Origin of the sequence: Paenibacillus sp. RU5M, from assembly GCF_900221055.1 — a bacterium.
Lineage (GTDB): Bacteria > Bacillota > Bacilli > Paenibacillales > Paenibacillaceae > Paenibacillus > Paenibacillus marchantiae.
Genome location: NZ_OBQM01000002.1, coordinates 403,700 through 461,370 on the forward strand (window position 1 = coordinate 403,700; position 57,671 = coordinate 461,370).

Below are 57,671 nucleotides of genomic sequence, written 5' to 3' on the forward strand. Positions count from 1 at the left end.
AATTTCAGGGCTGAATGTTTTCAGGGACAGATCCGCCAGCTGGAACAGCTGTGAACCCCATTTTTGTTCCAGTTCAGCACGAAATTTGGAGTTTACCAATGCCCGATAATAATCGGTGATGTATTCTTGAATGATTGGAGAGCTTTCATCCAGAAATTCATTTTCTTCTTTGTAAAATGTATCATTGGTATCAATCGAATGACGGATGTAGACCAATTGTGCCTGAGTCTCAAAGTCACTTCGCAAAGCGTTAATCTTGTCCATATATCCACTCTGCTCTTCAACCGTAGTCGCGGCTTCAAAACCACTCAGAAGCTCACGGAATGACGTTTTGATTTGTTCCAGATCGGGACGTGTATACGTATACTCACTAAATTTCATTTATGTACACCCTTTCCTGTTAGGCATATTTCGGGATTCCCCGAGTTGAACTAAACCCTATTATACAAAAGAGCAGCCTAAAAATCCCAACTTTACGAAAAATATTTGTCCATCGGTCAAATGCAGCTACATCACTCGTTACCTATGTTACGCATGAATGTTAGGTCCAATACACAAGTAAAAGATGCTGCGTCAGCAGGAAATGGGTTTTCCTCCGAGCAGCATCTCATTAAATCAGGAATAAGCGTATAAACAGAGCCGTTACTGCACGTTCACATACCAGTTAGAGTAATTGATCTGGCCGCTGCCTTTCGTAATTTCGGTTCCATATTCAACACTGCTTACATATTTGCTGTTGGTAAAGTAACTTTTGGAGATCAGATAATCAGTGAAGTTTTTGACGTTGATGCTAAAGTTGTTAGGGGATTTTGACTTTTTCAGGAACGAGTATACCCACCATTGATGGACTCCGTTGTCGGTAATCTCGCCGCGATACAGATCATAGGTTTGTCCACCAATGGATACATCCGAGAACACTTTGGAACCAATAGGACCTACACCGGAAGTCCAATCGTTCCAGATCATAATCTCCTCGGTGGGTGTGCTTGACCAGGTCGCATTGCCGATGTCATGCAGCCAGATATCATACGCATTATTATATTCCCCTGTAGTGTTGGACGCCTTAGAATAACTTACTCCGGTATTGATACTTTTGTTCGCAGACAATCGCGTTGGCAGCCCACTGCCTGGCGTGAAACCCTCAGTCCAGTGCCAGCCGCTGACAAGAGAAGGATAAGCTTTGACTCCACCGGCAGTCGTTGGCCAGTTCCAAACGTAACCCAGATCAGTATTACTGTTCACATACACGGACTGGGACCAGCCACTGACACTTGAGCTTCCCCAGCTATTGTTGAATATATAATACTTGTTGTTGCTGAAATTAAGTTTGGCATACGCTGTGGAATCCGATGCTGCGCTGGCTGTAATTGGAACGGCCGCAATCAGTAATGACATGACCAGCAGCATCCATGCTTTCTTACCTGATCTTTTTTCCATCTTCAAACCCATAATGTTAGCCTCCCGTAAATTTTAATGTAAACGCTTACAGATTTAAGTGTAAAACATTTCCATGTACAAGCATACCACTTAAATCCGACATTATTTCATGCTATATTTAGACTTTTTGGCATTATATACAAATAAGCCCGCCTCGCATCCATTGCGAAGCCAGCTTATAGGCTTGTCTTTTCACGTTTCTTTTCAATATACCCTAGTGTTGATCGTTGTCCATAATCTTGTAGAACCAGCCCATTCCGACCATTCCCACAACCATAATAATACCCATAATAATGATATATGTCATGAATGTAACCCCCCTGCTCCGTATTTCTTCACACTACTATCAGTTTACACGGTGAAACCCATTTTGAATTGACTGAACATTGACAAAAATACGAAATCTTCATTTCCACTCCATATATCGTGTCCTTTTTCATTGTAATTCCAACCGGTATGTCATTCATTCGATTATTCCACATCACCGGATCTGCATCCAAATGTTCACTTGCTGTCATTATCCAATCTCTCCTTTAATGCTTCGGAGCCTACTTTTTCACTCTAATTTTATAGATATATCATATCATAGCGTACGATCTACCTTGCTCTTATAGTGAACAAAGTTTCATCCGCCATCCTTACGGTGTATACTATACTTCTATGAATTGGAATTGGATTATACGCAGAAAGGTTTGAACTGAATGTCGACTCGCATACCCTATTATCGTCAGTTATTACTCGCTTTTTTACTAACTCTTATGCTGTTTATACTATCCGCCTGCGCTGATGGTGAAGCTCATGTCACGGTTAATATGGACGGTTCATCCGATCTGGCCCTGAATCTCAGCGTAACCGACTCAGCCCTGGGAATGATGGGACAAGACAATCTCATGACAATGCTCGCAAATACGTTGAAGCAGAATAATTTCCAGGCCGAAGTTTCGGACCAGGGAGATCGGACACAACTCAAAGCGACGACCCATTATGAGAAAAGTAATACCGTCTCTACCTTCAGCACGTCGGATCTGCCTGATGGAATCAAAATGGAGCAATCCACTACACCAGGATTTTTCACTTCCAAATTGCATATTGCTGCGGAAGCAGACCTGATGCAGACCATACCCGATGGTGAGGTCAAAGACCAAATTAATAAGGTCCCCGGATTTCTCAAAAACCTGCTGCTGAAAGATGTTAATTTTGATTTCAAGCTGACGCTGCCAATCAAAGCGCAGGATTCCAATGCAGATCTGGTTGAAGATCACGGAAAAACCCTAATTTGGCACGTCTCACCACTGAATACGAATAAGCTAGATTTGACCGTACAGGTCCCGAATATTCGGAACATCATAATTACGGGGGGCATTGCCTTGGTGCTGATCATTGCATTACTTATCTGGTTCATGGTCCGTCGCAGACGAACCCGACAGAGTCGGAATGTATAACTAACCACAGCGCAAGAAGCTTGGAGGAGATGACTACTATTTCATTTCTGACTTGCCAAATGATGTTATGGATAGTAGAATACATCCGTACTGTGTGAACGGTTAACTTAACTATGGAAAAGCTAAAGAGGTGACAGGTTTCATGAATATCCGGGAATGCCCATTGCCTGGTATCGGAGTGAAGTACCAGTTTGATACAAAAAGCGGTAATAAGTTGGTCATTATTGTCCACGAAGACGGACGCCGTGAATTATTCTCGGTGGACCCCAATGACAACGAAGAACTTACCCTAATTGCAGAACTGGAAGATGACGAGTGTGTAACCCTTTCGGGATTAATTGGAGGATGGTCCTGACATCTGTCAGGCTACTACCAACACCCACGGAAGACCAAAATAACCTGCCCTTGAATTTCAGAGGCAGGTTATTTTTTTTGATAACTTGAGACATGCAGCCCATCAGCGCTCATGCTGGGAGCGTATGTACGGAACCCATGTGTTTAGCACACGACTTATTTCCGTAGAGCTGAACGGTTTGCTGATAAAGTCCTGCATACCGCATTTCAGACAAGCTTCACGGTCGTTCGCTCCTGCAAATGCCGTGATGGCAGCAATGACCGGAATTTCAGGGTGGGTTTGCCTAATCCGGCAGGTCGCTTCAATCCCATCCATAACAGGCATTTGGATATCCATAAAGAGAAGGTCGTATGTTTCCCTTTCCAATGCTTTCACCGCTTCTGCACCGTTCTCCACGATATCACATAGACCGCCGTGCTTACGAAGCATTTCCTCCAGCAAATGGCTGTTCAATGACTGGTCCTCAGCTATAAGAATTTTGATCCCCGCTGCCAGACTTGTTCGATCCAGCTTCAGGTTGTGATCAGCCACCTCTTCAATCTGATCCGTGGACTCATCTTGCCATCGTTCAAGTAACAGGGTGAAGTGGAAATCCGCCCCCTCACCTGTCTCACTCTGTACACCAATGGCGCCGCCCATCAGTTCCACCAGCTTCTTGCTGATGGCCAGCCCCAGACCTGTGCCTCCATATTTGCGATTGATAGCCGGATCGAGCTGTGAGAAAGACTGGAACAGTTGATGCTGCTTATTGAACGGAATGCCAATCCCCGTATCTTTGACCGAAACGGACAAGATCAGATGATTCTCATTGTAAAATTCCGCTGGCTTAACGTTCACGTGAACCTGAATGCTTCCCTTCTCCGTGAATTTGATGGCATTGCCTACTAGATTAATCAGAATCTGACGAATGCGAGTTTCATCGCCTCGTACGCGTTCGGGAATCTGCTCTGACATTTCACAGTATAGTTCAATATTCTTTTCGGAAGCTCTAAGCGCAAATAGTTCCATGACCCCGCCAAGAACCGATTTAATATCCACTGGCTGGCGTTCAAGATCCATTTTTCCTGCTTCAATCTTACTGAAATCCAAGATCTCATTCAGAATGTGCAGCAGTGATTCACCACTGTCGATGATGATATCGGCGAAGCCGTTCTGCTCCTCATCCAACTCTGTTTCTTTTAACAGATGGGCCATGCCCATAATTCCATTCAGAGGTGTACGAAGCTCATGACTCATAATCGCCAGGAACTCGGACTTGGCTCGGTCCGCATGTTCTGCCACTTCCTTGGCACGAATGATGTCCTTCACCGATGTCATATCGCGGAAAACCAGTACAGCTCCACGATTCTCCCCCTGCTCCATTATCGGTTTCAGTTGGAACTCCGCCAGGAAGCTGGAGCCATCCTGCTTCCAAAATACAGACTCAGATCGCGGCAGGCTTCGCCCTTCACGTACAGCTTGAAGAATAGGAGTGCTATTGGACGGATAAGGTATACCCTCACTTTGCATTTGTAACATGATCTCTTCAAGTGGCTTGCCATTCATCTCAGACGGACAGAAATCCATCATCTCCGTTGCAATCGGATTGGCAAATATCAGGTTACCATTCTGATCGAGGCCAATGACTCCCTCAGACATGGCATTGAGAATCAATGCTCTTTCGTAACTGAGATTTTCAATTTCCTCTACATACCTTTTAGACTCCGTAATATCACTAGTTATTCCATAGACGCCCACGACACGATCCTCGAGCAAAATCGGAACATTAATCACACTTGTTTCAATGCGCTGTCCGTCTTTGTGAATCAACCCCACTTCATAGCTCTGTGCGATTCCTTTTACAGTCTCTTCAAAATGATACCTCGTCTTATCCAGGTCCACCGGGTCAATGAGATGATCAAAGGATGAACTAAGAAGTTCCTCCTTGGTATGGCCTGTCAATTGCTCTTGACCTGCATTGGCCTTAAGCAGGTTTCCGTCCAAATCCAATGAAGCAACTCCAAGAGGGTTACTGTCGAACAATGATTGGTACTCCTGAAGACTTAATTGCTGCTGCTTGCTCGCTGTAATATCACGGGTAACTCCGATCATTTCCTGCAGATTTCCCTGTATGTCATATACATAATGAGTGATGGTATCCGCCCATATAACAGAACCATCCTTATGTTGGAGCCGATAGCTAATTCGATCAGGTGCAAGGCCCTGGATTTGACCAGCCACGAAAGCTTCAACTAGACGCACGTCGTCGGGGTGAATGCAGAACAGGCCAGGTTGACCAACAACTTCTTCTGGATCATATCCCAACATACTTTTGCTGGCTGGAGATACGTACTTGAACGTCCGCTCCGGATCGGCATGGTGTATGGCAATCAGGTCAAGCGAGGATTCGGCCAGCAATCTTGAGATTCGACTGCTCTCCTCCAACTGCTTGCGCTGTATAATCAGTCGATTCTCCGCGTCCTTCTGCTTCGAAATATCCGCTGCCTGAACAAGCAAATAAAGCGGCTCGCCGCTCACTTCATCCCTGACGATGCAGGCTCTTACCGTCGCCCAGAGAAGGGAATCATCCTTACGCTTAAGCCGTAATTCAGTTTCATACATCAGACTTAATCCATTGGTCATATCCCAGAAATGGGATCTGAACTCCTCCATCTCTAAGTCTTCCTCATAGATCATATGTACAATTGGTGAGTCAATCAATTCATCTTCACTGCATCCCAGCATTTCACAAAATGCCGGATTAAGCTGAAGCCAACGTCCGTTCACATGCGAAGCAACAGCAATGCCGATCGGTGCATGTGTATATAACTGCTCGAACAGAGAGCGATTCTCTGCAATTGGATTCGACACCACATATCCTCCTTTATGGGGAATCTGAATATATTCCGTATGAACAGATCGACCTGAACATAACTTCATCTATAAGAGTAGTACCCCAAATGTCATGATTTATAAACGAGATCAACAAAAATTCCAGGCAATAATCGACATTCTTATCGTGTGTTCATGCTGTCTGTACTTGTAGACATACAAAATCGCATAAGTGTCGTCATATACTACAGAATACGCGTGCATACCGGTTTGTACAAGGCTGAACATCCAAATGATACTGGAGGTTATGATTATGATCATTGTTGCGAATCAACCGATTGAGCTGGTACGTTCGGATTGGTCTGCTTTTGCATGGCATTGGTTACAGCAACTACAGAACAGTCCAACAGTATACACATATCAATCCATGGATCATCTTCACTTTGAATGGACGTTGCGCGAGTCTCTGGTGGATGCAGCAGAAGCGCTCGATCGAAGCGGGGTCAGCTTTGCCTCGTTCGAGAAATCCAGATGTAATCCTGCCTATTGGAACCGAAATGCTGAAGGTGGCTTTGAGCTAAGATCTGAGGTAACGCCTGCGGAAGGAATCCGGGACATTTGGAAGAATGGTCATTTGTATGCCTTTGAATGTGCAACAGCGACTGTAATTGTCCTTTATGGCGGAGTATTGAACAGTATTCGGGAAGATGATTTCAATTCACTGTTCCGCAACCTGCTGCTCTACGACTGGCACTATGACAGTGATCTGCGATTAACGGAGAAGAACGGCAGCGACTCTGCGCTTCCTGGAGACGTATTGTACTTCAAAAATCCGGACGTTTCCCCTGAAACACCAGAGTGGCAGGGAGAGAATACCATTATGCTTCGTGAAGACGTATATTATGGTCATGGAATCGGGATTGCGAGCGGGGAAGAAATCATTCGTTCACTGAATCAAAACCGCATTCCTGGAAGTACAGTGTCAGCCTATTTGATGGATACGGTAATTTATCCGGACTTTCTATATCTATCCCGCTACGCCAAGAACAGTAACTCGAATTCACAAACAGCCTCATCTACTCCGGTCTTGCCGGGACAGTTGTATGTACGCATCGGCGGCAGCCGTTACTTGCGAGTCTAAACAGCTTAAAGCGTGATTATCATTAGGAGTACAGAATTGCTATACCGATATTTCATGCTGAAAACCCCGTAGAGCAGCAGGTCAACTGTTGCTTCACGGGGTTATTAGAACATTAGGGAAAGCCAGCCCAATAACGACCGTATTGTCTCACAGTTCCTTGTTATTCAGCTGAATTCGTTCATCTTTGTTATCCAATGGGGTCTAACTGTACAACGACCTGTTTGCCGCTCACCTGAATACCTGTCGTTTTACTGCCATACTCAGCCAGAGATTTGCACAGCTGTTCTGCCCATTCCTTGCCTGCTGTTCCTTCCTTGGCTCCATGCACCTGGATGACGAGCTTCACCGAGTCCCCCTTCGTCAGGATACGCTCTGCCTGAGATTGCTTGGTCTCCCGATCGTGGTCTTCCATCTGCAGGTTCAGTCGGATCTCCTTCACTTTACGTTTATCCGGGGATTTTACCGCCTTCTTCTTCTCTTGCTGCTTTTCCTGTCTCGCTGCTCCAGCGCCCATCAGTTTGCATGGCGGCGGGCTGGTCATTAGAGACATACAAATCAGATCCACCTTATGCTGCTTCGCAAGTGCAAGTGCGTCACGAGTAGACATGATGCCGAGATCTTCACCGTTCAGGCCGGTCAGCTGGACTTCAGTCGCTTTAATTTTTTCATTTTTGATCATGGTACATCCTCCTCTACAACAAAAGCCTGTCCTGACCTATGACAGATCAAGAGCAGGCTTGGATGTTGTAACTGAATATTCATCGTATATCTGGACGTAATGGTTATACGTCGGTTTTGTGCATCTTACAACGAGTTGAACGCTTCGGTCAGAACTGGAACAATTTGCGATTTGCGGGATACTACGCCTTTGAGCAGCGCTCTGCTATCCGACAATGTTACATTGTACGCTTTTTCTACAGCTTTGGTGGAAGCACCATAAGCCAATGCAACGGAATCGTTGTTCAGGATGTCGGTTACGACAAATACGAACAGGTCGAGACCTTTGCTGGAAATAATTGCTTCAATCGCTGCTTCAAGCTCAGGTTGTTTCACAAGCACATCATTCACGTCAATCGCGTTCACTTGTGCAATTTCCACTTTTGCTTGGCCCATAGCGAATTCTTTCGCATCTAGGGAAATCAGTTCAGCAATCGTTTTCTGACTCAGGTCCGCGCCCGCTTTCAGCATCTCCAGACCATAGCTATCTGCATCCACACCAGCAATGGCAGCCAGTTCACGTGCTGCTGCTACATCTTGCTCTGTGCATGTTGGCGATTTGAACAACAGGGAGTCGGAAATGATCGCGGACAGCATCAGACCAGCAATCGGTGCGCTGATTTCCACACCGTTTTCTTTGTACAATTTATTCAAAATGGTTGCTGTACAACCTACAGGTTCTGCACGGAAATACAGAGGCTGGCTTGTCTCAAAGTTCGCGATCCGGTGATGGTCGATAACTTCAACAACAGTCACTTCCTCAATATCGCTGACACTTTGTTGACGCTCATTGTGGTCAACCAGGATGACCTTGTTCACTTCGTTAGCTGCTGTTTTGATCAGACGTGGCGCTGCCACTTTGAATTGGTCCAATGCAAATTGAGTTTCGCCGTTTACTTCGCCGAGACGAACAGCTTCAACGTCCTGACCCAATTTTGTTTTCAAGTCTGCATAGGCAATGGCCGAGCAGATCGTATCCGTATCGGGATTTTTGTGACCGAAGATTAATGCTTTTTCCATATTAATAGCCCTCCGTCAATTCTGATTTAGATTAATAAAATGTAATAATTCAAGCATACCCTTACTGATTATAGCGTTAATAAGGCTTAATTCCAATCCCTTTACAGCGAATTAATTACAAAATCATGTCAGGTCTTGCCTTTATACTCCGTAAACGAATGCACAACTCTGCCGTTCCGCCAGCTTCGATTCGATCCATTGTCGGTATGTATACCAATCCACATTCTCAAGAAAGTAAAAGGTTAGAGCTTCAACGGGATTTAATTTATACTTTTGTTTAAAGAGATTTATTTGAAATTCGCCGCGTGGATTAAACCTCGGGACCCTGACGGGTCTCTCCTCTTTTCACAAAAAGAGTCTGTAGACTCCCGTCTTCGCTGATCTCCAGCAAGTTCAATCGAGCACCATAAGCACATCCGCCATCAATGCCAATCTTGTCTCCACTGGGGTCAAACCAGACACCTGGCTCGTTATGCAAATTTTTGACTGGAGTATGACCGAATACCACCGTCTCCTTGAGCGATGTTGGTCTTGAATAGAACGGCTCCCGAATCCAAATGAAGTCACGCTCTGACTGAGTACGCCAATCCTCCACATCCGGATTAATCCCGGCATGTACAAAGATATAACCAGGAATTTCGTATACAAGGGGAAGCTGTTCCAAAAAACGAAGATGATGCTCATAGTGTGTACGGAGCCGCTGTTTGGCTTCAGTATAAACATCCCAGTCCAACTGCTCATCATCCAAAGAAACCTCGACATAGCTGGCCAGCGTCTGTAAACCTCCATTACGAATCCAGTGTTTGTCATAGTCCTCGACATCATGGTTCAGCGCCTTGACCATCATCGCATCATGATTTCCTTTGATCACAATAATATTGTACTGCTCGTGCATCTGCATAATCTGTTCCACGACCTCTTTGCTCTTCGGTCCCCGGTCGACATAATCACCTAACAAAATCAGCTCATCCTGCTTCGGATCGTATGCTGCCTGCTCAAGCAGAGCATTGAATTCGTCGTAACAGCCATGAATATCACTAATGACACATCTGCGAATGTGAATCTCTCCTCTCCCTGATCACGCAAGAGTATAACCGGAACCTTGCAAGACAAGGCTCCAGCCATTTCAGAATACTAATTCCCGTTCAGTACCGATTAATCCTGCTTTAAATTAAAGGCTTCCGCTATCAGGCTGAATGAACGCAAACGATCCTCGAATGAGTGAATCGCTGATGCAATAATAACTTCATCCGCTTCATAACGTTCAGCCATTGCCGTAATTTTGTCTTTTACCTGATCCGGTGTACCTACAATGGAAAAAGAACGGCGTTGACGGATCTGTTCCATCTCCATGGCCGTAAATGGATAGTTGTTCACCGTTTCCAGGGATGGGAATGAGTTCTGCTCCAGACCCCGGCCAAGCCGCAGGAAGAATAATTCATTGCTGCGAGCCAGTTCAGCGGCCGCTTCTTCAGTCTCTGCACAGAATGCCGACACCGCAATCATGGAATGTGGTTTGTCATTCAGGATAGAAGGCTTGAAATGTCTGCGATAATGCTTCATCGCTTCCTCTCCACCCGGCGTTCCGAAAAATTGGGCGAACGCGTAAGCGGTCCCTTGTGCCGCAGCAATTCGTGCACCTTCGGAACTGGAGCCGAGCAACCATACTTCGGGAACAGTGGTTACAGATGGCCCAGCTACTAGGGAAGCAAAACGGTGATCCTCCGGCAGCTGTTCATGAAAATATCCACCCAGATCGGCAATCTGCTGCGGGAAGAATTGCACATTCGATGACTTTCCTTCATTCAGAGCTCTGCTGGCAATCGGCATGCCTCCCGGGGCTCTGCCAATACCAAGGTCGATTCGGCCAGGGTGTAGCGCTTCCAGCAAACGGAAGTTCTCGGCAACTTTATATGCACTGTAATGGGGCAGCATAACGCCGCCTGAACCTACGCGAATTCGATCGGTATGTGCTGCAACGTGTGCAATCATAACTTCCGGACTGGAAAATGACAGTGCCCCGCTGCCATGATGCTCCGACATCCAGAAGCGGGAGAAGCCCAGTTCATCCGCATGTTTGGCAAGAGTTACCGTCTCCCGAAGGGTATCCTGTACCGTCCGTCCTTCATTAATATGTCCATGTTCAAGTACACTAAGTTTCATCTATATTCATTCCTTTCGTCATCTGCGTTAGTGGCTGCATCTTCCATTGTAACATTATTGATTACAGTTTCAAAGGTTATCTCCTTTTCATTACACGTTTCGATTTACGATGAATAAACAAATAACGCCACCAGCTCGTGAGCCAGTGACGTTATAGTATTTCATACATTTAAAAATTCAATTACGGTGCACGTTTGGGTAACAGCTTCACATACTCGTCAGACAGCTTCATCAAGCTGAGCACGTGCTCATAGTCAGAACGGTACGGCTCGAGATCCGTGACGGGTTCATACGTTTTTAACGAGTAGGCTGTTCCATCATCAAAGCCCGCACCCGGAATAAACATAATGTCATTGTTCACAAATGAACCTGTCGGCAAGTAATACCGGATACCGAACGCATTATGGTCCATGTTAAGCAGATCGTGTCCAAAGGCTGTGAATTTATCTTCCTTCAAAGAGAAACCCATCAAGTTCATCACCGTTGGCAAAATATCCAACTGACCACCAGGCTGTTCTATGACTTGACCTTTCGCCTGTTTCGGTGTGTGGATCAAGAGCGGGATGTTGAAACGACTAACTTTACCGTCATAGGGCACGCCCAGATTGGTCTGAATCTGCTGAGTAATCTCATCGTTTGCCGGCAGACCAAAATGGTCACCATATATAACAAGTGTTGTGTTGTCCCATAACCCGTTTGCCTTAAGTTCATCGATCAGCTGACCTACTGCATAATCCGTATAATTGATCGCTTGCAGGTAATCATGCAGTAACGTATTGGTGATTGTGGCCGGGATGGTAATTCTCGCCCGGTCCGCAGGAACCGTGAACGGTGAGTGGCTGGATGCTGTAATGAACTGAGCATAGAACGGCTGATTAGCAGCCTGATGCGCAGCCATTTTTTCAACACCTACACGATATAGTTCCTCATCCGATGGTCCAAAATCATTAAACTTATCATTCTTGAAGCTGGGTTTGTCGAAGTACCGATTGAATCCAAGCGCAGGATACATTTTGTTCCGGTTCCAGAAGGTGACGTCATTAACGTGGAACGTTTCAGATTCATATCCTTCTTTCCCAAGCAGTTTTGGAAGACTTGGCAGATCACGGTCACTATACCCTGCTGACATAGGTACAATTCCGGTTGGATAGATGGATGTGTTCGACATGAACTCAGCATCCGATGTATTTCCCTGTCCGATCTGTTGGAAAAAATGAGAGAAATAATAGCTTTCTTTGGCCAGATCATTCAGAACCGGGGTTAGTACTTGACCGTCGAGAGAAGCATTAATCGGGAAGTTTTGAAATGACTCCAGTTGGAGGACAATCAGGTTGCTTCCTTTGGCCTGACCAAAATATTTGGTTTTGATAGCTGTGCCTTGACTCGACTTATCCTGATACGGATACTTGCTAACCAGTTGATTAATCTTGTCGATGGTTTCGTTAATGTTGCCATTCGCAATAGCTTCATTCTCTTTGCTCGTCAGAATCGCCGATGACACTTGATAATTCAGGAAACCGAGATTTTCGGCACGAACCAGTTCATTATCAATCGTTTCCCCTTTGACAATGAAGCTGCCTGACAGCACGATGCAAAATGCAGCGGTAAGGGCTACACCCAACTTGCCCCAATACCGTCTCCGGCTTCTGCCGAAATGGAGTCCACTGTCACGATAGCTGCTGTTACGAGCTGAGGCACGTCGACTGCGCAAGATAAACCATACGGGCAGAGCGAGTACGATATCCACAAAAAACAGGAAGTGCTCAGGTCGCACCAAAGGCCCGATACTGCCCCTCACTTGGGCGACTTGGCCCAGTTCGCTGAGTGCCGTATATGTGGGAACCGAACTGAAATGTACGTTATAAAGTGTCGCCGCGAACAATACCAGCGAGAACAACACATTAAAACCTGCGTACACTGAACGCTTCCACCCTTTGGGCACGATCAGATCGAGGATGCATACCACTGTCAGGGCCCCCAATGCGTCAGTAACGAAACCGATGCCGGACAGACCCTGGAAAAAGAAATACCGCAAAAGCGACAGCTTCAGCAGCATAAGAATAAATAACACGGCAAATAAAGTCCGTGATGAGGTCCGCTCATTTTTGGAATTAAACATGGTCGCTTTCAACCCTTATCTGAAATTTTTACGTTCCTTTTACAAAACGCATATTTCAGTATAACAGTTTTAGGGTTGGTATTCCATGAGGGGATATGGAAACATTACGCAATCGTCGATATATCGCCGTCCTGCCTGTTTTCGTTTGGGTCCTGCTTCTGAGCAAGGAGTGCCGCCTGTGCGGCAGCGATACGGGCAAGTGGTACCTGTTCTGGCAGACAGCTTACATAATCCAGACCAATCCGGTGGCAAAAAGCAATGGAAGCCGGATCGGCTGCATTCTCGCCACAGATGCCTGCTTTTAGATGAGGTTTCCGAATTCGGCCCTGAACGAGAGCCATCTCCACCAACTGCCCCACTCCGTCAATATCCAGTACCTGAAATGGATTGCTGGGCAGTGAGCGTTGTGACTCAATAAAATGAAGGAATGGCTTCTCCGTATTATGACGACTGTAACCAAACGTCATCTGTGTCAGCTCATCGGTGCCAAACGAGAAGAAGTCCGCATGACGCGCGATGGGAGCTGCAGTCAATGCCGCTCGAGGAACTTCAATTCGTGCTCCCACTCTGTAAAGACAGTGACGCTTCTCCTCTCCAAGCACCTGGTCCGCTACATGATCCACCAGATCTCTCATGACTTGAAGTTCATTGGCATGGCCCGCCAAAGGAATCATAATCTCAGGCCGCACCCATAACCCTTGGCGGATGCCCTTCACCGCTGCACGAAAAATGGCTTCAAGCTGCATATCGTAGATTTCCGGGAACACAGTTCCCAGTCGACAGTCCTGCTGTCCTAGCAACGGATATTGTTCATGCAATTCCAGCACCCTGCGAATGACATGTTCAAGCTCCTGCACTTCGGTGTTATTTTCCTCTAATTTCCTGAGAGCCAACTGCTCACGTCGTTCTTTTAACCTTTCAATATCAGGCAGCAGCTCATGCAGCGGCGGATCAAGCAATCGAATGGTTACCGGATAACCATCCATCGCTTCGAAGAGTTGTTCAAAATCAGCCTGTTGCATCGGCAACAGACGTTCCAGTCCACGTTTGCGCTCTGCTTCGCTGTCTGCCAGAATCATTTTCTGTACAAAAGGAAATCTCGAAGCAGACAACAACAGTTGTTCTGTCCGACACAATCCAATGCCCTTAGCCCCTAACGAGCGGGCCTTCACGGCGTCCTTTGGATGATCCACATTCGAAAGTATTGTAAGCCCCTTCATTTCATCTGCCCATTCAAGTAGGAGCTGTAACTCGGATGATAAATTTGAAGATGCTTTCAGCAATTCCGTCACATGCCAAGGCTGGATACGTAATATGGCATCCTCTTTGGTGATTACCTCTTCATCCACAAGATCTACAGTACTCCTCAGCGTCGCCTGTGAGGTTAACCTTGCTTCACTAATTTCCACAAGATACAAGATCCCAGAATCCACAACAAATTGAATCTCCTGTACTTCTCTCGTGTGGGACTCCAGATAACCGCAAGCATCCTGTAAAAGACCATACAGTTCAGACTCTTCATTCCGCAGTTGATCCAGTCCTTCATTCGAACGCCGAGAAGCATCAGTTGAAATGTAATCCCCTGTCATACCTCGTTCCCCGGTACCTGGATGACGAGAATATACCGTTCCGAACCCGCTGCGGTCACCACGCTCGCCATTGACCATCACCTGTATAAGAACAGCTGCTCCTTGAGTTTCATCGGAGAAATGAGAAGGATTACGAAGAAGTTCTTGTTGGGAGTTGGGCCTTATAACACGTTGTGAATCAGAAACTGCACGCATCACTTGTTTTAACTGTAACTGCACATCCTGAGGGAACGGATGACGTCCTCTCTCTTCTATTAAACGTTTATATTCCGCGATGGAGAATTCAAGATTCGCTTCATCGAGTATCGAGATGTCTTCCAATTTTTCTTCAAATAGGTCATACGGAATGTCGTACACCAGTTGACCATAATCTTGTAATAAAATTCGATAACAATTAAGGGCATACTGACGATCATTCGTTTGCTTAGCGAGCCCCTCCACCGTCACATCATTCAGTCCTACATGAAGCAAAGCATGGGATGCCGTATTACGGGAACTCGATTCACTTGACCGGACGGCAAGCAGCAGCGGTGTTAAGGAATCGCCGAAGAATTTGCCGGATTGCTGCTCAAGATGCTGAATTGCGCTGCCAATCTCTTGGGTTCCTTCAGCTGAAAGATGTGCAAGACGGGTACAGAATGCGCGACAGCCTTCCTTTGTTACAATGAATCCGGCCGGAACGGGCCAACCTGCCTGGAGCAACGCCGCAAGTTCAGCCCCTTTAATACCCATTAGCCCTTTCATCTCTGCCGTACCTTCTTCCAATAGAACTACCCGTTTCGTCATTACAGCGCTCCCATCTGCCATTACATGGCTGTGCTTAAAAGGCAATTCGGTCGCTCGAATTGTCCTTTATCTAATGGTATGTCGCAATGCGGCAGTCAAGGACATATGCTTCCTCTTTTTGTGCTTGAATTGAAGTTGTATGACAGGTGCTCATATATGGTAATATAAAGCTTGACTCAAACTAAAAAGCTACATCCAAAGGCATACCTGCTTCAACCATGATCAACTACGTATATAAGGAGTGTAAATCAATGTTTACTCAAGTCGGACAAATTATGTTGTATGTAAATGATCAGGATAAGGCTCTTCAATTTTGGACAGAAAAAGCAGGTTTCCATATCGTTAACGAAGTCAATGGGAATGGAATGCGCTGGATCGAGATTGCTCCTGTGAAGGATGCTCAAACCACCATTATCCTGCACGACAAAGAATTCGTTGCCAAAATGTCCCCTGAATTAAACCTTGGCACACCATCTCTTATGCTTTTCACAGATAACCTGGATCAACTTTACACTCACTTATCCAATAAACAAGTTACGGTTGGCGAGATTGTAACGATGCCTGGCGGAAGAGTATTCAACTTTGCAGATGATGAAAACAATTACTTTGCTGTTATGGAGAAAAACTAAATCTCCTGGATCACCTGAGTAATACCACATCAAAAAGCCCGTTCAGTAGTGAACAGGCTTTTTTCTATATATTTTGCTCATATGCAAACCTGCCTGCATACGTTGCTGTTTTCCCATGTTGTTTCGCAGTAAATTCCACGTGATTTATTGCATAATTAATTTTAATTGGTTATGCAACTCCACATATTACCCGTTTCTAACGTTAAAGATTTGAGTTAAATTACATACTATAGCGTTTTAAAGGAGGCTTCGATATGTGCGGAAGATTCACGATTACAGATCCAATTGAAGAAATTATGGAGAGGTACTATGCTTCTATTGCTGAAGGATTTGAGTACAAACCTAATTACAACGCTGCGCCTATGCAATTCATCCCGACAATTATCGGTAGCAAAGACGGTAATCGATTGGGGTCACTCCGATGGGGTCTAGTTCCTAATTGGGCCAAGGATGAAAAAATAGGCAATAAGATGATTAACGCCCGTGCAGAGACACTCACAGAGAAACCAGCCTTTAAACGCCTCATCAGTTCCAAGCGTTGTATTATCCCATGCTCGGGATTTTATGAATGGAAAAAGGATGGATCCGTAAAGCAACCAATGCGGATTTTAATGAAAGATGACTCCATCTTCTCGCTTGCTGGCCTATACGATACTTGGATTGATCCAGAAGGTAACAAGCTTTCAACTTGCACTATCATTACTACGGAACCTAACAGTCTTATGGCGGACATCCACGATCGTATGCCCGTCATTCTCCGGCCGCAAGATGAAGCAGATTGGCTAAACAAGGAATCAGACAAGGAAAGCGTTCTGAGGCTTCTCAGCCCGCATGATGCCGATGAAATGATAGCATACAAGGTGGATTCTGCAGTAGGTAATGTGCGAAATAATAACGAGGAATTGATCAAAGAGGTCAGTTAAGAATAAAAAGAAGCAGCGAGGTTATCCCCTCTGCTCCTTTTCATAATGAATTAATTGAGATATATCATTAAGCTCTAATGCTTCCATAATCTTATTCAGGTTGTCAGGCGACCACGCCTTTGATTTATTCTCAGCCATGTCAGCGATTATGTGCGATCGAAAACAAGACAACTGCCTTCGTCAATACGCTAAATGCCGTTAAGAGCAAGAAAAAGAAAAAAATGAAATAAAAGGATTGGGAATGCAACTACCTTGGAAGTATAGTGGTTCCGGAGATTTTACATTACTCAAGTCTAATTCAGGCCATAAAACGCAATATATCATCGATTTTCTTTCCGTGGGATATAACACCGTAATTCATCCAGGTCATAAAATCCACCTCATATACGTGACCACTTTTTACGGCAGGCAGTCGTTTCCACTCCTCTCTATCCAGGAGCTTCCGCTCCTCTCCGGGGTAGGCAGAATCCATATTGTCAAATGTAATGAAGAGATGATCTGCCTCAAGCTGACATAGCTGCTCAAGCCCAATACCGACTCTTCTACTTTGACTCGCCCATTGCTGAACACAGAAATGCGGGGTCAATCCGAGATCATGATACAGCACAGGTCCTACATAACCGTATTGATTTCCATAGAGTGTAATTTCCGATGCAGAAATACGCAAAAAAGCGACGGTTTGGCCACGCATATGACGTGTCAAACGTTTCTTGGCTTCCTGTGCCTTTTCCTCATAATCACCTATTACATCCTGTACCCGACTTACCTTTCCCAGCACATCCGCTGTGGATTTCAAAATGGAACGCCAGTCCTCACCCTCGTGCTCCATATAAAACGTCGGTGCTACTTGCTCAAACCGATCCAGATTCCAGCGTTTATACCCGTCGTTCAACATAATAAATTCAGGCACATTCATTTCATTAAAACCTGCATCTATCCGAGTAACATCGAATTCAGGGATATCTTCCATTCCCAAATAATGCTGCCTGCCCCATGAGCGATGGGAGCACTGCAACACGGGTTTTATTCCAAGAGCCAGTACAAAATCCTCTAGATACGGTGCAAACACACGTACTTCTTGACGGTAATGGCGCCGATATACCCCTGGTGAAACACCTGCATATTGCTTGAATCTGCGGCCGAAATAATACTCGTTATTAAATCCCACATTCTGTGCAATATCATGCAAGCGATCATCGGTCATCTGTAACAGCAGTTTGGAATGCTCCAATCGTACAGCATTTACATAATCAAGCGGAAGCTTGCCTGTGATCTCCTTGAATTGTCGGGTATAACTGGATCTGGTAAGCCGGATCTCTGCTGCCAGATCGTCAACTGTTATGGGCTGATCGTAGTGTTCGCGAATATAACGAATCGAGCTTTGAAGCCGGGCACGGTCATCCGGCGATTCAATCTCGGGATCATTTTGCCGAAGCAGCACTCGGAACCACTCCTGGAAACGCAGTTGCATCTCCCATTGATCCAGCCAATCATGAGCAGTCTGCCCACGCGATATCTGTTCTACCGATTTCAGACAGGAACTCCATGGACTATAATTCAGCTCAATAAGAGGCAACCGATCTGGATCTGAAATCAAGACTGGAAGCCCTTGTTGCGCCGTTTCGTCTTTTATACTCAACCTACTGGACGTATCTTCTTTTACCTCAGCTACCATCAGTTCAAGTCTGTAATATTGCAACTCACTGGAGCCTTCAATCACAATGGTACGTCCAGCCGGAACAAACAGAATCATCCCTTTTTCCAGGCGAGTGTCCCTATTATCCAAAGAATCTATTGAGCCATGCCCACCCGTCACTACGAAAAGAGCGTGTGATGATGTCATGTTATATGTCTGCCTTTTGGGGATATCGACTTGGCTATAATCCATGTATTTCATATGTTGAAGTATGCATAACCAAGGCTTGGGAATCAGTTGTACAATCGTGGGACACATATTCATCTTCCTTAATTGAGAATTGTTATCATTTACAACAGTGTAAACGAAAAAAGAAAGCTCTTCAACCCTGAGGGAAGAACTTTCTTATGGAAAAGGCTTATGGCGTCATTTTTTGCAAGAGATCATCAATCTTCAATGTGTTTGCCGTAATCGCACCTGATTGCCAATACGATCTTTCCATCATGTACACATGGTTGTTTTTGACTGCCGGGAGAGATTTCCACAACTTGCTATCCAGCACCTTCAAAGCTTCCTTGTTCTCTGGAGATGACCACTCTCCATTGGATGGAAATACAATAATGTGATCCGCATCAAGCTCTGGAAAAGCTTCTTCGGACAGGATTTCCTGATATTCTTCCATGTTGCCGACCAATGGATGAGGTGTTAGACCAAGCTCCGAATAAATAAATCCGGTAAATCGATTTTTCACACCGAACAATGCCAATGTATTATTGCTGATATTCAATCGGACAACCGCTACGGTCTCATCCCCATCTGCTTCCTGAAGCTTCGCCTTAGCGTCTGCAATCTTGGCTTCAAATGCCGCAACAACTTCTTTACCCTTGTCCGGTTTACCAACAACATCCGCAATGGTCGTTAAAATTTTATTGGAATCCTGTAGAATATCTTCAGGCAGGCGATACGTCGGTGCCACCTTTGAATACATCTCATATTTCTCCATGTCCACTCCGCCATCCACAATGATGAGATCCGGATCATATTGCAATAAAGCCTCAATGCTTCCTGTAGTATCAAATTGAGGCACATCCAGATCCAGATATTCCTGCACTCCCCACAACGGGTGATACCATTGAACTACCGGTGTAATATCCAGTGCTTTCAGATAATCTTCAACATAGATACCAGCAATCCGCTGCGGATGCACCGGGATCGTCACATCACCGAATTCATCCTGAACGACACGTGTCTCTGCTTCTTTTTCTGTTGTTTCAGATGTACTGCCATCCGAAACCGTTGTCTCAGATGCAGGAGCCTGTTCTGCTTTTGACTCAGAATTTGCACTACAGCCCGATATTACTACAACCATGAGTAGCAGTATGATCGTCCACCCTTTGAAGCCTTTACTGAACCTTACCATGATACCCTTCACCCCTATGTAATCTGTTGTTGTATCGGTGAGAACATATTTTATAAATAATGATTATCATTCTCACTCAATGCTTAGATGAATTGTACCTTATGCTGTGCAAAACTCACAATACACATTCGAAGCTATTTTTTTATACAAACGAAAAGAATATACAACCGTCACCCCCGCTTAACGCAGGGTTAATGTACCTTGTTGATAACGTTCAAGTAATTGCTTAACAAATAAATTCTGCATTTCATCCTGTAATAGAGCAGCACCAATCAAACCAATATCATCACTGACATATCCCGCTAGTTCCGGATCGCCCGCAAGAGCAATCGTTCGTTTGAAAGCCAGTTCCCTGCAAACACGAAGCACTTCTTCTTCCACGACGTCAGAATTCTGAGCAAACCGTTCAAATGCCTGCATCCACTCATCGGCAAATGCGGAAGCATCCCGTTGATCCAGATAGGCTTCCACTTCCAGTCCTTCGAATGTCTGCTGATTAATAATCAGCCCCGCATTCAAATCAGCCAGCAATTTATCCGCATCCACTCTACTCATCTGGCTTCCCTCCTCCGATCGGTGCTGTTAAATACATCTCAGGAATCACAAAACGCTTCATCTCACGTTCGCTATCCGCAGTAAAATGATCCAATGCAAGAGCCTGATATTCGTTCAGGACATGTTCAAATATACGAGCAATCACACCACAATCGGCCAAGGCATTGTGCCTGTGAATTCCGTCTGTATTCAGTTCATAATACCGGATCAGGAAATCGGTAGAGATGACCTCGGAGATTTCAGGATGAATATATGTAAACATCGCTTTTGTATCCAACACCGGATTGGAAAACATAATCAGCCCATTCATATCACAATGTCGTTTCAATATGGGCAAATCATACTCATAACCCGCCTGCGTGACTAATACCTTATCCCCGATGAATTCCAGAAAAGCCTGGTATGCTTCTGCAAATGAGGGAGCCTGGATCATATCCTCATTTGAAATACCCGTTAACTTCGCGACCGCTTCCGGAATCGGCCTAGAGGCGCGTACAAGTGAAGTGAACGTTGAATCAAATGATTCTCCTTTTTTGTAGTTCATTGCACCAAATTGGGTCACACTCTCCTCTGCCGGGTTAATTCCTGTGCCCTCTAGATCAAATATGCAGTACATCCTATCTTGCAAGTGAGGGACTTTTAGCTCTTCAACAGTGTACGTATCCGGCATAAACGTAATCTTCATTTGGCTCTCCCCCTTTTTCATCTATAGAACGCATATCTCAAAGAACTACACCTGTTCTTCCCACAATCGTGTTACCTGAACCAGCCTACCATCACGATCAAACTCCAGTTTGTAGATGTCCGGCATCGTTGTGTTTGCCCAGAAGTCATAACCATAGGACGGATCATAATAATTGAAAATCAGGGTCATGATGTCCCCATGGGTGCCAATCACTATTTTTTGTCCCGCATGCCTTTCCAGAATTCGCTGTATAACAGCGATTGCCCGCGCCCCAGCGACTTCACCGGATTCTCCACCTGAATAAGCAAATGCAGGATCATCATAGAGCCTTTGTTTGGCTTTCCGAAAATGTTCATGCTTCACTTCAGGACCTGACAGCTCACGCTCACGCAAATCCTCTTCGGTGACCACAATGCCACCTGACACTTCAGCCAACCCCTGAATCGTATCCACGGCCCGTCTATACGGGCTGGAATAAAACGATTGTATCTGCTCCCGGTGGAGCAGACCCGCGACGGTCGCCGCATCCCTTTTTCCTTGTTCCGTCAGACCTCGCTCGCGTTCCTGCCCTTCCATATATTCAGACTGCGCGTGCCTTACAAAATATAAAGCCGTGTTGGCTTCATTCGTCATCTGTCCGCCATTCCTTTCTTCTTTTCAATCACAATTAGGCAAGTGCTGTCTGGCAAAGGTGCAGGTTGACCCTGTTCATCCATAAATATAATTCGTTCTCCAAGCGCCTCCGTATATCCTTCCTGAAGAAAGTGCCTGAATGTAATAATCTCGGCTTGCTCACCCAGCGCTTCGCGAATACAGTGCTCATATGCCGATGGGGTAAATATGCCAAATTGCTCCTGAATCTCATGGACATATGCTTCTTCGCCCCATGTATAGGTGTACAGAAATTCCATAGCATCGTTAATATCCAGCACCGCCTCGTCCTCAGAGATCTGCTCAAATTCAATGCTGCGTCCCTGGAAATCCTGCGCATACCGCTCCAGCCAGCGCATCCCATCCGGTTCAAGGAATCGAATTCGACGCTTCTGCGCTTCGGGTTCAGTCATGATACCATCCCTAATCAGAATCCGGCCCCCGGGTGACAACACGTTAAATGAACTTCTCAGCGCAGCAACGACCGTATCGCTGTTAAAGCTTCGTCCGTCACGTTCAATATACGAATACAGTTCATGCAGAATGGATGAAAAAATAACCGTATCCACCGTGCCTGACTGCACGTATTGATCCAGTTGGAGAGCATCCCCCTTCAATACTTGCCAGCGATGTGCCTCCCGCTGCTTTTTGCGCTCCAACGCCTCAATGACATTCGCTGAAATATCAATGCCGATTGGTTCCATCTCAGGTCGTTCCTGTTCAATCAGATCGAGCAATATTCCGCCGCCTGGACCGATATCGAGCACACGTTTGCCAACCATATAATCCAGCAGTACTTTCTTGTAATCACCTGAGCTGTTCATGTCGGCCAGATACGTCTCTTCATTATGGAACCGATCATACGCATCCCGACGGAGTCCAAACAGGTCAAATAACAACAGCACAGCCTTTTCGTATAACGGAGACTTTTCTGCCTCAATACAAAATGCAATCAGCTTCTCAGCCGCTGGCGAAAATTCAAATGTCACAAACACCGTATCCCGCAAATCCGGATGCCGTTCAATTCGATGTGTCAAATGAGGGTAAGTAATCGTCTCACCTGCTTCAATCTGCTCCCAAGAATATTGCTCCAAATACTTTTCAATCATTCGTTTCTTGTAAATATTCAGTTTCTTGACACCCTTATAATCGTAATACATCGTGTTCATTAATGGTTCGAAGCTGATATGCCTTACCACATCCAATTGTTGCTCCTGCGAAGTCGAATTCGAGCCCACTGCTTCTTCGTCGGCTACTATGCCTGTACCTGTGCTGTTCATAATCAAATCATCTACAGATAACACCATAGCTTCACTATGCAGCGTCAAAAGGAAGATCTTAACCATCTCCTGCAACGAAAAATCATGCATCGCTGACTCCACATACCATAAGGTCCGATGAGCCAGAGGAGCGAGACGTTTCTCTATCTCAAGCTGGTCTTGAAGTTTGGCATATGCTTCATCTATCGCTTCTCCTTGACGTATAGAGGAGCTCCGTAAGCGTGACAACCGCTCCTTCACATTCCAGTCCGTATGATCCGGCTCTGTAATGATCCAGCCTACGATACGCTGCACTTCAGCCTGAACTTGATTCCAAAGCGATGGATCAACGCCAGCAATGATGCATTCATTTAATGCGATCAGGATGGCCTGCAATTCATCTGCCGTCAGCCACCCTTGCGTTATGAACGAGTGCAGTGGGGCATTTTCGGCAAAGGGGATTTCTCCTCTTATGTACTGACCAATAAGTCCGTGTGTGGCAATAAGGGTACGAATGATCTCATACCGAGGTGGGAGTGAACCATATGCTGTTTGCACAATTTGTGTACTACCACTTGGATCATCAATTGATAAATCACTCGGGGATTCCAATCGAGATGAATGTTTCTCCTCACGATGTCCTTGCTTGCCATGCAAATGTCCAATACTTCCGTACATGTCATATACCTGTGCTGAACCCACATTGTGCACGAACAGGTTAACCCCCTGTTTCTGCCATTTTCGCCGCTGTTTCGGTGATCCTGCCTTTGCCGTTTCCGACCAGACCAGCACATCCTCCAGAATTTCTCGCATCCAAAAAGAAACCTGAAGCTGCTCCAGCACCTGGAGTGTGCGTTCTACGTAATCCAGTACCGGATTCGTGCCTTCCAGCTCAGCTATAGAATGAATGCGTTCCAGGTTAATATTCGGCTGCTCTGCCGCTGCCAGCAGCTGCAGCCACAGTGGCTGCTCCCCCTCCGGGAGATGGCCTGACTTGTAAGATTGTATGGCCTTTAATGCGTTCAGCATGAATTTCTTCACCTCGTTATCCTTGTTAGTTACACTAAATATGTCATTTCAGCAGACGAATACGATCCTGCACAAGCTTAATTAACTGATCCGCTTCCACTGTAGGTAACCTCTCGTCTAGACGTGCAGCCGCGACAGGCAAAATCCAGGCATCCAGCTCCTGGCGAGATATCCCGGAAATCTGGATGTAATGTTGGATATAATGATCCAGCATTACATTGCGAGCCAATTCAAATCCCTTATGAACAGCCGGGTCTGTATCCTCCGGCAACGTACCGCTCATTAATATTACCCAGCTTCGTGCCACATCACCCGCTGGATCACCCGACATGCCTGTCATCCAGTCTATAACCCAATATTGATCTCTCATTTCATTTAACATGACATTATCGGGATGAAAGTCGCCATGACAAATTTGCTTTCGCTCTGGAAGCGACGACATATAATTGATAACCTGCACCTTTTCTTCTTCCGACAATAGAGAGGTATTGCGAATGGCCCCAGTAAGAATCTGCTTTTGTGTGGGGAGTGCTCCTTCATCATCCTGTTGGGCGTGAAGGCTATGATGACAGACTGCCATTTGACGCGATAGTTCTTCGATCAACGAGGGTTCCTGAATCATAAGGGATAACATCGTGTTGCCTTCAATCCGTTCAAATATAATCCCTTTACGCGATTCATCATCCATATACAATCTTGCCTGTGGCACAGGTAGGCCCTTTTGGAATACTGCCTCGGTAATTCGAAACTCATTCTGGACGGCTTCGGCAGGAAAATCCGCATGGTATAATTTCATAATCTGATTTGATGGGTACTCATAGATCTCAGCCGTTCGTCCTTGCCCAATACGTCTCATTCTTCACTCTCCCTAACATGAGTAGACTACCTATTGCAGTACGATCCCTGTTGTAACGCTACCAGTTCAGTGCTGTTTATCGCTGTTGATGTTCACCCACGGCTGCCATCAATTCATTCATGATTCGTTGTCTCCCCAGTGGAGTCCAGCTCATCACAAACCAATTGGGAATGCGCTTAACTTTTCCATCCTTCACCGCCGGAATCTGGGGCCATGCTGCCGTTCTGGTCAACTGGTCATACATTTTGTCACTACCGGCGAGAATATGATGATGATGAATTAACAAATGTTCCGTCTCCAATACAGGCATGGCCTCCGGTTGCAGCTCCATACGCCACAGTTCTGCTGGAGCCTGATTACCCGGGCGCAGACCAAGCTCGCCGTATACCAATTCATTGAGCGGATGATTCACCCTGCCCTGAATGCCAATCGTCCGGTGGCTCACTTGCATGATAGTGATCCGTTCCTGGCCCAGTATCCGGCGCAATGTCTGGCCTGTTGTCTCAGTCTGCACATCCAGACGAGTCAGCATCTCCGCAGCCTCGCGTTCCCGGTTCACCAACTCGGCAATTTTCTCAAAGTTTCCTTTCCAGTCCCACACAGAGAAATCCAGAAATACAGGCGCAGCCGTTTGTTTAAACTGCTCTCTGAACTCTGTATGATAATGATCGGCGATGATCATATCTGGATTGCACTGCTCCAATTCCAGCAGTTGGCTGTGCAATTGTTCCGCATACTGTTCATTGCTCTGTCCTGGATATTGGAATAAATCCACCACACAGACCGGCTCGATTCCAACTGATTTCAGATGGTCTCCGAATCCGAGTGAGGATGCTACAGCCACCTTTAACTTGCCTCGCTTCATATATAATGTAGGGGATACACCCACCATGCGCTGAAACATGCGACTAAAGTAAAATTCACTTCGAAACCCGACTGCAGCTGCCACTTCCTTCACTCGACTGTTCTTTGTATTCAGCATCTGTTTTGCATGGGTCATGCGCACATTGCTCAGGTACTCGACTGGTGGCAGACCTGTTTCACTTCGGAACAAACGTGAAAAAGCAACCGGCGGCATGCCACCTGCTGCTTCAGCCAGCTGTTCAATGCTTACTTTGTCCGTATAGTGCTGCTCCATATAAAGGATGCTCCGTTCAACCCGTTCATCCACTACGGTATCCAGCTGTTCCGGTTCATTCTTCATAATATTCTGGATCAATTGCTCTAACTGAATTCTCAAATTCAATGAATCCCGATTTCGTTCTTGCCGACTGTGATGATACAACTGCACGATCTGTTGGAGGATCTGTTGTGGATGATGAACGGGAATATGCCCTGGTGAGAGTGCACCGGATAAGGATAGGGAAGGCAATGTTTCATATCTACCTCTGGTCTTGGTTAGCCGAATCGGTTCAAACCATACACCATAATATTCGAACGTACTACCTTGTTCCGGGAATTCCACAATCATGCCGGGTACAAGCAAATATAACTGGAGAGGACGAACCTTCTGTAGCGCACCATCCAGTACAACAACCCCTTCGCCCTCTGTAATAAAGCATAATATGTATACAGGAACCCGAACATGTTTGGCTTGTCGGGTCATGGGAAACTTTCGTTTACGTACTGAAGATAAAAGATAGATTAGATTGGCTTCGTTCACATATGATGGCATGAAAAAATGCACCAGCCTTTCTTGCATTCTGAATCCTTTTCTTCATTATATCCCTCTGCGTCGTAACAGCAAATACATCATATACGGAGCCCCAATAATCGCCGTAATTAATCCGGCTGGAATCTCATACGGAGCGAACCATGTCCGTCCGGCGAGATCTGCGAGCATGACGATCAGTCCTCCAAGCAACGCCGCAATCGGCAAGCGAACCAGACTCCGGCTGCCTGCCAGATGTTTTGCCATGTGAGGGGCCATTAAGCCGACAAATCCAATCGTTCCTGCCATCGACACCGCAGACCCGGCGAGCCCTACGCTCATCAGAAGGAACAACACCCGCATCGTCTCCACCCGCAGACCGAGTCCAGCAGCCGACTGGACATCCAGCAGAAACATATCCAGCCATCTGGACATCCATATTAATAGAAGAAACAGAATCAGCAGCCACGGCATTAAAGGCCAAAAGTGTTCCCACGTTCGTCCGTATAGACTGCCTGCCATCCACACAGAAGCCTGGGAGACCCGGAATATTTTGCCCACCGTCAGCAAATATGTGATTAACGCACCTGCCATTGAAGAGATGCCCACACCAATCAGCAGCATGCGAACCGTGGAACTCGCCTCTCCTTTTCTCCATGACAATCCATAGATTACCGCGGCCGCGAGAAAGGCTCCAATGAATGCAATCCACGGCATATGACGCATTGGAAAAGTAGGAACCAGCACCATGACGGCAACCACCGCCGCAGCCGCACCCGAATTCAGCCCAATCACGCCAGGTGATGCCAGAGGATTCCTCGTAATGACCTGTAGGATTGTACCCGCCAATGCCAGACCGCATCCAACCAGAAAACCGGTCAGTACCCGGGGCAGCCTTAACTGATGAATGGTGAAGTGATATTCCTGATCTCCCCTGCCTATCAAGCTACGCAATACTTCTCCCGAAGGGATGGAGCGATCTCCCAACATCACATTAAGCACAAGCGCTCCCACATTCAACATCAAGAGGATCAGAATAATGGTGAATGCACGTCTCTTTATAATAGAAGAAATCATATCGATCTCTCCTTTCTTTGGGCCAGATAGATGAGGAAAGGAGCACCGAAGAAGGCTGTAACCACCCCAACAGGAATTTCCTGCCCCGGCAACACAAATCTCGCCCCAATATCTGCTGTGAGCAGCAGTAGTGCTCCGAGAACAGCAGAGTAAGGAACTACCCAGCGATAATCACTGCCTGTTATCGATCTTGCAATATGCGGAACGGCCAACCCGATAAACCCGATGGGTCCGGCAAGTGCGACGGCACTGCCAGCCAGCAGAACAATGGCGATAATACAGATGATCCTAATCATCTTCATTCGCTGTCCTAATCCTTGAGCCACTTCATCTCCTAAGCCAAAAATGTTCAATTGACTGCTTAATGCAAACGCACAGATGATGCCAATGATCAGATAAGGCAGAATTTGAATAAACAGATCAAGATCTCTGCCTGTTAATGAACCCGCCAACCAGAAACGCATCGTATCCAGGGACTGCTCATTCAGGATAAGAATGCCTTGTGTCAATGAAGCAAATAACAAATTTAATGTAGCCCCTGCCAGAACTAGCTTGACTGAAGATAAGGGTTGTCTGCCTGTGGAACTGAGAAAGAAAACCAGCACGCCTGCAACCGCGGCCCCCAACAGCGCAGACCATGCAAATAATTGCAGAGACGTCGTTCCCAGCCAAAAGGAAGCAAGCACCGCGGTAAGTGCCGCGCCATAATTAATACCGAACAGTTCAGGGCCTGCCAGAGCATTGCGGCTAATCGCCTGCATTAGGCACCCGGCCACAGCCAGTGAGCTGCCAACCACTGCGGCAATAACCGCTCTTGGCAGCCTGACGGTTTGAATAATCAGGTGTTCACGCGATCCGTCAAAGGCATAGAACGTATCCACAACTGAACGCAATGGAATCTGTACGATGCCATACATGATGCTGAATAGAAACGCGAGAAGTGTCAACACGATGATGGTTGCTAAACCAGTGATTTTAAACCTGGTGTTTGTGTTCATTTTTCTACGCCTCCAACCTGCATGCTGCTTGATTTATGTACTTCAATATGTTGTATAAATCACTTGAAAAAACGAACTGTCAAAATTTTTCCTTCTATTATATAAGAACAAATATAGAGCACGAATATAACATGGAACGAGACCTATGCAGAAAAATCAGAAAAATTGGATCGTCACATTCGACGACCCAATTTTACAGTTAAGCTATGACCACTTGGAAGCATAATTGCAATTGATAAAGTGCTGATTTCGCAATCCATTGTCTCTGGAAAAGGTCCTGCATGTTTTGCGTTTAGTTGGCTACATAGGTGTTCAGGTCATCCACGACCTTGTTTACAGCCTGGATGCCCAGGCCACTCATCCAGTACTCCCAGTCAACCGGGTGCACAGCTTCGTTTTGGACTCCTTTCAAAGTTGCCCACAATTTACTTTTCTCCAGCTTGGCGAATGCATCCGGCTCACGGTTAAACCAGAAGATTACGTCACCATCGAGATCAGCAATCTGTTCTTCGGTAATATCCTTGGAGAAGCCTGCATCCTGCTGTGCGGCGGGACGAGTAATTCCGGCATCTTCCATAATCGTACCTGCAAAGGTTTCTTTCAGATAGACCTGAATTTTGTCTTCACGGGGACGGAACAGCGATACTTCCTTGGCATCTTTGCCTGCAAGCGTGGATTTCAATTCCTCAATGCGCTGCTGATATGTATCCAACAGCTTCTTGCCATCTTCCAGCTTGTTTACTGCATCGGCATGAAGCTGCAGATTTTCTTTCCAGGTAACCCCGAGTGTTTCTACAAACACCGTAGGCGCGATTTGTTTTAACTGGTCATGGATAGCATCATGTGTATCCTTATTACCAATGATCAAATCCGGCTTCAGTGCATCGATAGCCTCCAGGCTTGGTTCATTCACCGATCCGATATTCTCAATGCCTTCTGTGCCTTTTAGATAAGCCGGATACGGATCGCCTGCTGTCAGGATGGAAGGTGCGCCTACAGGTTTAATGCCCAACTCGAGCAAATTATCCAAGGCCCCAATGTCCAGTACCACAATTCGACTTGCATTGGTTGGAACCTCTACCTCACCATATGCATCTTTGACGGTACGTGTATCGCCAGTATTGGCTACGGTTTCTTCTTGCTTTGGTTCGGTTGGAGCGGTTTCCGCTGCTGAACCATTGGCTGCACCCGATCCCGAATTTCCACAACCCGCTAGCACCAGCATCAGTACCGCCAGCATAGCAAAATGTACCCATGATTTCATTCCAATCCTCTTTCTCTCTACTTGCATCCCATCCAACCCCCTGATCCTATTTAATAACCTAATCAATAATGATTATCATTATTAAAACAATATCCCACAATTCCAGTTTCTGTCCATGCAATATTCTTTTGATCTCATATACTATTTTTTAATTCATCCTCATCAGACCCATATTTATCCATAATCATGTGCTCCAGTGGATTCGGAACTTGATGAATACGCAATTCATGATCTGGAAACAAGCGCCGCTTCGTCAATTGCTCTACTCCGATCTCAGGATCAAACAAGGAATACAATTCGTACCGTTCATGGAATTCAGGGAAACGCTGTTGATAGTCGGTAATGATCTTACGAACACTGTTCCAGAAGGTCTGCTCTCTGATCTGGTAATGCTCCTGCATGAACAAAGCCAGTTCCCCAAGATTGATAAAGAAAAAGGCATCATGTATGAAATCCCGCACTTCTGTCGGTTCTTCCGTCTCCAGGAATGAATTACGGTTCACACGGCGATGATATTCCGGTACCTCGACAAGCGCTGGACAGAGCTTTGGATCGGCAAGTGCCTCTCTTGTAAATCGAATTCCATCGTGAAAATCCTTCAGCGCAACGCGTGAGGGTCTGCCTTCCCGGTGAATTAGCAGCATATTCTGTGCATGAGACTCTAGCGCAATCCCATGAGCGAATAACCAGTGAATGAGCGGTCGTACCGCAGTCAGCAACAGCTCGGACAGCCATTCATCAGCACCCAGCTTTTTCACCCAAGGATCAATCACCGGGCGCCCCGCATAGTCCAGTGTAGACAATGCATTAAACGGAATCGCTGATTCACCCGGTTCCAGCCGGGAATGTACACTTTCTCTCCAAATGCAGGACAACACACCATACGAGAGTGGCTTCAAAACATCCGGTATCTGATGATTGTCGTATGCAACGCCAGCAATCTCTCCCAAAAGAATGACTCGCAGCTCATCTCTCAAGTAGGGATCTTGCTTGCTAATTCCCTGCAGCCAGTCGGTAATGCGAGGTCCATTCTCAACCGTATGTGGGGCGATCACCCTGCCAGTTGATGTATTGATCATACTGAGCGACAGCTTCAAATACGGTGAATGGGGACGTGATCGGTTAGCTAGCGTGCGGATCGACTGTTGAGCAGTATATCGGTCTTCGCTGCTACCAAGCGGTACGATGCTTCCGTTACGAATATCTTCTGCAAGTACAGAACTGATCGTTGTTCGCCATTGCCACGGATGGACTGGCATCAGCACATATTCTGCCGGATCAGCACCCATTTCCTGTAGTGCCGTGAGGAAGCGTTCCAACACTTGTTCGCCAAGTTGATCCTGAAGCCATTCCCTTGTAGCCGGTCCATGTTCATTCGTGCCATGACTTATCCGTGCGTTTTGCTTATGAATTCCGACCCATATCGGTTTAATACATCCGCCGAACTCGGGGCCATATTCAAGCTGATCTTCAATTCGGAAGCCGATACGGGATTTATAACTTGGATGATATGGATGACCCTCGATGATTCCACTTTCCCAGTCTTCATCGGGAAGAGCATGTAGATCAGTCTGTAGATCAGCCCGTACATATCGCGCCAGTGTGTCATTGATCAGCGTCTGCTCCAGTTCTTTAACAAAATGTAGCAGCTTCCCTTCATCGGCGCCTATCGCTGGTCCAACTTCCAGCAAAAATAGAGAAATCGACTCCGCTTCTTGGCCGGCTGTAGTTCCAGGCAGAATAGGTTCTCTCTTTTGAATGCTGTTACTTTCCGAAGCCGGAGTCTCATCCACATAGACACGTCTTGTAATCGGTTCATGGTTCAACCGCAAACGACCAAAGGTAAGATGCCCTGTTCCCTTGCATGCGTAGATGACCCGTTCACCATTCAGCCCTGTACCCTCCATTTCCCAAACGTTGAACCCCTGCTCCTCCCTTGAGGTATATTCCATAACACCTTCGTACATCAAGGATTCAACCAACTGTCTGAATATGCGTCTGCGTGCATCGGTATAGTGGTATGAAGACAGCGCTGCGGTGTACAGTTTTCTTTGTTGATTTTGCCAATGCTCCTTCTCCACTCCAAGTCTAGAACTTGCAACAACATTTTCTGGATGGCTAAAGGAGTCCTCTCTGCAAAACGGTTGCCTCTCCTGATCCTCATCATGGCTCTGATATTCAGATATTCTCGTACTTTCCATGCGCATGCTCTCCTCCCCCTGATTAATTCTGCCGAACTGGCCTGTAGACATGCAGTGGATTACTTACCCGATGCACACAATCCCCCGGCCCTTCATGAATTCGCCGTCTAGTCAGCTGTTCCACTTCGATCTCGGGTGCAAAAACGTCAAACTGTTCAAATCGCGCCAGTAACTCCGGGAACCGCTCCTGGTAATTCAAAATCACTTCGGCAGCCATGCGCCACCATTGCTTTTCGCTCAGGTCAAAGTGCTTCTCCAGGAAAAATGCCACTTCGGTCAGATTGATAAAAAGTAACGCGTCCAATATAAAGTCTTTCACCTCGGAAGGGTCTTCTTTCTCCACAAACGAATTGCGATTCACCCGCTGATGGTTGGCAGGTGGATATTCAATTTCCGGGTAGCCAAACGGGTGAGGAATGGATGGGCAGTAACGGATACCGTCATGAAAATCCTTAAGAGCAATCCGGCTGGGCCATCCTTCTTTCAGCACGATGATCATATTTTGCGCATGTGATTCCAGCGCCGCCCCATGTGCGTACAGCAGATGTATCAGCGGTACCACCGCAATATTTAGCAATTGCCGGGTCCAGCGATCCAGGCCATATTCATTTATCCACGGTTTAATGACCGGAGTGCCCTGCTGATCGAGATGACACAGAGCATTGAATGGCAAAGCCTCTTCTCCTGCCATTAAGCGCGGATGCAGACTTTCCCGCCAGATAGCCCCGAGTGATCCGTATATTTTTTGCTCCAGCATATTGGGCAGTTTCTGGTGATGGTACGATACCCCCGCAATCTCCTTCAGCACAATCAGACCAAGCTCATCCTGTAAAAACGAATCTTCTGCCACCACACGACCAAGCCAATCAGAGATACGGGCCGCATTCATGATTGTGTGCTGTGCGAGAATTCGACCGGATGACGTATTCACCATATTCAGCGGCAGTTTGACATACGGTTTATCACGATGACTCACATTCGTCAATGTGCGAATGGATTGTTGAGGACGGTAGGTGTCACCTGCTTGACCCAGATACACAATCTCCCCTGTTCGAAGTTGCTCCGCACACGCCACCGATATGATTCGCTCCCACTGCCAGGGATGCACAGGAACAAATACATATTCGTCCACACTTGCATCCCCATCCGTATTCAACTTCACCTCGGCATCAGCAACCGAGTTCAATTTCAAGTTCGCAGATGATATAACTTCCTGCAAAATCAACTTGAATGTCTGTAGCTCCTGCCCCAGCTCGTTATGGATAAACTCAGCATACATGTCCAGTGAAGACGAAATAGATATTTGGGCTGCATCCTGTTTAATCGCAATCCAGACCAGCTTGAATTCCGGTCCGAACTCCGGTCCATAGGCTTCATTGTCAGAGAGCGTGAATCCAACTCTGGATTTGTAACAAGGATGATACGGATGCCCTTCAATCAGGGCAGATTCCCACTCGTCATATTCCGATACCCGAGGTTCGGGCTGACCAGCACGCCATCGCACAGACAGCGTGTCCTTCAGATGGGTTTGCTGAAGCTCATCCATGAATTGCCCCAGCTGAGCTTCGGATGTGGCAATATGCGCAGCCATCTCCAGTAAAAAACGAGGAATGGAATCTGCTTCCGCTCGATCTTTCGATGTTACCCGCATAATTGGTTTATCTGACAACCGAATGCGGTTAAAGCTCTCTTTTCGTACAGCCCAAAAGGTGTATTCCACCTTCTCTCCTGTCTCCGTCTCCCCTCGCAGTGTATACTCTGCCTCCGCATAAGGCCCGATCACCGGTTCATTCAAGATTTGCTCATACAGAAACGACTCCACCAATTGCCTGAAAATACGTCGCCGCACCATTATCCACTCATCGGACCTGACCAATGCTGCTGTTAGACCGTTCATATGACACCTCCCATGATTGCACTGCCTCAAACCGTTTACGTGTTAATGCAAATAAATGTGCTGCGGATGTGGATGACTCAAAAAGTCATGATGCGAGATCGCCCAGCCATAAGCACCCGCATATTGGAACAGCAAAATGTCTCCTGCCCGAACCCCGCTTGACGTAATATCACTTGCCAAAATATCTTTCGGAGTACATAGCTGGCCTGCCACTGTAAAAGCGTTTTGCTTCACCTCGGGTCTGTCATACGGATGCGTCCAGTTCTCCACCTCAATCACCTCGAACGGATGACTGTGCTGCCAAGAAACGGGTAGGCGAAAATGATGTGTACCGCCACGCACGATGACATATGTTTTGCCGTGGTTGACTTTAACGTCCAGCACCTCGGTTGCATAATACCCACTCGATGCCGTAAGGTAACGCCCACATTCGAACAACAAAGTCGTTTCCGAAGGCAGTTCCTTTTGCAATACCGGTGCAATACCATTCACAAATGTGTTCCAGTCGAACTGTTGCTCCAGATGCGCATAGTTCACACCAATTCCACCCCCGGCATTCAAATACCGAAGCGTGAAACCATATTGCCTCGCCCAATCCCGCGCGATGGTGCAGTAATACTCAATCAGTTTCACATGCTGCTCCGCATCTAGATTGTTCGAAAGGGAGTGAAAATGAAACCCTTCCACCTGAATATGTGGCAAGTGTCGGAGCTGGTTCATGACTTGTGGCAGCATGACCTCGTCGATTCCGAACTGGGTCGGACGACCGCCCATCGCCAGTGTCGCCTGAGGCAGTGGACCTTTCAGGTTAATCCGCAGCAATACGGATACCCGAACGTCATTTTGACTCGCAATCTCGTTCAGCTTGTTTATCTCATGCATACTTTCCACATGAATAAGCTGCACTTTATGCTCTATCGCTCCCCGAAGCTCTGCTTCTGTCTTGCCTGGTCCACCAAACAGAATCGGAATATCCGCTGAGACTTGTCTCACCTTCACGATCTCGCCCAAAGATGCCACTTCAAAACCATGAACTACAGGGGCCAGCGCTCGAAGCACCTCTTCTTCCGAGTTGGCTTTGATGGCATAGAACAGCTGACTAGATTCCGGCATGGATTGTACACGCTGATGCACATGAGCGACGAGTGCTGTTACATCCCGGATGTAGGCACATACCGGTTCGGTCTGCTGTTCTTTCAGTGCCAATAGGTGCTCACGAACTCTTGCAACCTGAGGCATACGCCCTGTCTTCAGTTCTATAGCCATAAACGTGTGCCCTTTCCTTGTTCAACGGCTCTTGTATACATCTCTGCCGCACTGGAAATATCCTCAATCGCCATCCCCATCGGGTTCAGCACAATAATCTCATCCTCATGTTCGCGTCCTGGCTTTTCCCCTATCAGGATCTCGCCGAGTTCAGCGTGAAGCTGCTCACGGGAGAATTTGCCCTCCAGCACCAGCTGATTAATAATCTTTTTCTCCCGGTTGGATTGATCCCAATCGTCCACGACTACTTTGTCTGCCTGCGTAAATACATCCTTGTGCAAATCCATGATCGAGATGTTGCTGACAAATGTACCTTTGGCAATCCATTCATACGGAATATGCGGCGATGAGGCTACCGTAGCCGTTATGAGTACTTCCGCTTGTCGTACCGCTTGTTCTGACGAATCTTCCACCCGTACTTCAACCTGATCAAAACGCGAACTAATTTCATCGGCAAGCTGGCGGGCCGTATCGGCATTCAGGTCATACAAATGGATGGTCCGAATGGAGTCAAATTGTTCAAGCAGCGAGGTGATCTGCATTCTGGCGATCACCCCGCAGCCAATCACGCTCACTGTGCGGAAACCTTCTCTGGCTAAATACCTTGCCCCGATAGCTGTAACTGCCGCCGTACGCATCCCGCTGATCACGCTGCCTTCCATCACCGCCACCGGATAGTTGCTTTCCGGATCATTGAGGATAATAAGAGCGCTTGCACGTTCCTTATGACGCTTGGCCGGATTATCATGTTTGCTCCCAATCCACTTGAGACCACTGATCGCTACATCGCCACCCACATACGCAGGCATCGCAATAATGCGATCGGCAATATGACCGCTCTCCTCGTTAACCCGCAGATAAGGCTTCAACGGTTGCACGATATCCCGCTTGGCATGAAGCTCCAGTGCACGGGTTACTGCTTTGACATATGGCTCTGAATACAGCCCTCCCAGATCTATAATATCCTGTTTACTCATATACAAAAGGCTATGATCCTGAACGGTACTCATATCTGATCTCTCCTCCGAGATAATTTTTTATATACTCTTGATCGTTTGGCTTGGCGGTAATTGATTAACCCATTGCTCGTCATACACACTGTCCAGATAACGTTCTCCACGATCTGCGAAAACAGTAACCACCTTGGCTGAAGGCCGCAAGGTTGGAACCAGTTTTTCCAGTGCAGCAACCAGTGATCCGGACGAACCTCCTGCAAAAATGCCTTCCCGTTCCAGCAGCTTCTGGCAGCCCAGCACAGATTCCCGATCGTCCACATGAATAACTTGGTCAATCTCGTTCGGGCTGAATAACTCAGGGATACGGTTGGCGCCGATACCCGGCAATTCACGCTGACGTGATGGTGTGCCAAAAATGATCGAGCCAACTGCATCAACGGCTACGATTAGCGCATGCGGATTTGCCTCTTTCACACGGCGGGATATGCCCAGAATACTTCCAGTCGTACTCACTGCACACACTAGTACGTCTATCTGTCCATCCATCTGCACCATGATAGTGAGCTTGCCAGTTCAAAGGGTTGGCATACTGGTTGATCCAGTAACCTACCGGGTCCTGACTGGCTAACTCCTTGACCCTGCGAATACGGGATTGCAAATAACTTCCGTGTTCGTCCGGTTCAGTAACCATGTCAACCTGTGCCCCGAGGTAGGTTATCATTCTCAGATTGGTCGATGTGATTTTTGGATCAACCACACAGGTGAATTTCAGTCCATATCGTTTGGCGGTTAATGCGAGACCAATTCCCAGATTTCCTGAAGTGCTCTCGATGAGGTGTGTATCCGGTTTGATCGTTCCGTCTCGCAGACCCTGCTCGATAATGTATCGTGCAGGTCGGTCTTTCATGCTGCCGCCGGGGTTCATCATTTCAAGCTTGGCATACACCGACGCTCCTGAAGATCCGAACAGAGAATTCAAGCGAACCAGTGGTGTTTGACCGATACAATCGATAATGGAATCCGCAACTTTTAACGATCGATCCTTGATTTGCAGGGTACTTTGTTCCATGTATTTACACCAGCTTTCTGGGCATATTGTTGTCCAAAATCGCTTTATTGATAATGATTATCATTTTCAAATTTGGACACAGGGCCTATTATGCATATCCTTTTTTTTCCTGTCAACACTAAAATTTTTGGAAAGTTTTTGAAAAAAATTAAGATTGACATTGAGAATCATTCTTGATAATCTGATCAGCAATTGGTCTCAAATTGCCAAAATCAAGGTGGTGAAGTAGACACATGATGTCGCAAATGGCATGGAAACAGAGCGTCCGTATTTTGTGGGGTGGACGCTTTCTTTCCAGTGCCGGGCTGACTGGAATCAGCCCTTTTATACCGTACTACATGGAGCATCTGAACGCGGGAACGCCGGAAGAAGTGCTGATGTGGACAGGTCTGTCCATATCTGCGCCTGCTTTGTCCTACGCACTTCTAACCCCTTTTTGGGGTAAGATCGGAGATCGTTGGAGTCGAAAATGGATGGTTGTCAGAGCGCTGATCGGACTGGCCCTTAGCATGTTTCTGATGGGCATTGCCCAGACGCCCTTTCAATTCTTTTTGTTCCGTCTCTGCCAGGGGGCTTTCGGTGGCATATCTGATGCGAGCAGTGCGTTTGTGGGAACCCATGCCCCTGACCAAAAGCAGGGTTCTGCGCTCGGACAGTTGGAGCGGGCATCGGCAGCAGGTCTGCTCGTGGGACCACTGCTAGGAAGCATATGTGTAAACACATGGGGAAGTCGTCCGCTATTGTTCATTACGGCCTCGTTGACATTGAGCTTTGCTGTGCTTGCCGCAATCGTATTAACGGGGGCGACGACGCATCGGACTCGTCCAGCCAAGAACAATACTCAAGTATCTCCTGTGGAACAGCACCAGCCTTCGGTCGCTATGTTGAACAACCATAGCAAAAATACAAACAAGAGTGGAATTATCCATGCCTTCGTTTCGCTGATTACACATCCGATTGCCCGAAGACTCGTTATCGCAGGCATCATTTTCAAGCTCGCAGATTTTGCAACATTTACGATGTTTACTCCGTTTATTCGTGAAATCGTCCCTTCCTCAGGTGCAGCTGCGCTTACCGTCGGGGTTCTGCTCGCGATGTCTTCGGTTGGTGAATTGGTTGGCGCATCGTGGTGGGGTAAGCGAAATGATCGTTACTTACCCGAACGCAATCTCCGGCTGGCTGGTTTGTTATGCGGCTTGTGCCTGCTTGCACATACACTTCCACTCGGGGTGGCCTGGCTGCTGGTTGTACGTTTTCTGCAAGGATTCTTCTACAGTGCCCTATTGCAGACGGTCATGCTCAACGTGCTCAAATCCTCCACCGATCAGGATCGGGGCGTGCGCATCGGAGCTACCAACAGCATGTTAATGGCTGGTCAGATTGCCGGTCCGTCCATTGGGGTTCTAATCGGAGGTATCTGGGGAATTCCAGCTGTATTTCTTGTCATGGGGACAGTCATGCTCGCCGCTTCGCTTGCTGTACGCCGCCCAGCGGTTCATGAGCCAAAAGCTCCCGTACAACTGCCACTCCAATAATTTGTGAAAGGATGATAATCAATCATGACCAAGGATAACGTCACCATCGATCCATTCCAGCAGACTGTTCATCCCTCTTTAGTATCGCCGAGCGGAATTGCCCGTCAGGAGATGCTAAGCCGTATATTGAACGCCTATCTTCGAGAAACCGAACAGCATGATCCTTATGTTCGAATTGCCACGCGGCCAGACCTTTCGCTTGTTATTGAGCTTCCGCGTACTGGTCAGCGGATATATGGAAATCTGCTTCATCGTTCCGCCGCTGGACATCATGTCTATGGTGACAAGTTTCATATTGCAGAATCAGACGAGGCACAGCCCGATGGTTGGAGAGAAGTTTCTTTTGAACAAATAACGACGCTGTTGCTCGATGAAATATCATCTGTAGAACCCAATTTTGAAGCCCGAATGTTGAAAAGAGCAGAGCTGGAGCAGATGGTTTACAACAGTTTGGAGCATATGACCTCTTATCTGGAGCATGCCCTGAGTACAACCTCTCCTGTAACATTGGATTTTCGCTATCTGGAACAGGCACTGCTATGTGGTCATCCATTTCATCCAACTCCGAAAAGTCTGGAGGGCTTCAGTTCTTCGGATTCGCATGCCTATTCGCCAGAATTTGGCGTTAGCTTTCCTCTCAGCTGTTTTGCGGTCACACCTGAACTCGTGTTGGAGGATTGGCTGGATACCGTGGACTATGGCAGTGAAGCACCATGGGTTCCTGCGGAAATGGCCGAGGCCGCTTGGAAGCACCTCTCTCTGGAAAGCAAACATTATGTCCTGCTCCCTTGTCATCCTTGGCAGGCTGCCTATTTGCGGACACTTGAACCTGTAAAGTCCTTATTACGACAAGGCACTTTGATTGATCTGGGCACTACCGGGCCTTCGGTGTATCCTACCTCATCGGTGCGCACGGTCTGGAATCCGAAGGAAGGTTGTTTCTACAAGCTGTCTCTTCATATTCGAATTACAAACTTTATTCGCGAGAACAATGAAGAGCAGTTGCTGCGCACACTGGATGCATCCAGAATAGTACAGCAGATTCAGGATCGCTGGACGTCAGAGAAATTTCAAATTTTGCTGGAAAAAGGCTACCGTAGCTTGAAGGTTCCAGAGATACCTTCGTCTACTCAGGATGCGCTGATCTCGGGATTCTCCATGATCCTGCGTGAAGCACCAGAGTCTTGCCGCTCTGCTTCAGGGGCGCCTTATGTTGTGGCCTCTCTCATGGAGGTGCTTCCCGGAGAAACTGAACCGCTGTTGTTCCGGGCTGTCCGGGAAAGTCTCCAATCATCTTCGTCGCCGGATCGTGTAAATGATACGAGGGTGCAGACAGACTGGTATGAATGGCTTCGTCAATATCTGGAGTTGTCCATGGTTCCACTTGTGGAACTGTATGCCGAGACAGGCATTAGTCTGGAAGCTCATGTACAGAATTCCATGCTGCGTCTTGAAGACGGCATGCCTGCCACATTTATGGTTAGGGATCTGGAGGGCATCAGTGTCAATCGAGCTTTAGCGGAACAGCACGGTTGGATCTATCAGGTAGTCAACGCCAACAGTCCTGTCCTGTATACGGAGGAAGAATCACGGCATCGATTGAAATATTATTTCTTTGTCAATCACCTCAGTCATGTGGTGCAGCGTCTGGCATACTATACTGGTCAACAGGAGCAGCTATACTGGAGGGTGGTGAGAAATACGTTAGAGGAGCTTCGGAAAAAGACAGCCGAGTCCTCGCACATCAACGACGTCATTCGTGATCTGTTGACCACCGAGACCTTACCGGCCAAAGCCAATCTGCTCAGCCGGTTCCATCAGCGTGGTGAGACGCCGCTATACGTCAACATTCCCAATCCAATGAGGTAAGGAGGTTCCTTTTATCTGCTCCAATTCATTCAGCAGTCTATTAAGTACCTCCCAGCCTCCAATATTTGCACACCAAAAAAACGGCCCTGGCGAACAACACAACGTGTTCTTCCAGGAGCCGTTTCTTTCTTTCTTTCAAATCATTTTCCGATTCATTTCTTATCTCAATTCAAACATTCTATTCGAACTCATCGCCTCTTACTTTGGCATACACCATCATATCTACTAACGTACCTGTACTGTCACGCCGCATCTTGCGCAGTACACCTTCAAGCGTATAACCTGCGCGCTCAGCCACTTTGGCACTTCGCACATTGCGGGCATCACAGCGGATTTCCAGCCGATTCGCCTCCAGATAAGATATTGCGAACTGTTCTATACCCCTGACTGCTTCCGTCATGAGACCCTCACCTGCACGCGAAGTTCTAATCCAGTAACCGATCTCGAAACAACGGGCATTCCAGTCGATTCGATGCAGTCCACTGCTGCCCACGAATTCATCCGTAAATCGGTCACGTAAATGAAGCATCATGTCGGTACGCTCCAGAAATTGCAGTCTGGCTTTGCGAGCATTCGCTTCCGATTCCTCCAATGAAGGTATGTTCTCGGCAAAAGGCAGCCACAAACGTAATTGCTCCGCACTTTCACGAATTGCCTCATTCACTGCCGCTCCATCTCCCCACCTCGGGGCACGAATAGTCAAACGCGGTGTTTCAAAACTTTCGGGAAAAGACAGCATTAACGGATTAATCGAAGCTGGATTGGTCATGAATTCTACTCCTCCACCTGGAATATCGAGTCAATGATCAGCGGCAAGTTATCCCTTACGGATACAGCACCAAAAACGGAACGGGCGTGCACGCCCTGTTCTCCGAACACATCCAGCATGAGATCCGAGAACCCGTTTAACACTTTATGGTGCTCCTCGTACGAGGCAGTGGCATTGATGAACCCCTGCACTTTAACCACCCGTTTCACCCGATCCAGCGAACCAAGCACTTCCTGAACGACAGCCAACACCTCGATGGCAGCATTTCGGGCAAATTCATATCCCTGCTCCGTCGTAAACTGCTCCCCGAGTTTACCACGCTCTCGCGTATCCGGCCCTTTACCGGACACATACATGATTCCATTTACAATCACCGCATTGGTATACTTTGCTGCCGGCGTACTTGCTTGGGGCAATACAATGCCCAATTCGTCCAATCTGGTCTGTATCATCGGCTTCTCCTTTATGTACAAAAATGTCTTTACAAGCTATCAATCTTTCAATTTATTCCTAATTAAGTTAAATCTCAATATACGCCGGTTGCTCTTGAACCGCAAGATGCAAAATGGGCTGAATGGATATTTTCCTTCTATATAAGTAATTAATTACATTTCAATTGTCGATCAGCATAAAAGCTCCAAACTAGAACACAGGTTACAGGTTACTATGCTAGATTTTTAATTGAAAGATTTAAATGAATTAACAAATATATAATTCCTTAAATATTGAAAACGTTATATTGTAATTTCAAATCATTTCTTTTACGATAGAAGCAATAACTCTCAAAATCAATGGGATTGAATATAAGGAGGAATCATCATGAGTGCACCATTGTTTCGTGATCCCATCTTTGATGGAGCTGCTGATCCGGTCGTTGTGTGGAATCATTCCGAGCAAACCTGGTGGATGATCTATACCAATCGCAGAGCCACAGCCGGAGGGCCAAAGTTCGCCTGGGTGCATGGCACGGATTTGGGCGTAGCTTCTTCAGCTGACGGTGGACAGTCTTGGACTTATCGCGGTACGTTAACCGGGTTGGAGCATGAATGGGGACATAATACGTTCTGGGCTCCAGAAATTTTCTGGCATGAAGGCACGTATCACATGTATGTCAGTTACATTCAAGGGGTGCCCCATGACTGGGCGGGCCATGATCGGCACATTTTGCATTACACCAGTACGGATCTGATATGTTGGACTTTTCACGGCAAACTGGAGCTTAGCTCGGATCGTGTGATTGATGCGTGTATTTACCCGCTGCCGAACGGAAAATTCCGGATGTGGTACAAGGATGAAGCTAATTCGTCCCATACGTATGCAGCAGACAGCCCGGATCTCTATCAATGGGAAGTCATCGGTCCGGTTATTACAGGGCGTGCGCATGAAGGGCCTAACGTATTTCGTTTCCGTGATTCGTATTGGATGATTGTTGACGAATGGAGAGGACAGGCCGTTTACAAGTCGTATGACCTGGAGAATTGGGAATGGAACAGTCTGATTCTCGATCAGCCAGGAAATCGTGAGGATGATGGTGTAATCGGTTTGCATGCAGATGTCGTCGTACAGGATGATGAAGCCTATATCTTTTATTTTACCCACCCGGATCGGTTCGAAGGTATCGATCATGCCAGCGAACCCGCACATCGTTCCTCCATTCAGGCCGCACGTCTCGATGTCATTGATGGTGTGTTGGTCTGTCCACGGAATGAAGAGTTACAGATGAAGTTGCGACCTGAGAACGATACAAGTCAAATTTCGGTTTGAGCTGCGTTGTTCCTAAAGTGAGATTTAAACACAGTTATACAACGTCATAATAAAGGACCTGAACCTATGTCTGCGCACGCAGAATTGCTCAGGTTCTTTTTTTACATGTTCGACTTCGGATCGCGTGTCGTCAAGAATTCCCTTCCTGTATTTACCTATAGGTTTAAGTGTCGTTACATGTTATTATGTAGAACTCCATTTTCAAAATGGGAAAATACTAAATACATAAACAAGGACGTATTTATGAGTACAAAAACACGACATATTATTCTGATTTTATTCACTATCATTCTGATTATTGCATCCATCTTTTTTCATAAGTATCGTGAACTTAAACATCGTATCGAGTCTTCTGCCGACTCAGCTTACCGCAGTGTTATTCTGGAAAGTATACATTATAAAAAAGAGCTGGATCGATACATCAAAAGCAACAAAACAACAGATGAAACAAACCTGAGCATCTATACGAACAATATTAAGAACGCTTTCGAATATTATGGGCTCATTACTAATATGGTCGATGGAACAGCCCAAAGGTTATATACTGAACGAAGTGACCTTTTCCATCAGTACTGGCATGTGGTCCCTCCAGCCTATGCGAAGCTTTCATTGAAAGAATTACAAAAGGTAAGTGATAAAACAAACATCATTATTAAGGGACTCCAACGTTTGAAATAAACCCACCCTATTTCAGCACTCTCGTCGAACCTACTTCTCTAAACTCCTGTCGATATGTCCTCGGAGACACCTGAACCGTGCGCTTGAACATCTTCCCGAAATGTGAAAAATTGCTGAATCCCGCTCGCAGAGCGATCTCGGTTATGGAATCCTCGCTTTCACGCAGCAAACGCTGCGCCTCCTTCACGCGAAGCAGATTGAGATAATCGCTGAATGTAAAACCTGTAGTCTGTTTGAACAAACGGCTTAGATAATGGGGACTAATTCGAAATAATGCAGCAACCTCCCGCAGCGCTAAATCCTGCTGATAGTTATCGTTGAGATAACGCACCACTGCCTGTGCCTTGGGATGCAGAACCGGCTCACTGTCGGCCGAGTGCACGGTGCTCAAATGTTTGTTACGGTAAGCAAACAACAGCAGTTCAACGGATCGGTGACGCAGCAGCAGGCTGCTTCCAGCTCTGTTATGGACCATCTCATCAATCATTTCACTGACCATTCGGTCCGCTGTTTCACTTACCTGTGAAGGAAGCCTCAGAATGGGAATATTCCAGCCGAATGGCTCCTTAAGGCCCTCTGCCAGCTCAGGTAAAATGGCTAATTCGGTGAACAGTTCTGGCTTGATATACAGAACAATTCGATCATGATCTGGCCTTCCACTCTCCATCGTTTTATGAACGGTATTCCGGTTAATGAATACGAAATCTCCGGCTTGGACCCGGTAAGTTCGATCCTTGATGAAGTATATGCGCTCACCCGATAGCAGGTAGTACAGCTCATAATGGTCATGCAGATGGTCATCCGTCATAGAAAAATATCCAACGCGGCGATCATATTCGATATTCAAATATCCGGTGGGATCATTGTAATCCGCTCGAAATGTCTGTATCATGCAGCTGCCCCCTTTAGTTGAATTATAGCAAAATAAGCGGCATTTGAAAGCGATTACGCACAAAAAGCGGCGAAAGAAGTGCTTCCTTGTTATAGTCTAGAGCTATATTCAAGGAGGCGATAGACATGAGTAACAAAAAACGCTATGTATTGGTCGGAACAGGCGGCCGTGCTGAATTTTTCTATGGAGCATTAGCTCAAAATTTCAGGGAAACATCCGAACTTGCAGCTTTTTGCGATATTAACCAGATACGCATGAATTACGCCAATCAGTTGCTGAGGGAAAAATATAAATACAATGAGGTGCCAACCTATACTGCAGATCAGTTCGATCAGATGATTGAGAACGAGAAGCCGGACTTCGTCATTGTAACCAGTATCGACCGCACCCACCACAAATACATCATTCGAGCAATGGAGCTTGGCTGTGATGTTGTGACTGAGAAGCCCATGACCATCGATGAGCATAAATGTCAGAATATTCTTGATGCCGTCAAACGGACTGGACAAAACATACGCGTCACCTTTAACTACCGCTATGCACCGCACCATACCAAAATACGGGAATTGATTCAGAATGACACGATCGGAAAAGTGACTTCGGTCCACTTCGAATGGCTGCTGAACACGCGCCATGGCGCAGATTACTTCCGCCGCTGGCACCGGGACAAGCGTAATAGTGGCGGACTGCTCGTACACAAATCCACGCATCACTTCGACTTGGTCAATTTTTGGATCGGTTCGCAGCCTGAGACCGTCTTCGCATTCGGCGATCTCATGTATTATGGTAGAGAAAACGCAGAGGAACGAGGCGTGACCCAGTTTTACACTCGTGCAACAGGCAACCCGCTTGCGCAAGAAGATCCTTTTGCCCTGCATCTGGATTCGGATGCACATCTCAAAGCCATGTATCTGGATGCTGAGCCGGAAGACGGCTACCAGCGGGATCAAAGCGTATTCGGAGATGGCATCAACATCGAGGATACGATGGGCGTTCTTGTCCAGTATCAGAATAAAGCCATATTGACCTATTCACTGGTTGCATACCAGCCGTGGGAAGGTTATCGCATCGCCATTAACGGCACCAAAGGCCGGATCGAAATGAACATTGTGGAACAATCCTATGTTAACTCGCTGGGTGACAAAAATCTTGAAGGTGCATTGATTGGCAAAACACTGCGTGTCCTTCCCATGTTCGATGCCCCATACGAGGTTCAGGTCGAGGAAAAAGAAGGCGGCCATGGCGGAGGTGATCCTGTACTTCTGAATGATCTGTTTGGAGAGCCAGCGGAAGATCCCTACCACCGCGCTGCCAACCAATTCGACGGAGCAAGATCCATCCTCACCGGAATTGCAGCCAATCGCGCTATCGCAACTGGTTTACCTGTTCGCATCAACAATCTGGTTCGTTTCTAGGAACGCAAGGCAGCTCCAACCACATTTAATTCAAAGACTGCGTATGATACGCAGTCTTTTTCCCATTTTGACGACGGTCTTGAAGTCTATTCGCTTAAGGAGGAACCCATGTTTTTCTCATTAAAAAGCCGCCTGATCGCCTTTATCGTTGTGCTCTTCGTTCTTTGTTTTGGCACACTCTCCTTCCTACTCTTTAAGGAATCACGTACCGTGATCCGCTCTTACATTGAATCCTCTGCTCTTGAGAAGATGGAGGAATACGGCTCCTATGTCGATATGGTTCAAATGCAGATCTATGATGTAGCTTCTCTTGTTTTCAACAGCGATACCGCCAAGAACTGGGATAACGCGATGAGTGACCCCAACCTTCCTGAAGGGGAAAAGATGCTTGTCAATCTGGCGATGAGCCGTTTTCTGACCCAGGCTACGAACAGCTACACCAGTATCTCCGATGTATCCATCTATCGACGAAACGGGCTGAGGATTGGCAGTGAAAATCAAGTAACGACCGACCCTCTCTTCTTGCAAGAATTATGGTATAAAAATTTCTTTATCTCAGGGAATCACTGGCTGCCTGCACATACCGATCAACATGAAAATATAAGGGATCACGGCAACCCGGTAGTTAGCCTGCTGATGCCCATTGGGACCTTTCACCATGCTACAGCCCAAAATGTGATGAAAATTAATGTCAGCGAATCTTACTTTCTGGAACCGCTTAACCGAATCCATCTGGCCGAAAGCAGCACTATTTTTCTGCTGGGCGAACAAGGAAGCCCTATTCTTTCCCAACAGGCCAATCAGCTTGGTGCCGAAGCTTTAGCAGAAATCGATCAGATTCGGAACAACTCGCTCAAATCGGGTGTGGTGTACCTGAACAATGATGAAGGACAACCTGACATTCTGGTATACAAAAAGCTAGGGCGTACGGGCTGGATGCTGGCGGGTCTGGCACCGGAAAAAGAGCTATATTCTTCTCTTCACAAACTTCAGAGTACCATTCTGGTGGTCACCATTGTTCTCATTCTCGTCTCTTTGTTTGCCGCTGCCTGGCTCTCTTATGGCGTCACCAAACCTTTAACACGACTGGTATTGGCCATGAGACAGGTACAACGCGGCGCATTCGATCAAGCAGAGTCCCTTCTACCTCCGGACAAAAATGTAAAAAGCGAAGTCAGTTATGCCATCTCCACTTTCCGCTACATGATCAGCCGATTGCGACAGCACATCCAGAATGAATTCGAGTTGAAGCTGCTCCGCCAGCAAGCTGAGTATAAAGCGCTACTCATGCAGATTAATCCCCATTTTATGTTTAACACGCTGGAACTTGTGAGCAGTCTCGCCATGCAGCGCCGAACAGATGATACAGTTCAGGTCATTGAGGATCTGGGCAAAATGATGCGATTCTCCATGAATACAAGTGACGACAGGGTACAGCTTGCAGAGGAACTGGCTTATATCCGGCACTATATCTCCATTCTGCAAACCCGTTTCGGTCATAAGCAGGACATTACTCTGACACAGGAAGGCAGGCTGGATTCCCTGGTCATCATCAAATTTATTCTTCAGCCGCTTATTGAGAATGCCGTCAAATACAGCTTCCAGCATCAGACGACGGCAGAGGTACACATCCGGATCTCCAAACGGAATAACCACCTGCATTTCAACATTTCAGACAATGGGCCCGGGATTCCAGCCGAAATCATTCAGAAAATTCATGATCCTGTTGAAACATCTCAGCTGGAACCCCTATTGCGAAGCCAAAGCTGGCACATTGGGCTCGGTAATGTAGTTGCACGCTGCCGCTTGCATTACGGAAGTCTGTTTAACATTCAGATCGAGAACGGAGAGTATAACGGCACGTCAATTGAACTGATTCTACCTGCACAGGAGGAATATGATGTACAACGTATTAATCGCAGATGACGAGATCGAGGTTCGCGAAGGACTAAAATTGAAAGTGAACTGGCAAGACATGGGCTTTATCATTTCAGGTGAAGCAGCAAACGGCATCGAAGCGGAAGAGCTTCTGAAAGCTGAACATTTTGACTTGTTAATTACAGACATGAACATGCCTGTCATGGATGGCGTCCAATTACTGGACGTTTGCCGAAGCCTTAATCCTTCCATTCAAATTATGATCATCACTGGATATGAAGATTTCCACTATGCCAGAGCAGGTGTGCGCAGCCAGGCCATGGACTATTTGCTGAAGCCTGTAACCCGGGATGAACTGAAAACCACTTTAAATAAAATCAAAGATGAGTTGGATAAAAAGAAACAGCTGCACGGCGATTCCGAAATGATGCAATGGCGTCTCTCCCAGTATTACAAAGAAATGAAGCAACGTTTCCTGCTTGATCTTGTTAGGGGACATCGCCTCCCACCTTCTTCACTGCCAGAGCGAATGCGGCTGTTTCATCTGGAATCCTGGCAGGATCACAGCGTCTGTTTCATCACCGCTGGCATGCGAGACTCCGGTATACAGACTGCCTCAGTGGAACGTGTTCCCGAAAAGCTCTACCTTCCCTTTGAGCTGCTTTGTCACGAAATGGCCCAGTCCTATCCAGATAATGTGCAAGTGTTCCATGACGGAGCCCACCCTGGAATTATGCATTTCATAACATTGGAAGGTATTCAGCACGAATTTGCTCAGCAGATCACAGCACAGACCCACTCTGTCTTAACGATGAATGTACAAGTTGGATTGGGATTGTCCGTGTCTGGGTTTGAGCGCTGGAAAGAAGGTTATATTCATTCCCTCTTGGCTTGGAACTCTGCTGGACGCAAAGGTACACAGGACCGTGTGCCCGTAGTAGATCATAGTCCATTACTGCCTGAGGAAACCAGTCGCATGCTGCATCGTTTCCTCATTCGTGGAGAGCTGGATTCCTTCCGCAGCGTGATTCGAAAGGAGCTTGCTGACTCATTTCGGATATCCACTACCCATATGATCCGAAGCCTTTTTCAAATTTCATTATTGTTCGAACACGAATCCTCGTGGATTTCCCCGGAATGGGTGCTTTGGCTAATGACTCCAGACCAGGCAGAACTGCTGCTGATGCATTGGGTGGAAGATTTTGTGAATCAACAGCAGCCATCCGAGGTTGGAGAAGATACGGTCATTGAATCAGCCAAACGATATATCGAGGAAAATTACATGTTGGAACTGACATTAACTTCGTTAGCTGAGCAATATAACTACAACTCTACCTATTTTTCAGAGATATTCAAAGAAGCTGCCGGCATCTCTTTTATTCAATATGTAACCGAGGTGCGAATGAAACATGCCATACGTTTACTGAAGGAAACCCAACTAACCGTTTGGGATGTTACAGAGCTGACAGGCTTCCGTTCCCCAAGCTATTTCAGTTCAAAATTCAAAAAAATGTTCAACATAAGTCCTTCGGATTATCGTTTGCTGCATTCCGAAAAAATTGATAACCATGATCCGAAGAAATGAGATTCCGGCTTCTCCCTCTCCCCGGTATGATGAATTTACCAAGAGAATCACCGTAAATATTGTAAGCGGATTCAATTCTGCGGTGATCACGAATTCACATCCAACCCTGAAGGGAGGCCTATGATGAGAAAGCTGTCCAAGCCGTTATACGGCCAGCAGAATATGACTGCCTATTTGTTTCTGCTGCCCTGGCTCATCGGACTTTTCTGTCTGACACTCGGACCGATGGTTGCGTCGCTCTACCTGTCCTTGACGAAATTTAATTTGTTAACATCACCAACGTGGACGGGGCTCAGAAACTATGTCCAGATTTTTACCGAAGACGATACCTTTCGCAGATCTTTGGGGCTAACGTTTTATTATGTATTTCTATCCGTTCCGCTAAGGCTTGCCTTCGCCCTACTTGTAGCGATGGCGCTGAACAAAGGGATTCGGGGACTCGGCTTATACCGGACCGTGTATTACATCCCTTCCCTATTGGGAGGCAGCGTCGCTATTGCGATCGTCTGGCGTCAGATTTTTGAGGGAAGTGGTTTGGTCAATCAGTTTCTGAGCTGGTTCGGAATTACCGGACCCGCCTGGATTGCCCATCCCGATTATGTGGTCTATACGATCGTCACACTCTCTGTATGGCAGTTTGGTTCGGCCATGGTTATCTTCCTGGCTGGCCTAAAGCAAATTCCAGCCGATTTATATGAAGCTTCGGACGTCGACGGGGCAGGAAAGGTACGCCAATTCTTCGGCATCACACTTCCGATGCTCTCGCCTGTTATTTTTTTCAACCTGATCATGAGCATGATCAATTCGTTTCAAGCCTTTACACCCGCTTATGTGATCGGGGATGGACGTGGAGGCCCGCTCGACGCCACAATGTTCTATACCTTGTATCTGTATCTGAAAGGCTTCTCGTTCTTTGATATGGGTTATGCTTCTGCCCTGGCGTGGATCATGCTGGTCATTATCGGGGTATTCACCGCAATCGTCTTCCTCACCTCGAAATTCTGGGTGTTCTACGGCGACAATCAGGAAGGGAGATAGTACACATGCCACTAAAGCGACGTTTGGTTCAAGCCGGGAGGCATGTCGCCATTATCCTCTTCGGTCTGTTGATGTTGTATCCGGTGTTATGGTTAATTCTCAGTTCATTTAAACCGAATCATCTCATCTTCACCAATAGCAGCCTGATTCCAACCAGCTTCACCCTCGATCATTTTGTGAATGGCTGGAAAGGATTGCAAGGGGTGTCGTTTGGCCGCTTCTTCGGCAACTCGGCACTGATCTCAGTCATGAGTGTGCTGGGAAATGTGATTTCTTGTTCCCTTGCAGCCTACGCCTTTTCCAGATTAAAGTTCAAGTTCAAAGGCCTGTGGTTCAGCATTATGCTGGTCACCATCATGCTTCCTTACCATGTAACCCTGGTACCTCAGTACATTCTGTATAACGAGCTGCATTGGATTAATACGTATTTCCCGCTCATTCTGCCCAAGTGGCTGGCACAGGATTCCTTCTTCATTCTGCTCATGGTTCAATTCATCCGTGGTATTCCACGGGAGCTGGACGAGAGTGCAACCATTGACGGTTGCGGGCAATCTCAGATTTTTTTCAGAATCGTGGTGCCTCTTCTCGTTCCTGCACTGATCACAACAGCGATCTTCACCTTCATCTGGAGCTGGGATGACTTCTTTAGCCAGATGATCTACCTGAGCAAAATTGATCTGTTTACCGTACAGCTGGGGATTCGGTCATTGTTTGATCCATCGGGACAATCGGATTGGGGCGCACTGCTCGCCATGTCCACGCTGTCTCTGCTGCCTGTGACCATCATCTTTCTGGTATTTCAGCGTTATTTTCTAGAGGGAATTGCAACGACTGGGCTGAAGTGATTACGAAATTACGAAAATACCTGTCCAGACGCAATACGTGTACAACAGATATTATTTTTTTCATTATCTATTGTCAGGGGGATTTCTCATGTTCAAACGATTAATGATCACTGTTATAGCTTCACTCCTGTTATTGGTGACTGCCTGCTCTGGAACGGATCATACCGGCGCTGATGAGCAGAAAGGAACAAAGATTGCTGAAGACGGGCAAGTCGAACTACGCATGATGTGGTGGGGCGATCAAAAACGGGCAGATATTACGAACGAAGCCCTGAAGGTTTTTCAGGAGAAACATCCGAATATTAAAATTGTAGGTGAATTTGCCCCTTCCTCCGGATATTTCGACAAGTTGAATACACAGCTGGCGTCAGGCACAGCACCGGATATTTTCTTCCTTGGGGGTAATGTGGTTGACTACGCCAAAAAGGATGTACTTTTGAACCTGGACCCTTATGTCGGTAGTGAACTGAATCTGGATGGCATGGATGCCACCATGGTTGAATATGGGCGTCTTGATGGGAAGCTGCAGCATATTTCCGCAGGTGCGAATGCACGGGGTATTGTCGTTAATCAAGCGCTATTCGATCAAGCGGGAATCCCTTTGCCAGCTTCGGATTGGACTTGGGAAGATTATGCTGCAATCAGCAAAGAGCTGTCCGACAAGCTCGGTAAGGGCTTTTATGGAACCTATAATTTCACAGTTGACGGTATGGATATCTTTTTGAAACAACGCGGCAAACAGCTATATGATATGAAGAATGGCACGCTCGGATTTGCAAAAGAAGACATTTTGGAATGGTTCACTTACTGGGAGCAGGCTTCCAAATCCCGAGGTGTGGTCACGCCTGAATTGCAGGTTTCCAACCCACCGGATGATACGAGTAAATCCTTGCTTATTACGGGCAAGGCGGCTATGAGCCTGCTTCCTTCGAATCAACTGGCTGCTTTCCAGAGTCTCACAGAAGATAAGTTAATTCTTTTGCCTGTACCACGGGGTCCAAAAGGAACTGGGGTTGTATTTGAATCCAGTCAGGGGTTGTCCGGTTATGCGAATACCAAACATGCAAAAGAAGTCGCGATCCTGATGGATTTCTGGATTAATGATCCGGACGCAGCCAAAATTCTCGGCAACGACCGCGGCGTGCCCGTTACGGAAGCCAACCGCAATCTGCTTCAACAAGAAGCGGGACCTGTTGAAGAGATTGTATATAATTACACCAGCTTTGTATCTGAAGCTACAAAAACGGAGCCTTTTGACGTGAGCTATAATCCTCCGGGATTCGCTGAATTCTCCAAGCTGGCCCAGACAACCAACCAGGAAATCGGCTTTGGCCGAAAAAGTGTGGAGCAAGCCGTGACTGACTTCTATAATGGCACCGTACGAATCTTTGAATCCAATCAATAAATAACCGCTAGCTATAAGGAGGTCGACATGACAGAAGCCCTGCTGAACAAGCTGCGTCAGATCTCGATCCACGATCATGTGCAGCCAGGTAAACCGGAAGATCAAAAGTTAATACAGGAATGGCAGGCGTCGGGTGTTCAATTCGCGGCAACTGGTGGAAGACTGGAAGCAACTTATTATTCCGCATTGGAGAAGTTACTGACTTGCATTGTGCCCCTGAACGGCATTGAGCCCATTCTTCAGGAAGGTGGCATCTATCTGGGTTGCTGGCTGGAGAGTACGGGCACCATTAATGCGGAACTGCTGTCACGTCTGATTCCTTCCGTATCGGAAACGACCTATCTTGCTTTTGCCCGACACCAAAGAGAAGATGGATTGCTACCTTATAAGCTAACGGAGAACGGTCCATCCTTTCGCCAGATTCAGCTCGTTACACCATTGGCACGAAGCGTATGGAACCACTACCTGCTTCATGGAAAGAACCTTTCCTTCCTGAAGACCATGTACAAGGCCATGGTACAATACGACGAATGGATTGCAACGTATCGCAATACCCGAGGGACCGGCTGTGTGGAGGCATTTAGTACCTTTGATACCGGGCATGATCTGTCCCCACGGTTCTGGCATGTCCCGGATACACCTTATATGAATGATGCTGCGTCCTACCATCCGGACTCTCCGGTCCTGCCTTTTTTGGCACCAGACTTAACCGCCAATATATATTGCCAGCGCATGTATTTATCCCGAATGGCTGAGGAACTTGGGGAGTCTGGTGGTGATTGGAAAGCAAAAGCTGAAGCCAGTCTGGAAAGTCTCTTCCGCTACTGTTATGACGAAGAGGATATGTTCTTCTACGACAGGGATCGCAATGACGAATTCGTCAGGGTACAGTCCGATGTGCTGCTGCGCGTGATGGCCTGCGAGGTGGGCGACCGTGAATTGTTTGATAACATGCTGCGCCGGTATTTGCTGAATACAAGTAAGTTTTTCGCCAAATACCCGTTCACCTCCATGTCGATGGATGATCCACGGTTCGATCCGTTCTCCTCTTATAACAGCTGGGGTGGAGCATCTAACTTCCTGAGTCTGATCCGTGCACCACATGCTTTTGAATATCACCATCGCTATGTGGAATTGACCTGGGTACTGCAACCCATCTTGTCGTCCCTTTCCAAAGCAACGCGCTTTGCGCAGGCTTTAAGCCCATGGACCGGGGAGGAGGGTTTTACGGAAACCTATTCCCCCTCCATTCTTTGCCTGCTTGATTATGTGGAACGGTTATGCGGCATCATGCCGGTTGGATCGGATCAACTGTGGTTTACCGGTCTTCTCCCCATCGACATGGATCATGGCGAAGAAATCGCTGGTCATACGGCGTACAGCCGTACGGTGAGTGGGCTGCATTTTGAATTGGTGAACACGCCAGAACAGGTAACGGTATATCAGGATGGTAAGATTCTTATGGAGGGGCCAGCAGGAATTCGGTTAATTACGGATCAGGGTGGACATTTGGAAGGCGTCATCGGAATGAGCGTGCGCACGATTGAGGGTGAACTGATCTATCGAGGAACATCCATTCCGATTCGAATCAAAGGAAATGAACTCCAGCGGTATATAGAGGGAAGCTTGAAAACAGAACGGGATATCGGCATCATCTATCCTTCCTATCGCTAGTGCGTTTCCCGATGAATAGTTGCAACGCCAAAAGCGCAAGTGGCAAGGGTAGCTCCCCTGTACTTGCGCTTTTACGATTTTACTATCCTAATGGACTGTCCACGAAAATGAGCCTTCGCTTATGCTTTCCGCTCCCACGCAGGGTGGCGATAGAACTCAATCGTATCTATATAGTTCACCGTGTACTTCTGTTCAACTTCCGAAAGCTCCAGCAGCTTTCTGTCCATTTGTTTCAAACCCATGACCACATCATGCCGGAGAAGGTCCATTGCAATTTTGACTACAAAGCCGCCTTCCATCTCTTTATGTTTATTACGAAATTCTTCATTATAGATCAGTTCCGGTGTAAACGATGCTTCAACAAATGCGTTGACAAGCGTAAGCTCATTACCCTCTATCTGTACCGCGATATAATAGTTGCCACGTTCATCCCGAATGAGGTCTTTATACATTTCCACGTCCATCTGAATCACTCCCTATATCTTAAGTTGTACCTTATCATGAGTAACATGGGCGCCATTTCGCTCACCTCTTGCCCTCGTCCATTCATATAGTAGGTATAAATGGCGAACGGAGGATTGCTTATGAATTGGCACCAACTTCATACAGGAAAAACACTTCAACAGCGTCTGGCCGAGTTCCAGGGACATCTGGCAGAATTGAATGCTCCATTGTCCGGTCTGGAACCTGGAATAATTAGAAAAGTATTTCCGCGCAATTTTATCAAAGTCAATCGGCAGTTATTTATTCCACTCAGTTTGTTTTCCATTCGTGTATTTGATGTACCACGAGCACGGCGAGGCATACGGGTAGGCATCCGCACGGTATTCCCATCCGGAAACGCATTTAACAATATCCGACTTGTTGGTGTTGGACTGGATTACATTGAGCTGCAGGGAAAAGGTAAATTCTCCTCACGTATTCTCTTTCCGCTAACTCAGGTCGAATCGATCTATCGTCCAACGAATAAAAAGAAGAAATAATGAGACCAGACATCGCTGAATTCATATCTGTGCCAGCAATCGCCCAATGAGAGAAACGATCCATGCCCTGGGTCAACCCCATGTCATGATATGCATATTTCTATTCCCTAGTATAACTCATACCTGCATTGGTCTGCTCGGATATTGTGCCATAGCAAAAAGCGGTGAGCACAGAACCCTTCTGTGTCTCACCGCGCAGATGCCTATCAATAATCATTGGAATCAGGAACGTATCACTCAGATGCCTGTCCACACATCCTTGGCATAACGACCTTCCTGCTGCAAACGTTCTAACCACGCATCGGCTTCCTCTGTGGAGTTGCCGCTGACATCAGCGTACGCTTTCTTGAGTGTTGCTTCAACATCAGGTGCCATCTTGCTGCCATCGCCGCAAACATACAGATGTCCACCCTGTTCGAGCAGAGGAATCAGTTTGTGGGCATCATCTCTCATTAGATGCTGCACGTAACATTTCTCTTCCCCGTCCACGCGGGAGAAGGCGGTATGAAGCTGGACAAGGCCCTCTTGCTCCGCAGTTTCGAGTTCATTTTTATATAAATAATCATGTTCAGGGTTGCGACATCCAAAATACAGATGCGCCTCGCCAACCTTCTCACCCTGTTCCTTCAGTACACGTCTTGCCTGCAGGAAACCACGGAATGGAGCTACGCCCGTCCCCGGACCAACCATAATGATCGGAGCCTCTGCAGTTTCTGGCAGTTCGAACCCGGACTCAGGCGTGCGTATGAACATGACAACCTCTTCACCCGGCTTCAAGTTCGCCAGATAGTTGGACGCTATACCTTTATATTCTCCCTGACCACTCCACGCCGGAGCACGCACTACGCTGACGGTAATGCTGGCCTGCTCAGGCTGCACTCGTGGCGAACTGGAGATTGAATAATATCGGGCTTTCAGGGAAGGCAGCAGTTCCAAAAACCGTTCGAAAGGCAGCTCACATGCTTCGTATTTCACCAAATAATCCAGCATGGATATGCGTTTCTTACGCACTTCTTCCATGTAAACAGACTCATCAAGAAGCGCTTCGAGCTCCTTCTTATGCGGTGGGCACACCGTGTACGCCGCCAGCTCCCTCAGTTGGGCCCGAGTTGCCGCTTCCTGAAGCTCCACACTGTGACTGAGCAGATCGACCAGATTAACCGGTTGGTGCAATGGCAGATGAGCTGCGCTGCGACCAGAGGCATCCAGAACCAGATGTTCCGTACCTGTGAATCCATATCGTTTCAGTACTCGTTCTACGAGCTCAGACGGGTTTTGCGGTAAAATGCCCAGGTGGTCGCCTTCCTTATAGGTTGCGCCTTCAGGCAGTTTAATCTCCAGATGACGTGTGCTTCGTTCACTGCCCGCATCATGAAGTTCCCGATTCTCAAGCACTTCAGCAACATGTGCATCATACGTATCCGCGAGCGGAGTTACCGCCAGTCCGCTGACAAACTGTACTGACAAGGAACTGCGCTCACTACCTGAGCTTGTATTCAACTTGAGGCCCAGAGTTCGTGCCAGATCCGGCCATAGCTGCTCGGTCCAGTCTCCAACCTGTTTCTCAAAGTCCCCGCTGGCATCACTTTCTCCGATCGGTGATAACCGTTCTGCTCCTTTGGAAGATAACTGCTCATCAATCAAACGCGGGATACGCTGGTACGTGCTGGCCCAGTTGTGATCCCCACATCCGAGAACGGAGAATCGAACGCCTTGGAATTCCCCTGCATCCGCATGTT

General features: G+C 46.9%; 46 protein-coding genes and 1 pseudogene (2 of these 47 running past the window's edge). 17 read left to right on the forward strand and 30 right to left on the reverse strand.

Features of this window, described 5'->3' with window-relative positions; all coding sequences use genetic code 11:
- Together CRO25_RS07490 and CRO25_RS07495 are read right to left on the reverse strand one after the other, a co-directional pair.
- Positions 1-381, reverse strand: the 5' end (the start) of a protein-coding gene (locus tag CRO25_RS07490; RefSeq protein ID WP_063563374.1) for a M3 family oligoendopeptidase. Its footprint begins 1,314 nt before the window's first position; the window shows 381 of its 1,695 coding nt (coding positions 1-381); it begins with the start codon at positions 379-381; the stop codon falls past the left edge of the window.
- Positions 382-642: 261 nt separating this feature from the next.
- Positions 643-1,449: a glycoside hydrolase gene (locus CRO25_RS07495; RefSeq protein ID WP_256863601.1), complete on the reverse strand. Its 807-nt coding sequence runs from the start codon at positions 1,447-1,449 to the stop codon at positions 643-645.
- A 689-nt stretch (positions 1,450-2,138) separates the two neighbouring features.
- Here CRO25_RS07495 and CRO25_RS07505 point away from each other — a divergent pair.
- Both CRO25_RS07505 and CRO25_RS07510 read left to right on the forward strand, forming a co-directional pair.
- Positions 2,139-2,879, forward strand: coding sequence for a hypothetical protein (locus CRO25_RS07505; protein WP_072732543.1), 741 nt, complete (start codon positions 2,139-2,141; stop codon positions 2,877-2,879).
- A gap of 142 nt (positions 2,880-3,021) precedes the next feature.
- A complete protein-coding gene (locus tag CRO25_RS07510) occupies positions 3,022-3,234 on the forward strand; it encodes a hypothetical protein (protein ID WP_053779896.1) in 213 nt (70 codons plus the stop codon).
- A gap of 102 nt (positions 3,235-3,336) precedes the next feature.
- Here CRO25_RS07510 and CRO25_RS07515 read toward each other — a convergent pair whose 3' ends face one another.
- The gene (locus CRO25_RS07515; protein WP_179132107.1) at positions 3,337-6,084 is read right to left on the reverse strand and encodes a PAS domain S-box protein; all 2,748 of its coding nucleotides are present in this window, start codon (positions 6,082-6,084) and stop codon (positions 3,337-3,339) included.
- A 274-nt stretch (positions 6,085-6,358) separates the two neighbouring features.
- On the opposite strand from CRO25_RS07515, the gene CRO25_RS07520 reads away from it, so the two are divergent.
- Positions 6,359-7,186 (forward strand): protein-glutamine gamma-glutamyltransferase, encoded by an 828-nt coding sequence (locus CRO25_RS07520; RefSeq protein ID WP_072732542.1) that lies wholly within the window; start codon positions 6,359-6,361, stop codon positions 7,184-7,186.
- 187 nt (positions 7,187-7,373) lie between these two features.
- Here CRO25_RS07520 and infC read toward each other — a convergent pair whose 3' ends face one another.
- The 6 genes from infC to CRO25_RS07550 all read right to left on the reverse strand — a co-directional run bounded on the left by infC (position 7,374) and on the right by CRO25_RS07550 (position 15,580).
- Positions 7,374-7,865, reverse strand: coding sequence for a translation initiation factor IF-3 (infC, locus tag CRO25_RS07525; RefSeq protein ID WP_063563371.1), 492 nt, complete (start codon positions 7,863-7,865; stop codon positions 7,374-7,376).
- Positions 7,866-7,990: 125 nt separating this feature from the next.
- On the reverse strand, positions 7,991-8,923 hold the full coding sequence (locus CRO25_RS07530) for a manganese-dependent inorganic pyrophosphatase (protein ID WP_063563370.1): 933 nt from the start codon (positions 8,921-8,923) through the stop codon (positions 7,991-7,993).
- A 310-nt stretch (positions 8,924-9,233) separates the two neighbouring features.
- Positions 9,234-9,986 carry a metallophosphoesterase family protein gene (locus CRO25_RS07535; protein ID WP_306291806.1) on the reverse strand — a complete coding sequence of 251 codons (753 nt, stop codon included), beginning with the start codon at positions 9,984-9,986 and terminating at the stop codon, positions 9,234-9,236.
- Between the two features lie 92 nt (positions 9,987-10,078).
- Positions 10,079-11,086, reverse strand: a complete 1,008-nt coding sequence (locus tag CRO25_RS07540; protein WP_079694516.1) for an LLM class flavin-dependent oxidoreductase — start codon at positions 11,084-11,086, stop codon at positions 10,079-10,081.
- 181 nt (positions 11,087-11,267) lie between these two features.
- On the reverse strand, positions 11,268-13,205 hold the full coding sequence (locus tag CRO25_RS07545; RefSeq protein ID WP_079694517.1) for an LTA synthase family protein: 1,938 nt from the start codon (positions 13,203-13,205) through the stop codon (positions 11,268-11,270).
- 104 nt (positions 13,206-13,309) lie between these two features.
- Positions 13,310-15,580 (reverse strand): putative PEP-binding protein, encoded by a 2,271-nt coding sequence (locus CRO25_RS07550; protein ID WP_079694519.1) that lies wholly within the window; start codon positions 15,578-15,580, stop codon positions 13,310-13,312.
- Between the two features lie 251 nt (positions 15,581-15,831).
- Between CRO25_RS07550 and CRO25_RS07555 the strand changes: the two genes are divergently transcribed.
- Both CRO25_RS07555 and CRO25_RS07560 read left to right on the forward strand, forming a co-directional pair.
- The gene (locus CRO25_RS07555; RefSeq protein ID WP_053779906.1) at positions 15,832-16,209 is read left to right on the forward strand and encodes a VOC family protein; all 378 of its coding nucleotides are present in this window, start codon (positions 15,832-15,834) and stop codon (positions 16,207-16,209) included.
- A 254-nt stretch (positions 16,210-16,463) separates the two neighbouring features.
- On the forward strand, positions 16,464-17,132 hold the full coding sequence (locus CRO25_RS07560; RefSeq protein ID WP_079694520.1) for an SOS response-associated peptidase: 669 nt from the start codon (positions 16,464-16,466) through the stop codon (positions 17,130-17,132).
- A gap of 298 nt (positions 17,133-17,430) precedes the next feature.
- Here CRO25_RS07560 and CRO25_RS07565 read toward each other — a convergent pair whose 3' ends face one another.
- The 16 genes and pseudogenes from CRO25_RS07565 to sbnA all read right to left on the reverse strand — a co-directional run bounded on the left by CRO25_RS07565 (position 17,431) and on the right by sbnA (position 37,602).
- Positions 17,431-18,975: an AraC family transcriptional regulator gene (locus tag CRO25_RS07565; protein WP_256863602.1), complete on the reverse strand. Its 1,545-nt coding sequence runs from the start codon at positions 18,973-18,975 to the stop codon at positions 17,431-17,433.
- 211 nt (positions 18,976-19,186) lie between these two features.
- Entirely contained in the window at positions 19,187-20,188 is a 1,002-nt protein-coding gene (locus tag CRO25_RS07570; RefSeq protein ID WP_079694522.1) for an ABC transporter substrate-binding protein, read from the reverse strand.
- A 180-nt stretch (positions 20,189-20,368) separates the two neighbouring features.
- Positions 20,369-20,743: a hypothetical protein gene (locus CRO25_RS07575; protein WP_079694524.1), complete on the reverse strand. Its 375-nt coding sequence runs from the start codon at positions 20,741-20,743 to the stop codon at positions 20,369-20,371.
- Positions 20,736-21,428, reverse strand: coding sequence for a PolC-type DNA polymerase III (locus CRO25_RS07580; RefSeq protein WP_179132108.1), 693 nt, complete (start codon positions 21,426-21,428; stop codon positions 20,736-20,738). The genes CRO25_RS07575 and CRO25_RS07580 overlap by 8 nt, the downstream gene beginning before the upstream one ends.
- 45 nt (positions 21,429-21,473) lie before the next feature.
- Positions 21,474-22,061, reverse strand: coding sequence for a histidine phosphatase family protein (locus CRO25_RS07585; protein ID WP_063563361.1), 588 nt, complete (start codon positions 22,059-22,061; stop codon positions 21,474-21,476).
- Positions 22,058-24,367 (reverse strand): class I SAM-dependent methyltransferase, encoded by a 2,310-nt coding sequence (locus CRO25_RS07590; RefSeq protein ID WP_079694526.1) that lies wholly within the window; start codon positions 24,365-24,367, stop codon positions 22,058-22,060. The genes CRO25_RS07585 and CRO25_RS07590 overlap by 4 nt, the downstream gene beginning before the upstream one ends.
- Before the next feature lie 43 nt (positions 24,368-24,410).
- Positions 24,411-25,223 (reverse strand): phosphotransferase family protein, encoded by an 813-nt coding sequence (locus CRO25_RS07595; protein WP_079694527.1) that lies wholly within the window; start codon positions 25,221-25,223, stop codon positions 24,411-24,413.
- Positions 25,224-25,299: 76 nt separating this feature from the next.
- A complete protein-coding gene (locus CRO25_RS07600; protein WP_179800935.1) occupies positions 25,300-26,886 on the reverse strand; it encodes a helix-turn-helix domain-containing protein in 1,587 nt (528 codons plus the stop codon).
- 57 nt (positions 26,887-26,943) lie between these two features.
- A complete protein-coding gene (locus CRO25_RS07605; protein WP_072732527.1) occupies positions 26,944-27,951 on the reverse strand; it encodes an iron ABC transporter permease in 1,008 nt (335 codons plus the stop codon).
- Positions 27,948-28,949 carry an iron ABC transporter permease gene (locus CRO25_RS07610; protein WP_079694528.1) on the reverse strand — a complete coding sequence of 334 codons (1,002 nt, stop codon included), beginning with the start codon at positions 28,947-28,949 and terminating at the stop codon, positions 27,948-27,950. The genes CRO25_RS07605 and CRO25_RS07610 overlap by 4 nt, the downstream gene beginning before the upstream one ends.
- A gap of 292 nt (positions 28,950-29,241) precedes the next feature.
- Entirely contained in the window at positions 29,242-30,213 is a 972-nt protein-coding gene (locus CRO25_RS07615; RefSeq protein WP_179132109.1) for an ABC transporter substrate-binding protein, read from the reverse strand.
- Positions 30,214-30,347: 134 nt separating this feature from the next.
- The gene (locus CRO25_RS07620) at positions 30,348-32,414 is read right to left on the reverse strand and encodes an IucA/IucC family siderophore biosynthesis protein (RefSeq protein WP_079694920.1); all 2,067 of its coding nucleotides are present in this window, start codon (positions 32,412-32,414) and stop codon (positions 30,348-30,350) included.
- A gap of 22 nt (positions 32,415-32,436) precedes the next feature.
- Positions 32,437-34,311 carry an IucA/IucC family protein gene (locus tag CRO25_RS07625; RefSeq protein WP_079694530.1) on the reverse strand — a complete coding sequence of 625 codons (1,875 nt, stop codon included), beginning with the start codon at positions 34,309-34,311 and terminating at the stop codon, positions 32,437-32,439.
- Between the two features lie 42 nt (positions 34,312-34,353).
- A complete protein-coding gene (locus CRO25_RS07630) occupies positions 34,354-35,577 on the reverse strand; it encodes a type III PLP-dependent enzyme (RefSeq protein ID WP_079694531.1) in 1,224 nt (407 codons plus the stop codon).
- A complete protein-coding gene (sbnB, locus tag CRO25_RS07635; RefSeq protein ID WP_079694532.1) occupies positions 35,568-36,587 on the reverse strand; it encodes a 2,3-diaminopropionate biosynthesis protein SbnB in 1,020 nt (339 codons plus the stop codon). Before sbnB ends, CRO25_RS07630 begins: the two co-directional genes overlap by 10 nt.
- A gap of 27 nt (positions 36,588-36,614) precedes the next feature.
- Positions 36,615-37,602 (reverse strand): annotated as a pseudogene (gene sbnA, locus CRO25_RS07640) (2,3-diaminopropionate biosynthesis protein SbnA).
- Between the two features lie 245 nt (positions 37,603-37,847).
- Between sbnA and CRO25_RS07645 the strand changes: the two are divergent.
- Both CRO25_RS07645 and CRO25_RS07650 read left to right on the forward strand, forming a co-directional pair.
- Positions 37,848-39,137, forward strand: a complete 1,290-nt coding sequence (locus CRO25_RS07645) for an MFS transporter (RefSeq protein WP_179132110.1) — start codon at positions 37,848-37,850, stop codon at positions 39,135-39,137.
- A gap of 24 nt (positions 39,138-39,161) precedes the next feature.
- Positions 39,162-41,006, forward strand: a complete 1,845-nt coding sequence (locus CRO25_RS07650) for an IucA/IucC family siderophore biosynthesis protein (RefSeq protein ID WP_079694535.1) — start codon at positions 39,162-39,164, stop codon at positions 41,004-41,006.
- 178 nt (positions 41,007-41,184) lie between these two features.
- On the opposite strand, the gene CRO25_RS07655 is transcribed toward CRO25_RS07650, so the two are convergent.
- Positions 41,185-41,775: a GNAT family N-acetyltransferase gene (locus CRO25_RS07655; RefSeq protein WP_176854284.1), complete on the reverse strand. Its 591-nt coding sequence runs from the start codon at positions 41,773-41,775 to the stop codon at positions 41,185-41,187.
- A 5-nt stretch (positions 41,776-41,780) separates the two neighbouring features.
- Complete coding sequence (locus tag CRO25_RS07660; RefSeq protein WP_072732520.1) at positions 41,781-42,227, reverse strand: RidA family protein; 447 nt, start codon at positions 42,225-42,227, stop codon at positions 41,781-41,783.
- 367 nt (positions 42,228-42,594) lie between these two features.
- Between CRO25_RS07660 and CRO25_RS07665 the strand changes: the two genes are divergently transcribed.
- Both CRO25_RS07665 and CRO25_RS07670 read left to right on the forward strand, forming a co-directional pair.
- Positions 42,595-43,539, forward strand: a complete 945-nt coding sequence (locus CRO25_RS07665) for a glycosyl hydrolase (RefSeq protein WP_079694536.1) — start codon at positions 42,595-42,597, stop codon at positions 43,537-43,539.
- A 243-nt stretch (positions 43,540-43,782) separates the two neighbouring features.
- The gene (locus tag CRO25_RS07670; protein ID WP_063563348.1) at positions 43,783-44,217 is read left to right on the forward strand and encodes a hypothetical protein; all 435 of its coding nucleotides are present in this window, start codon (positions 43,783-43,785) and stop codon (positions 44,215-44,217) included.
- A gap of 7 nt (positions 44,218-44,224) precedes the next feature.
- Here the strand turns inward: CRO25_RS07670 and CRO25_RS07675 are convergent, their stop codons facing one another.
- Entirely contained in the window at positions 44,225-45,109 is an 885-nt protein-coding gene (locus CRO25_RS07675; protein ID WP_079694537.1) for an AraC family transcriptional regulator, read from the reverse strand.
- Positions 45,110-45,234: 125 nt separating this feature from the next.
- On the opposite strand from CRO25_RS07675, the gene CRO25_RS07680 reads away from it, so the two are divergent.
- From CRO25_RS07680 to CRO25_RS07710, 7 genes are all read left to right on the forward strand, one after another.
- A complete protein-coding gene (locus tag CRO25_RS07680; protein ID WP_079694539.1) occupies positions 45,235-46,524 on the forward strand; it encodes a Gfo/Idh/MocA family oxidoreductase in 1,290 nt (429 codons plus the stop codon).
- Between the two features lie 108 nt (positions 46,525-46,632).
- A complete protein-coding gene (locus tag CRO25_RS07685; RefSeq protein ID WP_079694540.1) occupies positions 46,633-48,450 on the forward strand; it encodes a sensor histidine kinase in 1,818 nt (605 codons plus the stop codon).
- Positions 48,425-49,987, forward strand: coding sequence for a response regulator (locus tag CRO25_RS07690; RefSeq protein WP_079694541.1), 1,563 nt, complete (start codon positions 48,425-48,427; stop codon positions 49,985-49,987). The genes CRO25_RS07685 and CRO25_RS07690 overlap by 26 nt, the downstream gene beginning before the upstream one ends.
- 123 nt (positions 49,988-50,110) lie before the next feature.
- Positions 50,111-51,025, forward strand: a complete 915-nt coding sequence (locus CRO25_RS07695; RefSeq protein ID WP_079694542.1) for a carbohydrate ABC transporter permease — start codon at positions 50,111-50,113, stop codon at positions 51,023-51,025.
- A gap of 5 nt (positions 51,026-51,030) precedes the next feature.
- Complete coding sequence (locus tag CRO25_RS07700; RefSeq protein ID WP_072732514.1) at positions 51,031-51,870, forward strand: carbohydrate ABC transporter permease; 840 nt, start codon at positions 51,031-51,033, stop codon at positions 51,868-51,870.
- A gap of 88 nt (positions 51,871-51,958) precedes the next feature.
- Entirely contained in the window at positions 51,959-53,275 is a 1,317-nt protein-coding gene (locus tag CRO25_RS07705; protein WP_079694543.1) for an ABC transporter substrate-binding protein, read from the forward strand.
- Positions 53,276-53,302: 27 nt separating this feature from the next.
- The gene (locus CRO25_RS07710) at positions 53,303-54,949 is read left to right on the forward strand and encodes a hypothetical protein (protein ID WP_079694544.1); all 1,647 of its coding nucleotides are present in this window, start codon (positions 53,303-53,305) and stop codon (positions 54,947-54,949) included.
- A gap of 119 nt (positions 54,950-55,068) precedes the next feature.
- Here CRO25_RS07710 and CRO25_RS07715 read toward each other — a convergent pair whose 3' ends face one another.
- Entirely contained in the window at positions 55,069-55,413 is a 345-nt protein-coding gene (locus CRO25_RS07715; protein ID WP_079694545.1) for a hypothetical protein, read from the reverse strand.
- Positions 55,414-55,533: 120 nt separating this feature from the next.
- Here CRO25_RS07715 and CRO25_RS07720 point away from each other — a divergent pair, with 120 nt between their 5' ends.
- Positions 55,534-55,932, forward strand: coding sequence for a hypothetical protein (locus CRO25_RS07720; RefSeq protein ID WP_064638911.1), 399 nt, complete (start codon positions 55,534-55,536; stop codon positions 55,930-55,932).
- A gap of 237 nt (positions 55,933-56,169) precedes the next feature.
- Here CRO25_RS07720 and CRO25_RS07725 read toward each other — a convergent pair whose 3' ends face one another.
- Positions 56,170-57,671, reverse strand: partial view of a bifunctional cytochrome P450/NADPH--P450 reductase gene (locus tag CRO25_RS07725; protein WP_079694546.1) — the end only. The gene runs 1,672 nt beyond the window's last position; 1,502 of the gene's 3,174 nt are visible here — the last part of the coding sequence; its start codon lies beyond the right edge, outside the window; it ends in the stop codon at positions 56,170-56,172.

What these genes read in the sequence shown, in the direction of transcription:
- CRO25_RS07495 (WP_256863601.1), bottom strand. Translation starts at nt 1,449, where the DNA reads ATGGGTTTGAAGATGGAAAAAAGATCAGGTAAGAAAGCATGGATGCTG.
- CRO25_RS07505 (WP_072732543.1), top strand. Translation starts at nt 2,139, where the DNA reads ATGTCGACTCGCATACCCTATTATCGTCAGTTATTACTCGCTTTTTTA.
- CRO25_RS07510 (WP_053779896.1), top strand. Translation starts at nt 3,022, where the DNA reads ATGAATATCCGGGAATGCCCATTGCCTGGTATCGGAGTGAAGTACCAG.
- CRO25_RS07520 (WP_072732542.1), top strand. Translation starts at nt 6,359, where the DNA reads ATGATCATTGTTGCGAATCAACCGATTGAGCTGGTACGTTCGGATTGG.
- infC (WP_063563371.1), bottom strand. Translation starts at nt 7,865, where the DNA reads ATGATCAAAAATGAAAAAATTAAAGCGACTGAAGTCCAGCTGACCGGC.
- CRO25_RS07530 (WP_063563370.1), bottom strand. Translation starts at nt 8,923, where the DNA reads ATGGAAAAAGCATTAATCTTCGGTCACAAAAATCCCGATACGGATACG.
- CRO25_RS07540 (WP_079694516.1), bottom strand. Translation starts at nt 11,086, where the DNA reads ATGAAACTTAGTGTACTTGAACATGGACATATTAATGAAGGACGGACG.
- CRO25_RS07545 (WP_079694517.1), bottom strand. Translation starts at nt 13,205, where the DNA reads ATGTTTAATTCCAAAAATGAGCGGACCTCATCACGGACTTTATTTGCC.
- CRO25_RS07550 (WP_079694519.1), bottom strand. Translation starts at nt 15,580, where the DNA reads ATGACGAAACGGGTAGTTCTATTGGAAGAAGGTACGGCAGAGATGAAA.
- CRO25_RS07555 (WP_053779906.1), top strand. Translation starts at nt 15,832, where the DNA reads ATGTTTACTCAAGTCGGACAAATTATGTTGTATGTAAATGATCAGGAT.
- CRO25_RS07560 (WP_079694520.1), top strand. Translation starts at nt 16,464, where the DNA reads ATGTGCGGAAGATTCACGATTACAGATCCAATTGAAGAAATTATGGAG.
- CRO25_RS07565 (WP_256863602.1), bottom strand. Translation starts at nt 18,975, where the DNA reads ATGACATCATCACACGCTCTTTTCGTAGTGACGGGTGGGCATGGCTCA.
- CRO25_RS07570 (WP_079694522.1), bottom strand. Translation starts at nt 20,188, where the DNA reads ATGGTAAGGTTCAGTAAAGGCTTCAAAGGGTGGACGATCATACTGCTA.
- CRO25_RS07575 (WP_079694524.1), bottom strand. Translation starts at nt 20,743, where the DNA reads ATGAGTAGAGTGGATGCGGATAAATTGCTGGCTGATTTGAATGCGGGG.
- CRO25_RS07580 (WP_179132108.1), bottom strand. Translation starts at nt 21,428, where the DNA reads ATGAAGATTACGTTTATGCCGGATACGTACACTGTTGAAGAGCTAAAA.
- CRO25_RS07585 (WP_063563361.1), bottom strand. Translation starts at nt 22,061, where the DNA reads ATGACGAATGAAGCCAACACGGCTTTATATTTTGTAAGGCACGCGCAG.
- CRO25_RS07590 (WP_079694526.1), bottom strand. Translation starts at nt 24,367, where the DNA reads ATGCTGAACGCATTAAAGGCCATACAATCTTACAAGTCAGGCCATCTC.
- CRO25_RS07595 (WP_079694527.1), bottom strand. Translation starts at nt 25,223, where the DNA reads ATGAGACGTATTGGGCAAGGACGAACGGCTGAGATCTATGAGTACCCA.
- CRO25_RS07605 (WP_072732527.1), bottom strand. Translation starts at nt 27,951, where the DNA reads ATGATTTCTTCTATTATAAAGAGACGTGCATTCACCATTATTCTGATC.
- CRO25_RS07610 (WP_079694528.1), bottom strand. Translation starts at nt 28,949, where the DNA reads ATGAACACAAACACCAGGTTTAAAATCACTGGTTTAGCAACCATCATC.
- CRO25_RS07615 (WP_179132109.1), bottom strand. Translation starts at nt 30,213, where the DNA reads ATGAAATCATGGGTACATTTTGCTATGCTGGCGGTACTGATGCTGGTG.
- CRO25_RS07620 (WP_079694920.1), bottom strand. Translation starts at nt 32,414, where the DNA reads ATGGAAAGTACGAGAATATCTGAATATCAGAGCCATGATGAGGATCAG.
- CRO25_RS07625 (WP_079694530.1), bottom strand. Translation starts at nt 34,311, where the DNA reads ATGAACGGTCTAACAGCAGCATTGGTCAGGTCCGATGAGTGGATAATG.
- CRO25_RS07630 (WP_079694531.1), bottom strand. Translation starts at nt 35,577, where the DNA reads ATGGCTATAGAACTGAAGACAGGGCGTATGCCTCAGGTTGCAAGAGTT.
- sbnB (WP_079694532.1), bottom strand. Translation starts at nt 36,587, where the DNA reads ATGAGTACCGTTCAGGATCATAGCCTTTTGTATATGAGTAAACAGGAT.
- CRO25_RS07645 (WP_179132110.1), top strand. Translation starts at nt 37,848, where the DNA reads ATGGCATGGAAACAGAGCGTCCGTATTTTGTGGGGTGGACGCTTTCTT.
- CRO25_RS07650 (WP_079694535.1), top strand. Translation starts at nt 39,162, where the DNA reads ATGACCAAGGATAACGTCACCATCGATCCATTCCAGCAGACTGTTCAT.
- CRO25_RS07655 (WP_176854284.1), bottom strand. Translation starts at nt 41,775, where the DNA reads ATGACCAATCCAGCTTCGATTAATCCGTTAATGCTGTCTTTTCCCGAA.
- CRO25_RS07660 (WP_072732520.1), bottom strand. Translation starts at nt 42,227, where the DNA reads ATGATACAGACCAGATTGGACGAATTGGGCATTGTATTGCCCCAAGCA.
- CRO25_RS07665 (WP_079694536.1), top strand. Translation starts at nt 42,595, where the DNA reads ATGAGTGCACCATTGTTTCGTGATCCCATCTTTGATGGAGCTGCTGAT.
- CRO25_RS07670 (WP_063563348.1), top strand. Translation starts at nt 43,783, where the DNA reads ATGAGTACAAAAACACGACATATTATTCTGATTTTATTCACTATCATT.
- CRO25_RS07675 (WP_079694537.1), bottom strand. Translation starts at nt 45,109, where the DNA reads ATGATACAGACATTTCGAGCGGATTACAATGATCCCACCGGATATTTG.
- CRO25_RS07680 (WP_079694539.1), top strand. Translation starts at nt 45,235, where the DNA reads ATGAGTAACAAAAAACGCTATGTATTGGTCGGAACAGGCGGCCGTGCT.
- CRO25_RS07685 (WP_079694540.1), top strand. Translation starts at nt 46,633, where the DNA reads ATGTTTTTCTCATTAAAAAGCCGCCTGATCGCCTTTATCGTTGTGCTC.
- CRO25_RS07690 (WP_079694541.1), top strand. Translation starts at nt 48,425, where the DNA reads ATGTACAACGTATTAATCGCAGATGACGAGATCGAGGTTCGCGAAGGA.
- CRO25_RS07695 (WP_079694542.1), top strand. Translation starts at nt 50,111, where the DNA reads ATGAGAAAGCTGTCCAAGCCGTTATACGGCCAGCAGAATATGACTGCC.
- CRO25_RS07700 (WP_072732514.1), top strand. Translation starts at nt 51,031, where the DNA reads ATGCCACTAAAGCGACGTTTGGTTCAAGCCGGGAGGCATGTCGCCATT.
- CRO25_RS07705 (WP_079694543.1), top strand. Translation starts at nt 51,959, where the DNA reads ATGTTCAAACGATTAATGATCACTGTTATAGCTTCACTCCTGTTATTG.
- CRO25_RS07710 (WP_079694544.1), top strand. Translation starts at nt 53,303, where the DNA reads ATGACAGAAGCCCTGCTGAACAAGCTGCGTCAGATCTCGATCCACGAT.
- CRO25_RS07715 (WP_079694545.1), bottom strand. Translation starts at nt 55,413, where the DNA reads ATGGACGTGGAAATGTATAAAGACCTCATTCGGGATGAACGTGGCAAC.
- CRO25_RS07720 (WP_064638911.1), top strand. Translation starts at nt 55,534, where the DNA reads ATGAATTGGCACCAACTTCATACAGGAAAAACACTTCAACAGCGTCTG.